Consider the following 56619-nt stretch of genomic DNA (forward strand, 5'->3'; position numbering starts at 1 on the left):
CAGGGAGCGGCCACCCCCATCAGGTGTGCGCCCCGGGCAGACGCCCGCGCACTCCCACGCCTTGATCGGCTACACCACGACAAGGGACACGATCCAAGTCGGCTGCGGCATGCGGAACTTGCCCGTACCGCTCGCGCTGACGCGACCGGCCCACACCCCCCGTTGAATTCCCTGCCGAACGGAGACAGGCGCACATGAACAGCACTGCGGACCGCATCGCGGCACCTTCGGCACCCCGACCGTTCATGGTGCCGGCGTCGGGAAGGAAGCTTCCTGAGTTGTTGCTTGAGGGCGTGGTCCTTCACCCCCGCCGCGGACTCATCACGTGCGACGCCCCCGGGCCCACGGGACGGTCGTGATGAACGCCCACCTCGAACTCCGGTACTTCCAGGCCGTCTTCGCGGCTGACAACTCTCTCCTCGCGGATGTCCGCCGCCAGATCGTCGGCCAACTCACCAAGTGGGACTGTCCCGAGGTGGTGGACGCCGCAGTTCTGGCCACGCACGAGATCATCGCCAACGCCGTGCAGCATGGCTGCCGTCACGGCGACGACACCATCACGCTCAGCCTGGAGTGCTCTTCCCACCGCCTCCGGGTCTCCGTGGAAGACCCTTCTCCCACCCTGCCGCGTGAACGCACCACCTCCGGCGTCGACGAGTCCGGACGCGGTCTTCAGATCGTTGATGCCATCGCGGCGCAGTGGGGCAGCGAACCTCTCGACAACGGTGCGGGGAAGACCGTGTGGTTCACCCTCTCCCTGGACGGCTCACCGTAACCACGTCAGACCTCACGGTCGCGCCCCCTTCTCGGCGGCTGCATGCGTGTGGTGCCGGTCGGCGCACCAGTTCGCCCCGTCAACAACCACTGCCGACTCCCATGGCGGCCGTTCGGGACCTCGGGCCGCATCCACTCACCCACTACCGCCTCCCCTACAGGAACTGGAGCAGTCCGTCATGAACCTTCCCCTTCTCGATCCGGACGAGTACCCGGCGCCGATCGCCGTGATCACCGGTGGCTGGTCGAGCGAGCGCGAGCGTTCCCTGGTGTCCGGGCATGCCGTTCTCGAATCGCTGGACCGGCAGAACGTCAAAGCGAAGGCGATCGACCTCGACGTTCGTGCGGCACTGGCCGAGGGCTTGAGCGAGGTGCACATAGCGTTCCTCGCGATTGCCGGGCGGGGCGCGGAGGACGGCCGGCTGCAAGGCGCGCTGGAGACCTTGGGCATCGACTACACGGGATCCGGGGTGCTCTCCTCTGCCCTTGCTATGAACAAGCCGGTCGCGAAGGCCATCGTCCAGGCGGCGGGTGTCCGTGTGCCTGCGGGGTCGGTGGTAGACCCCACGCGCGGAGCACAGTTCGAAGCCGACCGGCTCGCGTGGCTCCTCGGGTTTCCCGTGATCGTCAAGCCCACCAATGAGGGCGGATCGATCGGTCTGACCGTCGCGCGCGATGTCACCCGGCTGGCCATGACGATCAACGTCGCCACTCCTTCAAGGGATCTGATGGTCGAGGAGTTCTGCCCCGGCCGGTCGGTGAGCGTGGGTGTCCTGGAGTACCCCGACGGCTCACTCCGCGTATTTCCGCCCCTGGAGGTGGACACGTCGGGAGAGATCTACTCGTACGAAACGAAACGGCGCTCGGGCGGCGTCACGTACCACTGCCCCGCTCGCCTCACTCTTCCGCTGGTGCAGTCCCTCGCCAGGCAGGCGGCCCTCGCGCACCGTGCCCTGCACTGCCACAGCGTCTCCCGGCACGACTTCGTCGTCACCGAGGACTCCGGCGTGTTCTGGCTGGAGGCCAACACCCTGCCGGGACTGTCTCCGGACGGAAACCTGGCCCGGATGGCGGCAGCGGCCGGCGTCACCTACGACCAGCTCGTCGCCCACATCGCCCGCGGCGCTCACACCGACCGCCGCGCCCGGCCGTGACCGGGGAGATCACTCAACCATGTCGATGACCAGTCAGGACGTCCTGTCCGCCGCCCGCGAGCTGGACGGCACCGCCATCTGCACACCGCTGCTGTCCTCTCCCCACATGGACTCGCTGCTCGGCCGCAGTGTCGTGATCAAGGCCGAATCCCTTCAACTATCGGGCTCCTTCAAGCTGCGCGGCGCGTTCACCGCCCTCGCCCGTCTGTCCCCCCGCGCGCGACGGCGCGGCGTCATCGCCGCGTCCAGCGGCAACCACGGCCACGCCCTGGCCCTCGCGGGGACACACTTCGACACCCCAGTCACCGTGGTGGTCCCGCACGACGCACCATCGGTGAAACTCCGAGCGATCCGGGAACTCGGCGCACGGGTGATCACCTACCACCGGCGTCGCCAGCACCGGGACGCCATCGTGGACGAATGGGCCCAGCGCGAACAGCTAACGGTCGTGCCGTCCGCCGACTCAGAGGCAGTGGTCGCGGGGGCAGGAACCGCAGCCTGGGAGTTGCTCCAGCAGGCACCCGAACTGACCGCGATCCTCGTACCGGTCGGCGGAGGTGGTCTGGCCGCCGGCACAGCCCTGGCCGCGCACACCCACGACACCCGCATCCGTGTGATCGGCGTCGAGCCGAGCGCCGCCGACGACACCTGCCGCTCCCTGCACGCCGGACGGCGCGTGTGTATCGCCCCGCCCGTCACCATCGCCGACGGTCTGGGACACATCATGCCCGCCCCGATTCCGTGGGAGATCAACCAACGGTTGCTGCACCGCGTGGTAACCGTCTCCGAGCAGGACATCGTCCGCGCCATGGCATTGCTGTGGCGGCACTACAGCAGTCGCGCCGAGGCATCAGGAGCGACCGCGTTCGCCGGGCTCCTGGCCTGTGCCGACCGGCTGCCGCCAGGGCCGGTGGGCGTGATCCTCTCCGGGGGAAACGTCGACTGGCCGACCTACCGCACGCTTCTGACCTCCGCCTTCGACCGAACGGAGCACAAACCCCATGCCCCCTCCGCCTTGCTGCGCTGATCCTCGTACCGACCAGCCGTATCCGCCGCACGATCCTGTTCCGGTCGTCACGCAGTACGCGTCCCCCGAGCTGATCGGGGACATCGCCTACGGCGGGCACGATGCCGCAGACGACCCGCGCTGGCGGGAGTCCGCGGCACCGACCCACAACGCGTACCGCAGGTGGTGCCGACACATCTGCGGCATGGCATGCCTGCGCATGATCCTCCTGCACCGCGACGCCGGTACGGCCCCGAACCTCTTCCAACTCCTCTCCGGCGCCCGCGCGTTCGGCGCCTACACGCGGGACACGGACGGCATCCACGGCATGTTCTACGACCCGTTCGCCGCCTACGCCTACGAGACACACGACCTGGACGCGACCGTGCACCGCGAGATGCGCATGGACGAACTCCTCGGACTACTGGCGGCGGGGCACATGGTCATGGCGTCGGTCTCCAAGGAGATCCGCCGGCCACACCTCACACCTCCACGCCGAGGTGGTCACCTGATCCTGGCCACCGGACTCGACGACGGGCACATCCTCTTCCGCAACCCGTCCGGCCACACCCCGGACACCACGGCCGCCGCCCTGCCGACCGAACGCTTCGCAACGTTCTTCGCGGGCCGCGGTATCTCGATCGACGTATCCCCGACTGGACGACAGCGCCCTGCGCCCCACGCGCGGACCCGGCAGGTAACGTCCTGAACCATCCCCCGACCTGGAAGAAGCCGCCCATGCTGCCCCTGGCCCTCGCCGACATCGCCCGCATCGTGCACGGCGAACTCCACGACGTGCCCAACCCCTCCGCACGCGTCAGCGCACCCCTGGTCTTCGACAGCCGCCAGGCCGAGACCGGCTCCCTGTTCCTGGCGCTGACGGGCGAACACACCGACGGACACGCCCATGCCCAGGGCGCCGTCGAGCGAGGCGCCGTCGCCGCGCTCACCACCCGGCCCGTCGGCGTCCCCGCCATCGTCGTCCCGCACGTCCTGGACGCGGCCGGCCTGATCGCCCAGCACGTCATCGCCGACCTGACCGCCACGGTCATCGCGGTCACCGGCTCGGCGGGCAAGACCTCCACGAAGGACCTCATCGCCCACCTGCTCACCGCCGCCGGACCCACCGTCGCCACCGCGCAGAGCTACAACAACGAGATCGGTCTGCCGGTCACCGCGTCCCGCGCCGACGCCGATACGCGGTTCCTCGTACTGGAAATGGGTGCCCGTCACATCGGCGACATCGCCTCGCTCGCCCGGCTCGCACCGCCCCAGGTCAGCGTCGTCCTCAACGTCGGCAGCGCCCACGTCGGCGAGTTCGGCGGCAAGGAGCAGATCGCCAGGGCCAAGGGAGAACTCGTCGAAGCCCTGCCCGCCTCCGGACTCGCCGTCCTGAACGCGGATGATGTGCTGGTGCGCGCGATGGCCGACCGCACCACGGCCCGGGTCATCACCTTCGGCCTCCACCCGGACGCCACGATCCGCGCCGAGAACGTACACATCGACGCCGACGGCCGACCACGCTTCGACCTCGTCACCCCCGAAGGCCGCGCCCGGGTCGCGATGCGGATGCTCGGCGAGCACCAGGTCTCCAACGCCCTCGCCGCTGCCGCCGTGGCCCGGGAAGCCGGCCTGCCCGTCGACCGGATCGCCGAACTGCTGGGTGAAGCCACCGTCCAGTCCCGCTGGCGGATGGAGGTCACCACGCGCCCCGACGAGGTGACCGTCGTCAACGACTCCTACAACGCCAACCCCGACGCCATGCGGGTCTCCCTGCGCGCGGTGGCCTCGATGGGAGGCGGCAAGGACCGGCGTACCATCGCCGTCCTCGGCGAGATGCGGGAACTCGGCGACGAGTCGCGCACCGCCCACGAACAGGTCGGCACCGCCGCCGGAACCCTCGGCTACGACCACGTCATCTCGATCGGGGGAACCGAAGCACAGTGGATGGCCGAAGCAGCACGGGCAGCGGGGGCGGGCACCGCCCATCACGTCCCGGACCAGGACGCCGCACAGCTCCTGCTCGACGGACTGCTGCGCCCGGGGGACATCGTGCTCTTCAAAGCCAGCCGCGGTGTCGGACTCGAAGCCCTCGTCCAGAAGGTCCTCGAATCCGACACCGCGGCGACCACTCAGGGCGTCCTGGCCGCCGACTAGACGCTCCTCAACCGCGAACCCAGGGCGATGTTCATGGCCTGCCGAACCACCTCGGCAGGCTCGCCGCCCGGCCCCATCGCCAGCAGGACATCACCCGGCCGAAGCACGGCGGCCACCCGCCCCGCCGTCCGCTCCACACCACCCACCGGGCAGGCCACATGCCCGTACCGGGACCGCACCGCGCCGGCCAACTGCTCGCTGCACACACCGAACAACGGCTCCGGCAGCACCAGATCACGGATCTCAAGGAGAAGGACCTGGTCCGCCCCGGCCAGCGCTCGGGCAAACTCCACCTCCATCAGCGCGACCCTGGCGTACCCGGAAGGCTGGAAGACGAGCACCACGCGGCCGTCGGGGCCCGCCACCTCCCGGGCGGCTGTGATGTCGGCGGTGACGGCGGTGGGGTGATGCGCGTACGAGGACAGGGAACGCACCCCGAGCACGTCACCGAGAGGGCCGAGCCGGCCGTCGACACCGTCGAACTCCTCCAGGCCCGGGGCCAAGTGCTCGGTGTCGAAGCCAAGTACGGCCCCCGCGGCCAGCGCCACGGCAGCGTTGTGCCCGTTGTGCCGCCCCGGCATGTTCACCTCGAAGGCGTAGGTGACCTGCTCCGGGGTTCGCACGCACACCCTGCTGGACATCCCGTCCCGGCTCAGGTCGATGCCGAGGATCCGCCAGTCGGCGTCCTCCGCTTCCCCGACAGTCACCACACGCAGACCGGCACGACGGGTGGCCACGGCACTGGCGACACTCCGGGCGCCATCGTCGTCTGCCGAACACACCAACGTCCCGCCCTCGGCGATCGACAGGGCGAACCGCGTGAACGCCTCAACGGCATCCGCGAGTTCCGGATATGCCTCGGGGTGATCGTTGTCGACGTTGAGCACGACCCCCACACGCGGGCTGTACCGGGTGAAACTGCCGTCGGACTCGTCGGCCTCGGCGACGAACACCCCGCTGCCCGCACGGGCCCCGCTCAACGGAACGCCCACGTCGCCACCGATCACGTGCGACGGGTCCCCTCCCGCCTCCCACAGCACACGCGACAGCATCGCCGACGTCGTCGTCTTCCCGTGCGTCCCCGCCACGGCCACCGCGACCTTGTCCTCCATCAGCACCGCGAGCAGATCGGAGCGGTGTGCCAGCGGAACACCGGCTTCCCGGGCGACCGCCAGCAGCGGATGATCGTCAGGGATCGCAGTCGACCACACGACCACCGTCGCCTCCTGCACCGCACACAACGCCTCCTCGACATCCCCGATCGCGACGTCGACACCCAGGTCCTGCAACGCCCACACCGCATCACAGTCCCCGGAGTCATACCCGGCGACCACCGCCCCGCACTCCCGGCACAACGCCGCCAGCGGCGCCATACCGGCACCGCCGATCCCGAGGAAGAACGGCCTCCGCCAGTCGATGTCCCGCACAGGCGCGGGCAGTTGAATGTGCCTGGTTTCCGTCATGGCTGCTCCTTCACGACGGCATGGCCCGGCCGCCGCAACGGGATGGCCCCGGCGTTCCCGAGCCCTCCCCCTCACCGTCCTGGCCAGGCGCCCAACCCCGCTACGACCAGTGGCTGTGCGGATTATTCCGCACACCCTCAACCCGACAGGGAGCCCTAACATGCCTGCGCCCAATGGCCAGTTGGCCCTCGCTCTCGCCCGCGCCGACTGGTCACACTCAGAAACGGCACGACGAATCAACGCCCGAGCCGCCGAGCGGGGACAGAGCGGAATCGCAGTCGACCACACACGAGTGGGCCGCTGGATCCGCAACGGCGAAAGACCGAACGCCCCGGTTCCAGAGATCCTCGCCGAACTCCTCACCGATCACCTCGGCGAGCAACTCCAACCGGCAGACCTCAACCTCACGCCTACGCATCGATTACTCGTATGCCTTGGGCCCGAAGAGCTGCAGTGCCTCGCGCGGTTAGCATCCGATGCCCAAGTCACACCTGCGCAGTTCGTGACCGGTTTACTGCGTCGTACGCTCGTAGCCCACCGAGGCAATGTCGCCCGCGCAACCCAATCGTGACACGCGCGCGCCCCGGACCACGTTCTGGCTGACGTCGTCACGTCGCCTGCGGAGGCCGGATACCGACCCGGTGACGGCGAGGCGTCCGCAGAAGCGGATCAGTTCCTTGCCGTCGAAGACGTCGCGGCTGGCGGCTTGGGCGATGACGATGCCGACACCGCTGGCCAGGCCCTGCACGAACCGGGCGGCGATGAGCATCTCGATGCTGGGGCTGGCCGCACACACCGCCGACATGACGATGTAGGCGACGACGCCGACGAGCAGGATCCTCCGCCGCCCGTACTGGTCGGAGATCGGCCCCGAGATCAGCTGCCAGCGCAGACAAGGCGTATTCGTCCCGCAGCAACCGCCGTTACCTGCGCAGGCGCCGGATCAAGCACACCATTCCCGAGCCGAAGGACCAGAGAGCCAACCGTAGACGCCGTGGGAGCAGAGGCGGCCGACCTGTCGGCTTCGACAAGGAGCAGTACAAGCGCCGCAACGAGGTCGAGCGGACGATCAATCGCCTGAAGAGCTTCCGTGCCGTCGCGACTCGCTTCGACAAACGGGCCTACGTCTTCCACGGCACCATCACGGTGGCCGCGATCCGGCTCTGGCTCCGAGCCTGACCCCCGGACCACGTCTCAACCCGTGAAGGGATCTTCCACCGTCGGGATGTATGGAGACAGCAATACCTCCCTGTGCTGCGTGATCGTGCCTCGAACGAGCCTCAGCACCCGTATCTCGTTCTCACGATCCGGTTCCTCGTCATCGTGAAAGTGGAGGAGTCCGTAGGAACCAGGGGCGACCACGGCCACACGCTCAAACAGTTCGACAACGTCAGGAGACGAGCGGTGATTGGAAGAGCCGCCGAGGTGGATGAACGGTGCGCCGTTCATCCACCTGAGGTCAAGCAAATACGGGCTGCCCATCTGGGCGATGTAACGGCGAAGCTCATCGACGATCTGCCGCAACCGAGTCTCATCGTCGTCATTGGCTGCGGTCTCCCTGACCGTGATCCACCCGTGGTACTCAAACATCCCACGATCGTAGTGAGATGACCCGCTTCACCGCTCCGGCGGCAGCATGATCCGCCGGACACGCCTTAGCCCCCCACGGCCCTCTCCGCGGGTCAAGTGGCTCGCGTTGCGGAACTGCTTGGGCAGATCGCCCTTTCCGGCCCTCCTGGCCGCGCTGCCGACAGACGAAGCAGAGGCCGCATCCTTGATCGGCGACGGTGCAGACAAGATCGTCGGTGGCCCTGAGAAGTACGTGCAGGAGCACTTCAACGCCCTGCGCGAGTTCTATCGTGGTGCATCCCAACCGCAGCTTCTTGTCGTGCTCTGGTGGGACCGGCACGGACCGCCTCATCATCGCGGTTCACGTCAGCATCTGGGGAAGCACGTCAACTTCTGCCTGAGGAATTACGTGAGCGTCCACACCTTGGCGTTGACTCACTCCGACCCGCAGATCAGGGCACGTGCCGAACGGCTGCCAGCGGTCTTCCGCCGGGCCAGGTCGCCCGCACATGCGCTGCACGTCGAGTCCTCGCGGTCGACTAGCGCACGGGTAGAGGCAGATCCGCGCCCTCTACCCACCGCACGCGCGCAAAGACCCCCGGAATCAGATGAGGAACCCATAAAGGAGGGTGCAGACAATCTTGACGAGCCACGCGAAGAGGCCCCGCCGGAGCAATGCAAACCGGCGGGGCCCCTTCGTGTCACCAACTGTCAATCCGGTGCCACGAACCCCATAGACACTATCGCGCCCCAGGGATCAGATCTGGACATACATGCCCACCCTCGACCACGTGGACACCCCTGGACGGCTTCTACGACATGTGCCATGTGGTACCGAGTGAGCGACCGAGGATCAGGACCGGGGCGTCGTCTGGCCCGCCAAAGCGGTATTGCAGGGTGTTCTCCGGTGTCTCGCTCACCCGCCCGACCCTCTCGTCTGTCACGAGAAGTCACATCGCCGAGGTGAACCTAGCGGACCCTGGCTCTCTCGCGACGGCAGGCCCGGTGCTGTCGCGAGACCATGTAGCTCGCAAGCCAGTCGGCTCGCAGGCGGCCCGATGGGGGCCTGCGGGCGAAGTCAGGTGGCTTTCAGTACGTCGCACAGCACATCCTCCAGCGTGGTTCTCGACAGTTCCTCGCGGAGAGCGGTCTCGACCCCGTCGTAGGCGGCGCCCAGCACCGGCGCTATGCCGTGCCCCACGACGCATCCGGGGTCGGGCGTGGCGGGATGCAGAGCGAAGATCCGCCCTGGCTCCACCGCTTCGTAGACGTCGAGCAGGGTGATCGTCGACAGGTCCCGCGACAGCGTCCAGCCGGCGCCGGCACCTCTCCGCGAGTCGACCAGGCCGGCCTTGCGCAGCTGAGCCAGCAGGCGGCGGATCACCACGGGGTTGGTGTTGACACTCGTCGCGATCTGCTCGGAGGTCGCGACCTCATTGCCGCGCCGCTGATAGAGCCCGATCCAGGTCAGGGCGTGCGCGGCCACCGTCAGCCTGCTGTTGGCCCCCATGACGTCCATCGTCTCCCATCACACTGTATCAATATCGGTTACGATTAGAATCCGCGCGCCGGCAGGCGTCGGACTCCAGCCGCAGGGCACGTGCGAGGGCGTCGACGACCTGGCCGGAAGGATGCCTCTCACGGCCCTGCTCCGAGCGGGTGCAGTAGTCAGCGCTGACTCCGGTCGGGACTGCGTCCTCTTCGCGCCGCGGTCCGCTGACGCGGCAGCTCCGGGAAAGAGGAAGGACCACGGCGGTCAGTCCGAATCATGTGGGCGGCGCCGCTGCGACGGCTTCCCTCCAACGACGGTTGGTCTCCTCGGCGACTCTCACCAGGTCGGTGTACGGCTCGTCCCACGGGTCCTTGAGCCCGAAGCCGCGGTGCGGGTTCTCCAGCCAGCTGCACCAGTGCCAGCCCAGACACCACGGCCGGGCTGCGAACGTGTCGGCGATCATCCGGTAGCCCTCGCCGCGCTCGGCCTGGTCCCGCGCCGACCCGGTACGCGAAGGGCTCATGACCGTCGGGCACCAGTTGCCCGTGTCCGCGACGAGGATCGGCAGGCCCGTGCGCTCGTGCCAGGCGTCGAACCGGTCGGCGACCGCGTCGATCGCGGCTTGGTCGACGGCAGGGAAGGTCTGCAGGCTGAGGACGTCCACGTGGGCGGCGGCGGCATCCAGCACCGGTTCCGGAATTCCGGCCCGCGTTCCGTAGCGGTCACCGAGGACCAGGTGGTTCGGGTCGTGGCGGCGGATGGCCTGGACCGCGACCCGGTAGTAGGCATCCGCGATCTCCCCCAGCTCGCTCTGCGGGTAGCCCGCGTCGACAGAGCGCCGCGCCCAGGCCGGCGCATCGACGAGGAAGTAGCCGATCAGGTTCGGGTCCTCCGGCCGGCACCGGGTTCGGGCCAGGTGATCGCACCACTGCGCGAACGCCTCGGACCGGGGGTCGCGATAGGCCGGATGGCCGTTCCAGTGCTCAATCTCGGCCACCCGCAGAGACAGCGTGTAGGGCAGGCCGGCGCCGGCCACCTCGTCGTCAGGCAGGCCGTCCGAGTGGCCAAGGTCGACCGAGTCGTGCGTGGCCGACAACCCGCTGCCACTGACGTACTCCGCGCTCCACCCCAACGTGTTGAACCCCCACGCCGACAGCTCCGGCACCAACCCCTCACGCAGCCAACGCCGACGCGAGGACCCGTAACGCTCGGCGAACAGGCCGATGTTGTGCGGATACCGCAGATTCGTGTCGTCCGCATGGACGACGCCGATGGACAAGAACGGATCTCCCTCCGGCGTCATGAGCCGCCATCGGGACGAAACGTCCAGTGCGAAGTATCCGTGCGCGGCCATCCGTACCTCTCCCCATCGCGGTGTTCGCCGACCACGAGCGACAGCACCCTGAGTGTCCACAGCATTTCGACGTTGAAAGTGTGCCTGGTGGCTACCTCAATGACGAACGTCCGGGCCGCGGGCGACCCCGGGGTGGCTCTGGTGGTCGCGAACCCTTCCGCGCGCTACAGTCGTAACTACTTCAGTTACAGTGAAGGGATGGGGGCGCGCGGCCGGTGACACGGCGGCCGTTGCACGGGGCGAAGACGTTCCGGAGCACTGCCCAACGAAGCCACGTCACCACGAAAGGGAGAGAGACCATGTCCACGGACACTGAGACCTCGCGCGCTGTCGCGGGACAGTTCCTCGAACGCCTCGGGAAGCAGGACCAGGAGGGGATTCAGGAGCTGTTCGCACCAGAGATCGACTGGCATGTTCCCGGTAGCGACAAGCTGCCTTGGACCGGTCGCCGCACACGAGGCGAGGAAGTCGCCCCGTATTTCACGACGATGTGGCCGCACTACGTGCCCGGCGAGTCGCAGGTCGCGCTGGAGCGGATCATCGTCGAGGGCGGTGACGTGGTACTGCTCGCGACCTTCAGCCACCTCATCGCGGCCAGCGGCAAGCGGTTCACCACGCCGGCCTCTCTCCATCTGGTGATCGAGGACGGCCAGATCGTCGTGATGCACCTCTACGAGGACACCCTGATCGTCGACCAGGCATTTCACGGGGACGGTACCGACTGAACGAGGCTTGAGCCTTGAGGAAAGCCGGGCGGACGCGGCACGTCCCCGATGCCCTGAACGCTGTCATCCATTCCGAGGTTCAACCGTGAGAGGAAGAACATCATGAAGGCAGTCATGTTCGAGCGGAGCGGAAGCGTCGGGAGCATCGTCCTTGTCGACCCGCCCGACCATGCGTTGAGCCGCAGGTTCGCCAACGACCTGCTGGCGGCAGTCCATGAGGCAAGCGTCAGCGACATCCGGGTCCTGGTGGTACGCGCCACGGGCCCGAACTTCGGCACCGGTGGTTTCGTTCCGGAATGGCCTGGCAAGGACCGGAACTGGTTCCGCACCTTCATCGCCGAAGTGAATCAGGCATACGCGGCTGTCGAGGCCCTGCGCGTACCCACCATCGCCGCCGTGCGCGGGCGCGCAGTCAGCGGCCATTACGAGCTTGTCCTGCGCTGTGATCTCATCGTCGCCGCCGAGGATGCGACGTTCACGTGGGTGGAGGCGGACACCGGCATGGCGCCGCTGGCCGGAGGCGTGCAGCGCCTCGCCGAGCGAGTGGGTCGCGGGCGCGCGGTTCAGCAGGTGCTGCTGTCGGACACCCTCACCGGGGCCGAGGCCGCGCGGAGCGGGCTGGTCAACCTTGTCGTTCCCGGCGACGAGTTGGAAGAAGCCGTCGATCGTCTGGCCGAACGGCTCGCGGCAGGACCCACACGCGGCTACGCCGCGGTCCGGTCCCTGTTCAAAGCCTGGTCGGGCGGTGGAGTGCCGTCCGCGGATCAGCTGACGCTCGATCTCACCATGGACCTCTTCGAGTCCTCGGACGCACAGAACGCGTTCGCCGCCGTCAAGAAGGCTGCCGAGACCGGCGCCGACATCGTCAGGCCGACGTTCGCGGGCGAGTAGCACGAGGGGACTGAAGCGGCGCGACTGCCCATTCGGGCATCGGAGGACGGCTGCTGCCTTGGTCGTCGCAGCGTCCAGGCGCCGCGTGGTGGGGGCGATCGGTGACGTACTCACAGCACCCACGCTCTCTCCACCACCTTCCCGCACGCCCGCGTGGCCACGGGGAATGCAGAGCGCTGCCGCGCCGCTGACCAGCGTCTGAGATCAACGGCAAACTCACATAACATCGCCGCTCAAGCAAAATATCGATTCTTGGTGGCAGAATCGACAAGTATGTGCCACCCTGGTTCTCCTACCCCTCCGTGCTGATGAAGGAGATTGCGATGGCGCTGCACCGCCTGACTTCGATCACTCTCGGCGTTCCTGACGTTGAGGCGACCGCGGGCTATTACGAGGAGTTCGGGCTGGCCCCTGTGGGTGACGGCACTGTTCACCGGTTCGCCACTCAGGAGGGCGGTGAGCAGTTGAAGCTCACGCACTCCGCGCAGCGCAGGCTGGTGGAGATGGGGGTGGGCGTCGATGACCAGGATGATCTGGACCGCGTCGCGGCGAGTCTGGCCAAGCTGGATGTGAAGGCCGAGCGTGACGAGACCTCACTGCGGGTGGTCGACCCGAACTCTCATCTGAAGGTGATCCTTGAGATCGCCGGGCACCTGGAGCAGACCCCAGCCGAGCAGGTGCCATACAACGGTCCCGGTCGTCCCTCGCGTCCGAACCGGCGCGCTCCTGCCGTGGAGCGGACGAACCGGGTGCAGCCGCGCAAGCTCGGCCACGTGGTGATCGGCTCGCGTGACCAGGAGGCCAGCCAGCGCTTCTTCACCCAGGGCCTCGGTTTCAAGGTCTCCGACGAGGTCCCCAGTCTTGCCAGTTTCCTGCGTTGCTCAACGGATCATCACAACATTCTGATCCAGAAGGCCCCGGTGGACTTCCTGCATCACACCGCCTGGGAGGTCGATGACGTCGACGAGGTCGGTCGTGGTGCCACCGCCATGCTTGAGGAGCATCCCGAGCGTCACGTGTGGGGTCTGGGGCGCCACCACATCGGCTCCAACTTCTTCTGGTACCTCAAGGACCCGGCAGGCAACTTCTCCGAGTACTACAGCGACCTCGACTGCATCGTCGACGACCAGCTGTGGAAGCCGTCCGTGGTCGACGGCGCCCGCGGCATCTACAACTGGGGCCCGCCGCTGCCGCCGTCCTTCATCAAGCCCGAGGACCTCGCCGCACTCATGACCGGCTCCCACAGCGTCCGCTGAACCCCACTACCGCGACAGGAGAAACCCTCATGCGCATCGGCAGAATCGGCGGCCGGCTCTCACTCCTCACCGAAGACCGTGCCTTGGACGTCGAGAAGGCAAGCGGCGGCAGATTCAGCGCCGACCCCGACGGGATCTACGAGCACTGGGGCGAGTTCACCCAATGGGCGCGCGGGCGATCACTCGACGACGCCACCCCCTTCGGCCCCCAGCAGGTCGGACCTCCCGTCCAACGCCCCGCCCAGATCTTCGGCATCGGCCTGAACTACCAGGCGCACGTCTCCGAAGCAGGCGTCAGGCCCCAGATCACCGCACCCGCCGTCTTCACCAAGTTCGTCACCAGCATCGCCGGCCCGTACGACACGGTCACACTCCCCAGCAACCGGGTGGACTGGGAAGTCGAACTCGTCGCCGTCATGGGACGACGGGCTTACCGCGTGGCGGAACGGGACGCCTGGAACCACGTCGCCGGCCTCACCGTCGGCCAGGACCTCTCCGAGCGCACCGTCCAACTCGAAGGCCCCGTCCCCCAGTTCTCGCTCGGCAAGTCCTATCCCGGGTTCAGTCCCATCGGCCCCGCCGTCGTCACCGTCGAAGAATTCGACAACCCCGACGACCTCGCGCTGTCGTGCTCTCTGGACGGAGAGGTTCTCCAGGACGGCCGCACCAGGGACCTGATTTTCTCCGTCCCCGAGCTGATCAACCGAATCTCCGCGATTCTCCCCCTGCTCCCCGGAGACATCATCTTCACCGGCACCCCGTCCGGCGTCGGGATGGCCCGAGACCCCGAACGCTACCTTCCCCCCGGCGCCACGCTCACCAGCACAGTCGAGGGAATCGGCACCCTCAGCAACCACTTGGTCGCCGCACCGCACATGTCAGGAATCGCCTGAGTCCCCTCGAAGGTCCTGGACTGCCGACAGGACGTCCGAGGGTCCATCCACCAGCACCCTCAAAGCGCAGTTTGTCCGGAGTGGAAAGAGTCATCATGTCCGACAAGACACGTAGCGTGGTCAACGAACTCCTGTCCCGCCTCGGAGCAGGTGACATCGGCGGATTCGCCGCGATGTTCGCGGACGACGCCCACTGGGAAATCCCCGGCGACCCCGACACGGCGCCCTGGGTGGGTCGCCGCAAGGTCGACGAAATCCCCACCTTCTTCGAAACCATCGGCGCACACACCGACCGAGAAGTCTTCGACATCGAGCGCATCCTCGTCGACGGTCCCCATGCGGTACTCATCGGACGCGCCCGCGTCGTCTCCCGCTCCACCGGCCGCACCATCGACACCCCCTTCGCCATCGACATCGTCGTCAACGACGAAGGACGCATCAGCCGCTACTACATGTTCGAAGACTCCCTCGCCGTCTACCGAGCCATGCACCACTGACAGCACCGGGTGGCATGTCCACTGCCGATACAGCCCTCGGGCCACACGAATTCCGGCTACCGGACAGCCGCAGACAGTAAGGAGAGCATGACTGATGCGGAAGCAGAACGTGGCACAACAACTGGTCGAGGTGCTGCGCCAGGCAGGGGTTTCGAGAATCTACGGCGTAGTGGGCGACAGCCTCAATCCGATCGTCGACGCGGTGCGGCGTACGGAGGGCATCGAGTGGATCCACGTGCGCAACGAGGAAGCGGCGGCCTTCGCCGCAGGGGCCGAGGCTCAGATGACCGGGAGGCTGGCCGTGTGCGCGGGCAGCAGCGGCCCCGGCAACACCCACCTCATCCAGGGGCTCTACGACGCGCATCGTAGCGGGGCACCTGTGCTGGCCCTCGCGTCCCACATACCGTCGACGCAGATCGGTACAGGCTTCTTCCAGGAAACCCATCCGGAGAGGCTTTTCTCCGAGTGCAGCGACTACTGCGAACTGGTGTCCACTTCTGAACAGATGCCGCGTGTTCTCAGGATCGCGATGCAACGCGCTCTCGGCCACGGCGGAGTCTCCGTTCTGGTCGTCCCCGGCGACCTCGCCGCCGCGCCGGCGGCCGTCGCCACAGGGACGGCAACACCCGTGGTGCCGGCCGGACGTGTGGTGCCCGCGGCCTCACAGGTGCGGGAACTGGCCGACCGGCTCAACACCGCGCGAAAGGTGATGGTCTTCGCCGGCGCGGGGGTGCGCGGCGCTCACGCCGAGGTCATGCGACTGGCTGAGCGGGTCAAGGCGCCCGTGGGCCACACCCTGCGCGGCAAAGAGTGGGTCCAGTACGACAACCCCTATGACGTGGGGATGAGCGGGCTGCTCGGCTATGGGGCCTGCTTCGAGGCCATGCACGACGCAGACCTCGTGGTCCTGCTGGGCACGGATTTCCCGTACGCCGACTTCCTGCCGCAGTCAGCCACGGTGCAAGTCGATCACGACGCCGGCCGGTTCGGAAGGCGCACCGTCCTGGAGTTCGGCGTCCACGGTGATGTCAAGGAGACCATCCGCGCGGTCCTTCCTCTCGTGGACGAGAAGCAGGACCGCTCATTCCTCGACGCCAACCTGCGCAAGCACGCGCGCGCCTTGGGGAACGTGGTCTCGGCCTACACGCACGACGTGGCGGACCGGCTGCCGATCCATCCGGAGTTCCCGGCGGCCGTGCTCGACGAACTCGCTTCGGACGATGCCGTGTTCACTGTGGACACCGGCATGTGCAACGTGTGGGCGGCCCGCTACATCACACCCAACGGCCGGCGCCGCATCATCGGGTCGTTCCTCCACGGCACCATGGCCAATGCCCTCCCGCACGCCATCGGCGCACAGATGGCTGATCGGGACCGGCAGGTGATCTCCCTGTCCGGCGACGGCGGCCTCTCCATGTTGATGGGTGAGTTGCTGACCGTGAAGCTGCATCAGCTCCCGATCAAGACCATCGTCTTCAACAACTCCTCCTTGGGGATGGTCAAGCTGGAGATGCTCGTGGACGGCTCCCCGAGCACGAGACGGACCACGAACCGGTCGACTTCTCGGAGATCGCCGCGGCCATCGGTATCCACTCGGTGCGTATCGAGAGGCCGCAGGACGTGCGGGACGGCTTGAAGGAGGCGCTGGCCCACCGCGGTCCGGTCCTTGTGGACGTGGTCACGGATCCCAACGCCCTGTCCATCCCGCCGCACGTCACGGCTGAGCAGGTCAAGGGCTTCGCCCTCGCCGCAGGACGAACCGTACTGACCGGGGGCGTGGGCCGAATGCTCGACCTCGCCAGGGCGAACCTGAGGAACATACCGAGGCCGTGACGCAATGATCAATGTCGATATTCCACGCTAAAGACGACAACCTTACCATCTGCCGCTAGAATGGTAGACTGTCGAAGTGGCCAAGGAGAGCGCAACGCGAACAGAAGAGGTCTTCGACGGCATCCGCCGTGACCTCCTCAATGGACAGCTGGTACCGGGACAGCGCCTGAAGACCGCCGCCCTGGCCGGTCACTTCGGCGTGAGTCTCTCCGTGGTACGAGAAGCCCTCACACGGCTGGCGGAACAGGGACTCGTTGTCGCCAGTCCCCAGCGCGGCTTCCGTGTGAAGTCACTGTCGATCGACGATCTGTCCGACCTCACACAGACGCGCATCCAGGTGGAGTCTCTGGCGCTGCGGCAGTCGATCGCCAAGGGCAGGGTGGACTGGGAGGCAGCGGTCGTGTCCGCCTGCCACACCTTGGACCGCACACCGGTCAACGCCGAGGACGGCCAGTTCAACGAGGACTGGCCCGCCGTGCACCGAGCCTTCCACCAGGCGCTGATCTCCGGTTGCGGGAGTCCGCGGCTGGAGGCGATCGTCACAAGCCTGCGGGACAGCGCGGAACTCTACCGACGGTGGTACTGGGCCCTGACCGAGGATCAAGTCCGCAACCTCACCGAGGAACACCGGCAGTTGCGGGACCTCGCCCTGGACCGGGACGCCGACACGGCGGTCGACGCCCTGACCGAGCACATCGGCAGGGCGCCGCGCAAACTCATCGCCTACGCGCGCGAGCACAACCTGGAAGACCCGACAAGCCACCCCTCGGAGGCGTGAGCGCGGCAGCGAACCACCCTCTCCGTCGGGGGCTCGGCAAGCGTGGCGCGGGAGCACCTCCGCGCCACCCACAGCTCACTGACGGGAAGACAAGCACATGGCGCAACTCATGACGCACCTCTGGTCCGAGATGATCGGTGTCTGGACACTCGACGGCGTCGCCGAGTTCGGAGCCGACGGGCAGGTACGAGGAAGGCCCTACGGGGACGAGCCCGCAGGACGCCTGATGTACACGCGCGACGCCCACATGGCCGTCGTGATCAGCGGATACGGGCCGGCGCCGGCGGTTGCCTACGCCGGCCACGTAGCGGTCGACAGGGACCGCGTCCAGCACCTCGTCGCAGTAGGACTCCCCCCGTTCAGCGAGGACCAGGAGCGGTTCGCACGCGTCGAGGACGGCGGAGCCGTGCTCATCCTGGCGACCGACCGTCCGGGGAATCCCCGCACCGAACTCCGCTGGGTCCGACAGGCACCCCAAGGCATCCGCACCAAGTGATTCCGTACAAGTCGCTTCTACAGCATTTACCGATACGTGCGGAGGGAAGTCCCAGGAAAGGAGAGCTGCAATGAGAGGCGTTGTCTTCAGTCAGCGAGGCGAACCGGCCGAGGTGGCCCGGTTGAGTGATCTGCCTTCGGCGCCCGAACCCAAGGCCGCTGAAGTCCGTGTGGACATCAGCTTGGCACCGGTGCACCGCGGGGACTTGGTGGGTATCGAGGCTGCTCCCGATCGTCCCTTCGCCCCACGGGCCCTCGGTTCAGAGGGAGTGGGCCTGGTGACGGCGGTGGGCGCGTCCGTCACCTCCCTGCACGTCGGCGACCGAGTGGCCGTCTTCCCCGCCCCGGGAGCGTGGGCGGAACAGGTCACAGTCCCGGCGGACGTCGCGGTCGCGATGCCTGACTCAGTGAGCGACGAGGTCGCCGCGGTGACGCTCGTCAACGCGATCACGTCCCATGAGGTGTTGCGCGCGGCCTCAGAGGTGCGGGCGGCGGCCGGGGCCGCCGCCGACACCCCGCTGATCGTCACCGCGGCGGCCTCCGCCGTGGGAAGGCTCATCGTCAGTCAGGCACTCGACAAGGGCATTCCCGTTATCGCCGTTGTCCGCAGTGACCGCTCCGCCACAACGGTGCGGACGTTCTTCCCCGGCGTACCGCTCGTGGTGACCGGGCTCGACGGGTGGCAGGCCGAGTTGCGCCGGCTCGTGGGTGCCCGCGGGGTGCCGGCCATCACCGACGCGCACGGAGGCAGCTACGTCCGTGAGGCCCTACCCTTCCTGGCCGATGCCGGCACGCTCATCGTCTGGGGGGATCTCGCGGCTCGCCAGTGGACCCTGTCGACATCGGACCTCCTGATGCGCGAGCTGCGCGTGCGGGCTGTCAGCATCTCGCGCTGGATGACACGCCCCGACGAGGTCAGGGCGGCCGATCAGCAGGCTGCCGTCAGCTTGGCGGAACGCAGGCCCGAGCTGTTCCCGGTGTACGCCCAGTACTCGCTGCGCGAGCTGCGTACCGCTCTCGAAGCCGTACGCACCAACGGCAGCGGAACCGTGCTGCTCCGAACCGGCTGACCCACTTCGAAAGGAGCAATGACCTCATGCGGTTCAAGACGATCGGCACGATCGGAGCGGGCCCTATCGCGCGGGCGGTCGCCACACACGCGACCAAGGCCGGGCACCGGGTGCTGCTCAGCAACAACCATGGCCCCGAAACGCTCGGCGACGTCGTCGATTCCTTGGGGCCGAACGCCTCCGCGGTGTCGTTCGACGAGGCGGTCACGGCCGACATCATCCTCCTGGCCGTCCCCTTCGTGGCAGTGCCAGAAGTCGCTCGCAGACTGCCGGACTGGTCGGGGCGCGTGGTGGTGGACATGACCAACCAGTTCGCCGAGGTGAATCCCTACCGCGGATTCGCCGACGTGTCGCCACTCACCGGGAGTGAGTGGGTGGCCCAACACCTGCCGGGCGCGGTGATCATCAAGGCGTTCAACTCCATGTTCGCCACCTATGCGGAGGCCGAGCCACGGCACCAGGAGGGAGCGCAGGTCGTCTTCTTCGCGGGGGACGACGCGCCGTCCAAGCACGGCTTCGCCCAGATGGTGGCCGGACTCGGCTTCGCACCGATCGATCTGGGCACCCTGCGAGACGGCGGCGCCCTCATGCAACTCGGCGGAGCACTCAGCGGCAAGCACTTCCTGTTCCAGGGGTGATACCAAGGGCCGCCGCGACCGCGAGACCCGAATTCGCGCACACAATCCCCAAGAGGACCGTTCAGTCCAGTGAAAGACGCAGAGGCTGCCATGCCGAACAATATTGCCGACCTCATGTACCGAAACCTCCTGGACGTATTCAACGAGAGGGACCCGGCGCGCCGAGCCCTTGCTGTTTCCGAGATCTACGCCGAAGACGTGGTGTGGCACGAGCCGGACAAGGATTTCCAGGGGCGCGAGGCCCTTGCCGACCGCGCCGCACAGGTTCAGGAAGAAATGACCGGCTGGGTCTTCCAGCCGTCCGGCCCCGTGTCGGTCAACCACGACATCGGGCACCTCGCCTTCCACTTCGGCCCGGCCGACCTGCCGGCCGCCGTGACGGGCATGGACATCGCCCGGTGCGAAGACGGCGTCATCGTCGAGCTCTACACCTTCGTCAACGCATCGGGTGACGCGGCCTGAGAGTGGTTTCGAGGAGAAGCGACCCTGTATTCCCAGGCAGGGTGCGGCACACCCATGTTGGTGCGGCCTTCTTGCACACGGCACACGAGCGAAGACTCGACCTCTCGGGAGGAACGAACTTCCCGAGTCACCTTGGGAGGGCTTCGCATGAGCACCACGAACGCATCGGTCGGCCGGGAGAGAGATCCGAACGTCGGCACCTCGGAGCGGACGTTCACCATGACGATCGGCGGCTCGCCTGCAGAGGGAACATCAACCTTCGACGTGGTGAACCCGGCGACCGGCGAGGTCATCGCATCGGTCCCGGACTGTTCACCCGAGCAGTTGGACCAGGCCGTCGCGTCTGCCGGCGCGGCCTTCCCAGCATGGGCCGCACGCAACATGACGGAGCGTCAGGATTATCTGGTCGCCATGGCCGACGCGGTCGACGCCCACGGCCCGGAGTTGGCCGAGCTGATCACGCTGGAACAGGGCAAGCCGGGACCTGTGGCAGTGGCGGAGGTTGCCGGACTGAGCTACTGGCTCCGGGAGACCGCGCGGCTGGAGTTGCGGGAGACGGTCAACCAGGACGACGCGGAGCGCCGGTCGGTGACACGGCGTCTGCCGTTGGGCGTGGTCGCGGCGATCACCCCCTGGAACTATCCGATCGGCCAGGCGTCGTTCAAGATAGGCCCGGCGCTCCTGGCCGGAAACACCGTGGTCCTCAAGCCCTCGGCCTTCACGCCGCTGGCGAACCTGCGGCTCGGTGAAGTACTGCGGGACGTCCTTCCGGCAGGCGTCCTGAACGTCATCTCCGGCCGCGACGGCCTGGGCCCGCGAGTGACGGCGCATCCCGGCTTCGACAAGATCAGCTTTACGGGTTCGACCGGGACAGGGCGGCTTGTCATGGCGGGAGCGGCACGGACGTTGACCCGAGTCACCCTCGAACTCGGCGGAAACGACCCGGCGATCGTCCTGCCCGGCGCGGATGTCAAGGCGATCGCACCGGCACTGTTCTGGGCGGCGTTCGCGAACACCGGGCAGATATGCCTCGCGACCAAGCGCCTGTACGTGCACGAGGACCTCTACGACGATCTGGCGCACGAATTGGTCCAGCTCACGGACCAGGTGCGCGTAGGTGACCCTTCCGACGAGAGTGTGGACCTGGGACCTGTCTCGAACATCCGGCAGTACGAGGCTGTGATCAGCCTGCTGGAAGACTGCCGCGACCGCGGCTACAGGTTGCTGGCCGGCGGCCTGCCTCAACCCGGAGGCCGCGGCTACTTCGTCCCCCCGACTCTGGTGGACAACCCGCCGGAGGACGCCCGGATCGTGCGCGAGGAGCAGTTCGGGCCGGTCCTGCCACTGCTGAAGTACCGGGATGTCGATGACGCCGTCGCACGGGCGAACGCCAGTGAGTACGGGCTGGGCGCGTCAGTGTGGGGCACGGACGTCGAAGCGGCGCGGAGGGTCGCCGAACGGTTGGACGCAGGCACTGTGTGGGTGAACGAGGTGATGCACCTGCACCCGGCCGTCCCGTTCGGCGGACGCAAGCAGTCGGGCATCGGGGTGGAGAGTGGCCTCGCCGGTCTGCTGGAGTTCACCGAGCCGCAGACCTTGACGGTCAGGCGCGCGGAGGCAAAGGGGTGACGTACCTCATTCCCCGTGAGCGGCTCAGGGCTCATGCCGAGAACGGTCCGAGCCGCCGGCGCCGGGCTCGGGTGGGGGCTCGGGTTCGGGCTCTGCGGGGTTCTGGCTCGCCTCGGCGATGTCCCGTGCCGTCTGGGCCGCGCGCTCGGCGGTGACGTCCAGGGCCTCTTCGCTGACTCCGAAGAGGCCCTGTCGGAGGAAGACCGAGAGCCCGTGCGCCGCGGCGGCAATGCGCAGCAGCAGGTCGTAGGCCGCCTCCTCGCCCGGGGCGACACGGGCTGCGGCGGGCAGGAGAGCGGCCAGCAATTCCCCGCCCGCGGAGGCGAGGGAGGGGTACTCGGCCTTGTCGAGGCCGGCGGCGAAAGTGATGTCGAACAGGGCGCGCTCCTGGGCGGCGAAGCGCACATAGGCGGCGGCGAAGGCCGCCAGCTGCTCGATGGGGCCCGCAGAGCCCTCCATGGCGCGAGTGAAGCGCATGCGCTGCTCGCGATAGCCGCGTTCGGCCAGCACCGCAAGCAGGGCATCGCGGTCGGCGAAGTGCTTGTAGGGGGCGGCGACGCTGACCCCGGCCCGGCGGCTCGCCTCGGCCAGGGTGAAGCCGTTGGGCCCGCGCTCGGCGACCAGCGACAGTGCCGCTTCCTCCAGGACTCGCCGCAGATCGCCGTGGTGCTGGCCGCTGCGCCGCTTGACAGGTGGAGTCACGCCCGTAAGGTTAACAGCATTCACCAGGTAAATGTCATTAACCTCGGAGGTGCTCGCCATGCCATCCCCCGACACTCGTTTCCACCACGTCAGCCTCTCGGTGGCCGACCTCGACGCACTGGAGCGCTGGTACGGGGCCGCGTTCGGCCTCGACAAGGTCGAGGAGCGTGTCGACCTACCCGAAGCCGGCGTTCGCACCGCCGTCCTGTCCGACGGCCGCGGTCTGCGTGTCGAGTTGATCGAACGCGGCGGGTCGCGCCCCGTCTCCCACTCCGACCCCCTCGCCGCAGCGGGAGACCGGACCTTCGGCCACCTGGCCCTCCAAGTCCCCGACCTCGATACGGCGTTCGCCTACCTGACCGGGGAGTGCGAGGCGCGGACGGTCTCCCCTCCCGCACCCGGCGCATCCGCGGGCATGCGCTACGCCTACATCCACGACCCCGAGGACAATCTCCTCGAACTCATCGAGTCCCGGGGCGCCTGAGCCCCTGCCGGCCCCGGACCCGAGGGGGCCCGGTGACGAGCCGCCTTCGAAACCATCGGCGTACACGCAGACCGCGAAGCCTTCGACATCGAACGCATCCTTGTCGACGGTCCCCATGCGGTGCTCATCGGCGCGCCCGCCGCCATGCTCGGCAACAGAGGCTGATCACCGACCTGGCGGCGGCCGAGGTCCTGACCTGGGAGATGCATGCACACCACACGGGCGCGGGTCGAGCTACGCAGTAGGGTGATTTGCGTGCACAAGCTCGCAGACACGCTCGCTGACTATCTTCGTGCCAGCCGCTCACGGCTGAAACCGGCGGACGTGGGGCTCCCCGCAGGCGGGGGGACCCGACGCGTGAAGGGCCTGCGCCGTGAGGAGGTCGCGGTGCTGGCGGGTGTGAGTGCCGATTACTACATCCGCCTGGAGCAGGGACGCGAGAGCAATCCGTCCCCGAGGGTCGTCGACGCTCTTGGCCGCGCGCTCGGGATGGACGCGGCCGAACGCACACATCTGTTCCGCCTGGCCGGCATCAGCCCGCCGACGGAGGCCGGCAGCCTGCGCAACCAGGTTCACCCGGATTTGCTGAGGCTCCTCGACGCGTTTCCCGCTTCCGCCGCCTATGTGATGGGTCCCGCGTTCGACATCCTGGCGAGGAACGCTGTCGCGGACGCGCTCCTGTCACCGTTCGACGGGGAGATCAACATGCCGCGGATCCTCTTCAAGCACCCACGGGCCCGCGAGGTTTTCCCGGACTGGCAGCTGATCACCAGCGCCACTGTGTACGCGCTGCACCTGAACGCCGTCCGGTTCACGGATGCACCCGAGATCGACTCGCTTGTGCAGGAGCTTCTGAACACGTCAGCCGAGTTCAGTGCTCTGTGGAACGACCACAGCGTCAGGGCTCTCACCCGAGCCTTCAAGGTGTTCGTGCACCCGGACGCGGGTCGCATCGAGCTCACGTACCAGAGTTTCGACGTCCGTGATGCTCCGGGGCAGGAACTGCTCGTCGGCTCCGTCGAGCCGGGCAGCCGCAGCGAGGAGGCCCTTGCCCGCCTTCTGCCCACAGCCGCAGCGTGAGTGACGCGGCGGCGGTCCGGCGCGTCACTCACGCCCACGTGTGGCCGATCGGCGTCATACCTGGTTGTTCCACATGCGGAACATGACGCACTTGCCGTCCTCGCCGAACGTCACCGTCCACAGGTTGGAGAAGGTCCCCAGCTTCTTGTAGCGGCCCAAGCCCTGGATCGCGACCGTGTCGCCGTTGATGGTGAGAAGGGACCATTCGAAGTCCCAGCCGCCCTCCTGCCACGGCCTGCGGCCCAGCCAGCCGTCGATGATCTCCTCACGCCCGACCCAGTCCGTCTCGTAGGGCCATTCGTGGTACTCGGCGTGCGGGGCGAACAGTGCGGCGATGTCTTCCTTGCGGCTGGTGCTCCAGGCCCGCACGTAGCCTTCGACCCAACTGCGTACCTGCTTCTCGGTCACCATCGGCGCCGTCCTTTCATGAGGTACATGCGGTACGCCTTGTCGCTCCGTGCCCTCAGCCCTGGGCCGTGGGCCGCACGACCAGCTCGTTGACGTCCACCTCAGCGGGCTGGCTGATGGCGTAGAGGATCGCGTCGCCGATCGCGGTGGCAGGGATCGCGATGCCCATCTGTCCCTCCACCGCACCCTTGACCCCCCTGTCCCCGATGGACTCGGTCAGCTCGCTTCGGGTCAAACCCGGACTGATCACGGTGACCCGCAGGTCCCGGCTCTCCTGGCGCAGACCCTCCGAAAGGGCACGGACGGCGTACTTGGTGGCGCTGTAGACAGCCGCAGTCGGGTCGACCCTCAGTCCTGACACTGAGGAGATGTTCACGATGTGGCCCTCGCGCTGGGCGCCCATGATGGGCAGGACCGCGGCGATGCCGTGCAGGACCCCACGCAGATTGACATCGATCATGCGGTCCCACTCATCGACCCTCAGCGCGTCCAGACGTGACAACGGCATCACCCCGGCGTTGTTGACCAGAACATCGACGCGTCCGTACCGCTCATGCGCCGCCGCGACGAAGGACCGGACACTCCCCGGGTCGGTCACATCCAGATCGAGCGCAAAGGCGTCACCTGCGCGGGTCTCGATTTCCTTGGCGAGTGCGTGGAGGCGGTCGGCGCGCCGTGCCCCGAGAACAACGTGGTGACCTGCGGCGGCGAGTCGCCGAGCGGTGGCCTCGCCGATACCACTGCTGGCCCCGGTGATCAGGACCACCTTGGGGGCGGCGGCCTTGGCGGACGAGTCGATCATGTTCTGCCCTTCGAAGGTTGGCAGCCGGGTGTGTGCCGACCGGTCTTCTCAGGGTGTGCCCACTTTTGTGAAAGCGGCAGGCCGGGCTTTCCTGGGTGTGCCGCTCCTAGGGTCTTTCGTTTGGATCAGGCCGGATCAGGGAGCGGGGTCTGGTGCCGTGCATCGCAAGGCGGAGGAGGGAGTCAGGGCGGCGCCCTGGCGACCGACGACAACGCGGCGAGGTGCGGCACCAGACCCCGCGAGCCCGGCCTGATCCAAACGCCCCCGGTCACGGGCGGTGGTGGCCGAAGATCGAGCAGGCCGCCAGGTCGGCTGCACCGGTCAAGACGTAGAGGATGTCTCACGTGACGTGATGTCGTTGCGGCATGCTGCCGGCCGTAGGCGCTGATACCAGAGTCCGTCGCGGCCCAGGCGGAGTTGGACGTGGGCCTTGGGGTGGGTCGGGTGGTTGCGCCAGGGGCGGAAGGCCGGGAGGGTGGGGCGTGCGCGGTCGAAGCGTTGTTACGGGTCTCCAGGTTGCCGCCCACGATCGCGAAGTTGTTGGAGTCCGGCGGCGGCGGGGGCTTCTCCCCGTGGTACTGGGTACTTGTCCAGCACCCCTCGGGTACCGCGTCCGGGCTCCTTGTCGTAGGCGAAGACGGGGAGGTCCGGGCCACCGACCTCGGACCAGTGCGTGATCCTCCCCTCGAACAACCCCTTCACCTGTGCCACCATCAGGTTCTTGACCCCCGCGTCAGCGACCTGCTTGGTGATGATCACACCGACCGCGTCGGACCCGATCTGAGTCGTCACGTAGTCCGTCTTGGGACTGGCGGCACGGTCCTCATCCGAGATCGGCTTCGAGCTGAGCGCCATGTCCATCTGGCCTGCGCCGAGCTGCGATATGCCGCCCGTCGAACCCCCCTGTGTGGCGACGGTGATGTTCAGGCCCTCGGACTTCAGCGTCTCAGCGGCGTCAGCGGCAACCGGTGCCACGGCGGTGGACCCGCTCGCCTGCGGCGAGTCCACCGGCCTCGGAATCGGCGCAGTCCGTCGCGAGGGACGCGATCAGGACAGCGCTGGAGGCCAAGTACACGAACCTCAACAGACCGACAACCCCCGCGGACCATGCGGACTGCACGGTGCTCATCGTCGTCAAGTCCCGTACCTGCGAAGGCGATTCCATGACGCGGGACATGCGAGATCCTCCCCCGGTTGATCTCTGATTTCAATGGAATCCAAGCAGCGAGGCAGGCGTCTGAGAACCCGCTTCCTCATTTGCTCAGGGAGCCACCCACGCCCGCGCCGGACCCACGGAAGTCCTGGCCACCCTTCGGAATGCTCCGCACCTCTCAGGCAGAAGCCCAACGTGCCCCGAGGAGGCCCCCGCGCCCTTACCGTCAGCTCTCAGCAAGGTGGCGCTTCGGCCATGCCCCCTCGCCTGCTCCTATCCACGCACCGAGGCCGCTGAGACCGTAGGGCGACTCAACCGAGTCCTTGAAGTACGTGTGGCCGACCCGGCCCCGTCTGCTCCGAGCGCGCCGCGGCTGCCTCGCGGCTCGCTCGACTGGGCAACGGCGGGTCTGCGCGCTCGGTGGATTGATGAGCGTGCTCCGCAGCGCCGACCCGGCCGACCCGGCCGAGGTCCACCAACAGCTCGGGCTGGTGCTGACCTACGACCATGAAACGCAAACGGTGCCGGCCGAAATTCAGCCAGCACCGGTAGGCGTACTGTATGTGTCCGAGGGGGGACTTGAACCCCCACGCCCGATAAAGGGCACTAGCACCTCAAGCTAGCGCGTCTGCCATTCCGCCACCCGGACCAGGTGTCGTGTTCGCGGGGTGTTCCCCGCGGCGACATGGACAACAATACCAAGCTTCCGGAGTGGCTTTCACCTGCGTATCCGGGGGAGGTGGGCGGCGCGTTCCGTCCCGGTGCGCCGCCCACCCGTCTGTGACCGGACGACTACGGCATCAGGTGGTAGTCGGGGAAGTTGCCGGGCAGCCGCTCCCCCGGTGGACCCTGGGTCACGGCCCGTACCAGTAGGTCACCGCCGACGAAGGCGCCCCGCCAGGACGCTCCGAAGCCGCCGAAGAGTTCGTCGCGGTCGCCTCGGGAGCGGGGTTTTCCCCGGCCCACCTTGAAGGCGCGGATCTGGGGCGCGAGCCGTTCGTAGGTCGCCGGGTCATCGGTGGACAGCGTGGCGACGAGGGCGCCGTTCGACGCGTTCATGGCGGCGAGCAGCTCGGCCTCGGTGTCGACCAGGACGATCGTGTCGACCGGGCCGAAGGGTTCCGCGTGGTGCAGCGGGGAGGACGGGGGCGGGTTGAGGAGGGTGACCGGCTGAACGTAGGCGCTGGTGTCCTGGCCGGGCAGGAAGCGGGCGTCCGCGAGGGAGCCCCGGTGCAGCGGTACGGCGCCCCGGTCGACGGCCTCGCTGACCTGGTCGGTGAGTTCCTTCGCCTTCGCCGCGTTGATCAGCGGGCCGAAGTCCAGCTCCGGGTACGGGTCCCCGGGGTTCTCGACGGCCAGGGGGTGGCCGACGCGGAGGGTGCGGACGGCCGGGAGGTAGGCGGCGAGGAACGCGTCGAAGAGGTCGCGCTGCACGACGAAACGGGGGTAGGCGGTGCAGCGCTGCTTGCCGTAGTCGAAGAGCTTCGGGACCACTGCGGCGAGTTTGTCCCAGTCGCTGTAGTTCCAGATGCCCCAGGTGTTGAGCCCTTCCTGTTCGAGGATGTGCCGCTTGCCGAGGTCGGCGACGTGGGTGGCCACAGCGGCGCCCGTGTCGCGTCCGCCGACGAAGGACACACAGCCGATCTCGGGCGCCCGCACCAGCGCCTGGGACAGCTCGCCGCCGCTGCCGCTGACGAGGGTGACGGGGATGCCTTCGCGGGCGGCGAGCGCGCAGGCCAGGGTGAGGCAGGAGACGCCGCCGTCGGTGGGGGCCTTGGCGATGACCGCGTTCCCGGCCAGCGCCTGGATCAGCAGGGCGTGGACGAGGACGGACATCGGGTAGTTCCAGCTCGCGATGTTGGAGACCGGGCCGTCGAGCGGGACCCGCCCTTCGAGCATCGGCTCGATCCCGTCGACGTACCAGCGGACGCCGTCGATCGCGCGGTCCACGTCGGCCTGGGCGAGGCGCCACGGCTTGCCGATCTCCCAGACGAGGAGGAGGGCGAGCAGTTCGCGGTGCTCGGTGAGGGCGTCGAGGGTCGCGCCGACCCGGGCGCGCCGCTCGGCGACCGGGACGTGCCGCCAGGCGCGGTGCTGGTCGAGCGCGGCGGCGACGGCGCGCTGGGCGGTGTCGGCGTCGAGGCGGGGCGGACCCGCGATCGGGGTCGCGTCGACGGGGCTGGTGGCGGGCAGGGCGCGGCCGTCGGCCTGCCAGGCGGCGCCCCAGAGGTTGAGGACCCGGTCGCCCCGGAACGCTTCGGGGGCGACGGCCAGGCAGCGCTGCCAGGCGTCGGGCCAGGCCGTACCGGATTTGAGGGTGAGGGTGGTGAGGGACGGTGCCATTCTTTGCTCCGCTCTCGGTGCACAGTCGGGGGCGGGACCCGTACGGATACGGGCACGGAACGTGGTGGTCCGTGTACTGATGTGGACCGTAGTGAGGTGACACGCCTGTGCGAGAGACCGCTACTTCAACTATGAGCGATGTCACGCTCACCTGTCGCTCTGCCCGACCACCAGCTCACCGTTCCGCGTCCAGCCGCGCCAGCACCAGCCGCGCGGTCTCCGTCGGCGTACCGCCGACCCGTACGCCCACCGCCTCCAGGGCCTCCTTCTTGGCCTGGGCGGTGCCGGACGAGCCGGAGACGATCGCGCCCGCGTGGCCCATGGTCTTGCCCTCGGGCGCGGTGAAGCCGGCGATGTAGCCGACGACGGGCTTGGTGACGTGGTCGCGGATGTAGGCGGCGGCCCGCTCCTCCGCGTCGCCGCCGATCTCCCCGATGAGGACGATGAGTTCGGTGTCGGGGTCGGCCTCGAAGGCGGCCAGGCAGTCGATGTGCGTGGTGCCCACGACGGGGTCGCCGCCGATGCCCACGCAGGTGGAGAAGCCGATGTCGCGCAGCTCGTACATCAGTTGGTACGTGAGCGTGCCGGACTTGGAGACGAGTCCGATGCGGCCCGGCTTGGTGATGTCGGCGGGGATGATGCCGGCGTTGGAGCGCCCGGGGGTGATCAGCCCCGGGCAGTTGGGGCCGATGACGCGGGTGCCCTTGTCCGTCGCGTAGGCGTGGAAGGCGACGGAGTCGTGGACGGGGATGCCCTCGGTGATGACGACGGCGAGGCCGATGCCGGCGTCGGCGGCCTCGACGACGGCGGCCTTGGCGAAGGCGGGCGGTACGAAGACGACCGTGACATCGGCTCCGGTCGCCCGCATGCCCTCGGCGACGGAGCCGAAGACGGGGACGGACCGGTCGTCGAAGTCGACGCTGCGGCCGGCCTTGCGCGGGTTGACGCCGCCGACGACGTCCGTGCCGGCCGCGAGCATGCGGCGGGTGTGCTTCATGCCCTCGCCGCCGGTCATGCCCTGGACGAGGACCTTGCTCTCCTGGGTAAGAAAGATCGCCATGTCCTGTCTCCTTAGCCGGCGTGGGCGAGGTCGGCGGCGCGCCGGGCCGCGCCGTCCATGGTGGTGGCCTGCTGGACCAGCGGATGGGCGTGCTGGTCGAGGATGGCCCGGCCGCGTACGGCGTTGTTGCCGTCGAGGCGGACCACGAGGGGCTTGGTGAGGCGGACCGTGCCGAGGGCCTGGACGATGCCGTCGGCGACCGCGTCGCAGGCCGTGATGCCGCCGAAGACGTTCACGAAGACCGACTTCACGTCCGGGTCGGAGAGGATCACGGACAGTCCGTCGGCCATGATCTGCGCGGAGGCGCCGCCGCCGATGTCGAGGAAGTTGGCGGGGCGCGCCCCGCAGCCCGCGACGACGTCGAGCGTCGACATGACGAGCCCGGCGCCGTTGCCGATGACGCCGACCTCGCCGTCCAGTTTCACGTAGTTGAGGCCCTTGGCCGCCGCCGCGGCCTCCAGCGGGTCGTCGTGCGGGGCGTCCTGGTCGCCCCAACGGGCCTGCCGGAAGCGGGCGTTGTCGTCCAGGGTGACCTTGCCGTCGAGGGCGAGGATCTGGCCCTGGGCGGTACGGACGAGCGGGTTGACCTCGACGAGGAGGGCGTCCTCGCGGATCAGGACCTCCCAGAGCCGGACCAGGACGTCGACGGTCTGCGCGGGCAGGCCGGCCGCCTCGGCGATCTGGGCCGCCTTGGCCGAAGTGACGCCATCGGCGGGGTCGATGGGGATCCGGGCGACCGCTTCGGGACGGGTGGCGGCGACCTCCTCGATGTCCATGCCTCCCTCGGCGGACGCGATGGCGAGAAAGCGCCCCGCCGCCCGGTCGAGGACGTAACTGACGTAGTACTCGGCCTCGATGTCGACGGGCTGCGCCAGCATCACCGTGCCGACGGTGTGGCCCTTGATGTCCATTCCGAGGATCTGCCGTGCCGTGAGTTCGGCGGCGGCCGGGTCGGCGGCGATCTTCACGCCGCCCGCCTTGCCCCGGCCGCCGGTCTTCACCTGGGCCTTGACCACGACCCGGCCGCCGAGCCGGCGCGCGATGTCGCGCGCCTCCTTCGCGACGTCCGTGATCTCGGCCTTCGGCACCACGATGCCGTGCTCTTCGAAGAGTTCCCTTGCCTGGTGCTCGTACAGGTCCATCTCGGCTCCTGACCGCTGGCCGGTCCGGGGGTCTGTCCCCGGAACCCGTAAAAGTGCCGCACGCCCCCTGGACACCACCCACCGGATGCGGGATAACAAGCTTCATACAGTATTCGTCGACTGTATGCAATGTACGAACGAGCACGTCGAAGCAGTTCACAGCAGTGCTGAGCAGTGCGTTCGTGCTCCGAATCCCCTACGAAGGGACAGGACTTCGCCATGCCCGACGGCAGCAGCGAGAACACCCAGGACCTCATCTCCGGTGGGCACCTGGTCGCCAAGGCCCTCAAAGCCGAGGGGGTGGAGGTCGTCTACACCCTCTGCGGCGGCCACATCATCGACATCTACGACGGCTGCGTCGACGAGGGCATCGAGGTCGTCGACGTACGCCACGAGCAGGTCGCCGCGCACGCGGCCGACGGCTACGCGCGGATCACCGGCAAGCCCGGCTGCGCGGTCGTCACCGCGGGCCCCGGCACCACCGACGCCGTCACCGGCGTCGCCAACGCCTTCCGCGCCGAGTCACCGATGCTCCTCATCGGCGGCCAGGGCGCGCACACCCAGCACAAGATGGGCTCGCTCCAGGACCTCCCGCACGTCGACATGATGACGCCGATCACCAAGTTCGCGGCCACCGTCCCGGACACCGCACGCGCCGCCGACATGGTGTCGATGGCGTTCCGCGAGTGCTACCACGGGGCGCCGGGCCCGTCGTTCCTGGAGATACCCCGGGACGTCCTGGACGCCAAGGTCCCCGTCGAGAAGGCACGGGTGCCCAAGGCCGGGCACTACCGGGCGTCCACGCGCTCGGCTGGCGACCCCGAGGCGATCGAGAAGCTGGCCGACCTCCTGGTCCACGCCGAGAAGCCGGCGATCCTGCTCGGCAGCCAGGTATGGACGACCCGCGGCACCGAGTCCGCGATCGAACTGGTGCGGGCCCTCAACATCCCCGCGTACATGAACGGCGCCGGACGCGGCACCCTGCCGCCCGGCGACCCGCACCACTTCCAGCTCTCGCGCCGCTACGCCTTCTCCAACGCCGACGTGATCGTCATCGTCGGCACCCCGTTCGACTTCCGGATGGGCTACGGCAAGCGGCTGTCGCCGGACGCCACCGTCGTCCAGATCGACCTGGACTACCGGACCGTCGGCAAGAACCGCGACATCGACCTCGGCATCGTCGGCGACGCCGGACTCGTCCTGAAGTCGGTCACCGAGGCCGCTTCGGGCCGGCTCAACGGCGGCGGTTCCCGGCGCAAGGAGTGGCTGGACGAGCTGCGCGCCGCCGAGCAGACCGCCATCGAGAAGCGGCTGCCGCAACTGCGGTCCGACGCCGCGCCGATCCACCCGTACCGCCTGGTCAGCGAGATCAACGACTTCCTCACCGAGGACTCGATCTACATCGGCGACGGCGGCGACATCGTCACCTTCTCGGGGCAGGTCGTCCAGCCCAAGTCGCCGGGGCACTGGATGGACCCGGGCCCGCTCGGCACGCTCGGTGTCGGTGTCCCGTTCGTGCTCGCCGCCAAGCAGGCACGGCCCGACAAGGAGGTCGTGGCGCTCTTCGGGGACGGCGCGTTCTCGCTGACCGGCTGGGACTTCGAGACCCTGGTCCGCTACAACCTGCCGTTCGTCGGGATCGTCGGCAACAACTCCTCGATGAACCAGATCCGTTACGGCCAGGCCCAGAAGTACGGCCTGGAGCGGGAGCGGGTCGGCAACACACTCGGCGACGTCCACTACGACAAGTTCGCCCAGATGCTCGGCGGTTACGGCGAAGAGGTCCGCGACCCCGCCGACATCGCGCCCGCGCTCCAGCGCGCCCGGGAGTCCGGCAAGCCCTCACTGATCAATGTGTGGGTCGACCCGGACGCGTACGCCCCCGGAACCATGAACCAGACGATGTACAAGTGAGGTGAGCCGGCCATGACCAAGGCTCTTGAAGGCATCCGCGTCCTCGACATGACCCATGTCCAGTCCGGCCCCTCCGCGACCCAGCTGCTCGGCTGGCTCGGCGCGGACGTGGTCAAACTGGAGGCACCGACCGGCGACATCACCCGCAAGCAACTGCGGGACCTGCCGGACGTCGACTCGCTGTACTTCACGATGCTCAACTGCAACAAGCGCAGCATCACCCTCAACACCAAGTCCGAGCGCGGCAAGGAGATCCTCACCGAGCTGATCCGCCGCTCCGATGTGATGGTGGAGAACTTCGGCCCCGGCGCGGTCGACCGCATGGGTTTCACCTGGGACCGCATCCAGGAGATCAACCCGCGCATCATCTACGCCTCGATCAAGGGTTTCGGGGACGGTCCGTACACCAACTTCAAGGCGTACGAGGTCGTCGCGCAGGCCATGGGCGGGTCGATGTCGACCACCGGTTTCGAGGACGGTCCGCCGCTGGCCACCGGCGCGCAGATCGGCGACTCCGGCACCGGCGTCCACGCCGTCGCCGGCATCCTCGCCGCCCTGTTCCAGCGGGAGGCGACCGGGCGCGGCCAGCGGGTCAACGTCGCGATGCAGCACGCGGTGCTCAACCTGTGCCGGGTCAAGCTGCGCGACCAGCAGCGCCTGGCACACGGACCGCTCGCCGAGTACCCGAACGAGGACTTCGGCGACGAGGTCCCGCGCTCCGGCAACGCGTCGGGCGGCGGACAGCCCGGCTGGGCGGTCAAGTGCGCGCCCGGCGGCCCCAACGACTACGTGTACGTCATCGTGCAGCCCGTCGGCTGGAAGCCGCTGAGCGAGCTGATCGGCCGCCCCGAACTGGCCGACGACCCCGAGTGGGCGACGCCGGAGGCCCGGCTGCCGCAGCTCACCAAGATGTTCCAGCTCATCGAGGAGTGGACCTCGACGCTCCCCAAGTGGGAGGTCCTGGAGCGGCTCAACGCCCACAACATCCCCTGCGGCCCGATCCTCTCCACCAGGGAGATCATCGAGGACGCGTCCCTGGTCGCCAACGACATGGTGGTGACCGTCCCGCACCCCGAGCGCGGCGAGTTCGTGACCGTCGGCTCCCCGCTGAAGCTCTCCGACTCCCCCGTCGAGGTCACCACGTCCCCGCTGCTCGGCGAGCACAACGCCGAGGTGTACGTGGGCGAACTGGGCCTCGGCGACGAGGAACTGCGCCTGCTCAAGTCGAACGGAGTGATCTGAGTTGATGGCCGAAGACCGCGTGCGACAGGTGCGCACGCTCCTCGACGCCGTACGGGCCGAGGGCCGTACCGCACTGACCGCGCCCGAGGGCAAGGTGATCGCGGACGCCTACGGGATCGCCGTCCCGGGCGAGGAGCTGGCGACGGACATCGAGGAGGCGGTGGCCGCCGCGGCCCGCTTCGGGCGGCCCGTCGTGATGAAGATCGTCTCCCCCGACATCCTGCACAAGACCGACGCGGGCGGTGTGATCGTCGGCGTCGAGGGCGCCGCCGATGTGCGGGCCGCGTTCCGCAGCATCGTCGAGAACGCCCGCGCCTACGCACCGCAGGCCCGTATCGAGGGCGTGCAGGTGCAGGAACTCCTCCCGAAGGGGCAGGAGGTGATCGTCGGCGCGGTGACCGACCCGACGTTCGGCAAGGTCGTCGCCTTCGGGCTCGGCGGTGTGCTGGTCGAGGTGCTGAAGGACGTCACCTTCCGGCTCGCGCCGGTCGACGCCGACGAGGCCCTGTCGATGCTCGACTCGATCCGGGCCGCCGAGATCCTGCGCGGGGTGCGCGGCGCCCGCGCGGTGGACCGGTGGGCGCTGGCCGAGCAGATACGCCGGGTCTCCGAACTCGTCACGGACTTCCCGGACATCGCCGAGGTGGACCTCAACCCGGTGATCGCGACACCGGAGGGCGCGCTCGCCGCGGACATCCGGGTGATCCTCGCGGAGAGCGTCCCGGCGGCCCGGCCCACGTACACCCGGGAGCAGATGCTCACCACGATGCGGCGGCTGATGGAGCCCCGCTCGGTCGCGGTGATCGGCGCGTCGAACGAACAGGGCAAGATCGGCAATTCGGTGATGCGCAACCTCATCGACGGCGGCTTCTCCGGTGAGATCCATCCGGTGAACCCCAAGGCCGATGACATTCTGGGCCGCAAGGCGTACAAGAGTGTCACGGACGTTCCAGGTGAGGTGGATGTGGCGGTCTTCGCCATCCCGGCCAAGTTCGTGGCCACGGCTCTGGAGGAGGTGGGACGCAAGGGGATCCCCAACGCCGTCCTCATTCCCTCCGGCTTCGCCGAGACCGGCGAGGACGCCCTCCAGGCGGAGATCGTCGCGATCGGGCAGCGGTACGGGGTACGGCTGCTCGGGCCGAACATCTACGGCTACTACTCGACCTGGCAGGACCTCTGCGCCACGTTCTGCACGCCGTACGACGTCAAGGGCGGGGTCGCCCTCACCAGCCAGTCCGGCGGTATCGGCATGGCCATCCTCGGCTTCGCCCGGACCACCAGGACAGGCGTGTCGGCGATCGTCGGGCTCGGCAACAAGTCGGACCTGGACGAGGACGACCTGCTGACCTGGTTCGGCGAGGACCCGCACACCCAGTGCATCGCGATGCACCTGGAGGACCTGAAGGACGGACGGGCCTTCGTCGAGGCGGCCCGCGCGACCGTGCCGAAGAAACCGGTCGTCGTCCTCAAGGCCGGACGCACCGCCGCCGGCGCCAAGGCGGCGGGCTCCCACACCGGAGCGCTCGCGGGCGACGACGCGGTGTACGACGACATCCTGCGGCAGGCGGGCGTGATCAGGGCGCCGGGCCTCAACGAGATGCTGGAGTACGCGCGGGCCCTGCCCGTACTGCCCACCCCCAAGGGCGACAACATCGTCATCATCACCGGCGCGGGCGGCTCCGGAGTGCTCCTTTCCGACGCGGTGATGGACAACGGGCTGTCCCTGATGGAGATCCCGGACGACCTGGACGCCGCGTTCCGCGCGTTCATCCCGCCGTTCGGCGCCGCCGGCAACCCGGTGGACATCACGGGCGGCGAACCCCCCTCCACGTACGAGGCGACGATCCGGCTCGGTCTGGAGGACCCGCGGATCCACGCACTGGTCCTGGGCTACTGGCACACCATCGTCACCCCGCCGATGGTCTTCGCGGAGCTGACGGCGCGGGTCGTCGCGGAGTTCCGTGAGCGGGGCATCGAGAAGCCCGTGGTGGCGTCGCTCGCGGGTGACGTCGAGGTCGAGGAGGCCTGCCAGTACCTCTACGAACGGGGTGTCGTGGCGTACCCGTACACGACGGAGCAGCCGGTGGCCGTGCTCGGCGCGAAGTACCGCTGGGCGCGCGCGGCGGGACTGTTGGGAGGCGACCGATGAGGTGAGCCGAGCCTCGGGAGCGGCCGGCGGTGCGCGCCGGTCGCGCCCGGGGCCTGTCGTCACATTCCCGTCCTTCGCACGGCAGACGGGAATGTGACGACAGGCCCCAGGACCCGAGCGCACACGAAAGGAATTGGACAGGGGGCGCTGGCCAGCAACTTTCGACGCAAGGGGTGCGACAACACATGACCACCACCGACCTACCCACATCCGTCCCCTTCAAGGAGGTGACGGACCGCAACGGCCGCCTGTTCCGGATCGGCGAGACCGACCGGGACATCATGGGGCGGCCCCGCTGGACCATGGTGCTCTTCCCCTGGCTGGGGATGATGGGCATCAGTTCCTCGGAGTACGCGTTCACCTCCGCCGAGGACACCCTGCACGAGGCCCATCTGTGGAGCAGCGGGCACATCTTCTGGCTGATGGGTGTCTGGATATTCTTCCAGGCGGCCGTCGCCTTCCCCGCCGGACAGTTGCGGGAGAGCGGCAAACTGCCCGCGCGGTACGCCATGATGCTCGGCGCGCTGGGCACGATCCTCGGCTACATATCACTCGCGTACGCGCCACATGTGATCGTCGCGTACATAGGTTTCGGCATGTTCAGCGGCATCGGGGCCGGCCTCGTCTACGCGACCTGCGTGAACATGGTCGGCAAGTGGTACCCGGAGCGCAAGGGCGGCAAGACCGGCATGGTCAACGGCGGTTTCGCCTATGGCTCGGTGCCCTTCGTGTTCCTGTTCACCTCGTACATGGACCTGAGCAACTACAAGACGGTCCTCGTGGCGGTCGGCGTGATCTGCTGCGCCGTGGTCGCCTTCGCCGGGTGGTTCTTCAAGGACCCGCCGAAGGGCTGGTGGCCGTCGCACGTGGACCCGCTGAAGGTCTCCGACGACCCGAAGATCCGGCGTGCGCTGGAGAAGAACCCGCCGGCCGTGAAGCAGTACACACCACGGGAGGCGGCCCGGACCCCGGTGCTGTGGATGATGTGGTTCTGCCTGCTGTGCACCGCGGGCATCAACATCTTCGGTATCGCCTTCCAGGTGCCGTTCGGCAAGGACATGGGCTTCGCGGGCGGGATCGTGGCCACCGCGATGTCGCTCAAGGCCATCGTCAACGGCACGGGCCGTGGCGTGATCGGCTGGATCTCGGACAAGTACGGGCGGCGCAACACGCTGATCATCGTCTGCATCGTGCTGGGCACCGCCCAGTTCGGAGTGCTCGTCTCCGGGTCGATGGGCAGCATGCCGTTCTTCCTGTTCTGCTCCATGGTCTCCGGATTCGGCGGCGGCGCGATCTTCCCGCTCTTCGCGGCCATGACCGCCGACTACTTCGGTGAGAACAACAACGCCACCAACTACGGCATGGTCTACAGCTCCAAGCTCATCTCGGGCCTCGTCGGCTCCGGTATGGGAGCCGTCGTGGTGGCGGCCTGGGACTACGAGGGCGCCTTCGTGATCGCCGGCTGCATCGGGCTCGCGTCGGCCGTCCTGGCGCTGTTCCTCAAGGCACCCGGCCGCCCAGGCGGCCGGCAGATCGTCCCCAACCCGCAACCCCTCGGCGAGGAGATGGCTTGAGATGACGGCGGACCCCATCGCCGCGAACGACGATGCGCAGCAATCCCCGGATGCGCAGGAATCCCCGCACGCGCACCGCTCGTACCGTGAAGTGACCGACTCCCGGGGCCGGGTCTACCGGGTCGGCGAGTCGGACCGGCAGATCCTCGGACTGCCCCGCTGGACCATGGTGGCCCTCCCCTGGCTCGCCATGCTCGCGATCAGTGTCTTCGAGTACGCCTTCGGGGCGGCCGAGGACACCCTCGCGAAAGCACACCACTGGTCGTCCACCAACACGTTCTGGGTGCTGAGCGTGTGGATCTTCTTCCAGGCCGGGGTCTCCTTCCCCACCGGCAAGCTCCGCGAGAAGGGCATCCTGACCAGCAGGGCGGCCATGATCATCGGGTCGTTCCTGTCCCTCATCGGCTTCGTCAGCCTCAGCCACGCACCCAATGTGGCGGCGGCGCTGCTCGGCTTCGGTGTCCTCGGCGGCATCGGCTCCGGGCTCATCTACTCGACCTGCGTGAACATGGTCGGCAAGTGGTACCCCGAACGCAGGGGCGGCAAGACGGGCTTCGTGAACGGGGCCTTCGCGTACGGCGCGGTGCCGTTCATCTTCCTGTTCTCGTACGGCTTCAACACCTCCAACTACCGTACGGTGCTGGACCTCGTCGGGTTCTATGTGCTGGCCCTGACGCTGGTCTCGGGCCTTTTCTTCAAGGACCCCCCGAAGAACTGGTGGCCCGAGGCGGTCGACCCGCTCCACCGCGCGGGCGACGCCAAGTCGACGGTCGCGCTGGCCAAGAACCCGCCGGCGGCCCGTCAGTACACCTCCGGCGAGGCACTGCGGACCGGGATCGTGCCGCTGATGTGGTTCTGCATGCTCTGCTGTGCGGGTGTGTCGATCTTCGGGATCTCCTTCCAGGTGCCGTTCGCGAAGGAGATGGGCTTCGGGCCGCTCGTCGCGGCGTCCTCGATGGGTGTGATGGCAGTCATCAACGGCACCGGACGCGGTGTCGTGGGCTGGCTCTCGGACCGGATGGGCCGGCGCACCACACTCACCTACGTGTGTCTCGTCCTGGCGGTCGCCCAGTTCGGGGTGCTGGGGGCGGGCGAGATGCGCAGCGAGGCCCTGTTCCTGTTCTTCGCGTTCCTCTCCGGGTTCGGCGGCGGCGCCTTCTATCCGCTCTTCGCGTCGCTCGTCCCGGACTACTTCGGTGAGAACAACAACGCGTCGAACTACGGCATGGTCTACAGCGCGAAACTCGTCAGCGGCCTCTTCGGCGGCGGTCTCGGTGCCGTCGTCGTGAGCGCGTGGGGCTATGACGGGGCGTACACGACGGCCGGGGTGATCTCGCTGCTCGCGGCGGGGCTCTCGCTCCTGCTGCGGCAGCCGGGCGGACCGCCGCGGGAGCGGCACCGTCCCCGGCGCCCCGGGCGCCCTGGGGTGCGGCGGTCCGCGACCGTCTGACCTGTGAACGGCCGTGCGGCCTCCCGGAACGCTCCGGGAGGCCGCGCGGCTGTTTCTTTGTGGCTGACGGGGTCAGCAGTCGCGGTCGCGCAGGGCGGCCATGTTGTCGTAGCCGATCTTCGCGTAGTCGAGGGACTGCGAAGGGACGGTGGAGCTGGGCGCGTTGTCCTGCTCGACCATCGGGTTGTGGTAGTTCTTCTGGCCCACCCGGGAGAAGAACTTGGTGTAGTCGATGTCGCCGGTGCCGAACGGCACCATGTCGTAGCCCATGCCGTTGGTGGCGTTGACCGTGCCGTCCTTGGCGTGGAACAGCGGGTAGCGCTTGTTGTTGCGGGAGACGAGCTTCGCCGGGTCGAAGACGTTCTCGCGCTGCTTGCCGTCGTGCGCGGTGTAGGTGTGGAACTTGTACTGGGCGACGTGCGCCCAGAAGATGTCCATCTCCAGCCACACGTTCTTCGGGTCGGTGCGCTTCAGGAAGTACTCCAGCTTGCGGATGCCGGAGCTGCGGGTCGGGCGGCCCTGCGCGTCCAGCGGACCGCCGTCGAGCAGGAAGCCGTACGCCGCGTCGTGGTTGTGCGTGTACAGCTTGATGCCCTCGCGGCGGGCGATGGCACCCAGCGCGTTCCACTTGTCGGCGGCGACGTCCCAGTCCGCGCGGTACGAGCTGCCGGTGGGGTCGCCACCGGTGCCCATGTGGTCCATGCCGAGGATGTTGGCTATCTCCAGGTGGCGCTTGAAGGTGTCCAGGTCGGGCGTGGACAGCGGCCAGGACCCAGGGATGAAGCCGTGGTTGCCCTGGGCGCGCAGCCCGTACTCGTCGAGCCAGGAGCGCAGCAGCTTGGCGCCGGCGACCGACTCCAGGTTGTTGCCGCCGGGCGCGTTGGCGTGCTGGCCGTAGCCGGCGAACTCGACCTGCTTGTAGCCGTAGCGGGCGAGCTGCTTGAAGACCTCACGGAAGCCGGAGGGCAGGTCGGAGGCGAGCGGGTCGCGGCCCGTGGCGTCCCGCACGGTGTAGAGGATGATGCCGCGCTTGCCCGCGGGGACCAGGTCGTGGCCCTTGCCGTGGCCGTGATCGTTGTCGTGGCCGTGTCCGTGGCCCTTGCCGGAGGCGAAGGCCGGTGAGGCGCCGATGACGGGCGCGGCGATGGCCGCCGCGCCCACAGCGGTGCAGGTGCTCAGGAAGCGTCGGCGGTCGACGCCCAGGGTGCGGCGCAGGGCGTCGCCAGTACCGGATTCATCGTTGAACGCGGTCACGGTCTCTCTCTTTCGACTGGAGGGTTGCCTCGTGCGAGGCCGGCGAGGTGGAGCAGCAGGGACTTCACGTCGGTGGCCGCTACGCGGCCCTCGACGGCGCGGGGGGTGGAGCACAGGATGAGCGGCCCGTCGGCGTCGCTCGTGGGGAGCCGGCCGTGGCTGCCGCGGATCGGCGCGGGGTCGAGGGGGACGACCGCCATGCGGTAGCGCATGCCGAGCTTCTTGCGGGCGACCGCGCCAACTGCCTTGACCCGGACATAGGGGTCCTGGGGGTCCATGAACAGCTCGACCGGGTCGTAGCCGGGTTTGCGGTGGATCTCGACCAACTGGGCGAAGTCGGGGGCCTGGGCGTCGTCCAGCCAGTAGTAGTAGGTGAACCAGGCGTCGGGTTCGGCGACGGCGACGAGTTCACCGGCGCGCGGGTGGTCGAGCTGGTGGGCCTTCTTGCCCTCGTCGTCGAGGAGTGTCTCGATGCCGGGGAGGTCGGCGAGGGCGGCGCGGGTGGCGTCCAGGTCCTCGGGGCGGCGGACGTAGACATGGGCGATCTGGTGGTCGGCGACGGCGAAGGCGCGCGACGCCATCGGGTCCAGATATTCCATGCCGTCCTGGGTGTGCACCTCCAGGAGGCCGGCGCGGCGCAGGGCGCGGTTGATGTCGACGGGCCGGTCGGCGCGGGTGATGCCGTACTCGGACAGCGCGACGACGGTGCGGCCTTCCGCGCGGGCGTCGTCCAGGAGGGGGGCGAGGGCGCGGTCGAGTTCGGCGGCGGCGGCGAAGGCGCGGGGGTCGTCGGGGCCGTAGCGCTGGAGGTCGTAGTCGAGATGGGGGACGTAGCACAGGGCCAGGTCGGGGCGGCGGGTGGCGATGATGTGCCGGGTCGCGTCGATGATCCACTGGCTGGAGACCAGGTCGGCGCCGGGGCCCCAGAAGTGGAAGAGGGGGAACGTGCCCAGTTTCTCGGTGAGTTCGTCGTGCACGGCCGGGGGGCGGGTGTAGCAGTCGGGTTCCTTGCGGCCGTCGGCGTAGTACACGGGCCGGGGGGTGACCGTCCAGTCGGTGTCGGCGCCCATCGCGTACCACCAGCAGATGTTGGCGACGGTGTAGCCGGGGTGGACGCGGCGGGCGGCGTCCCACAGTTTGTCGCCCGCGACCAGACCGTTGTGCTGGCGCCACAGGAGGACGTCGCCGAGTTCGCGGAAGTACCAGCCGTTGCCGACGATGCCGTGTTCGGCGGGCGGGGCGCCGGTGAGGAACGTGGACTGGGCGGCGCAGGTCACGGCGGGCAGGACGGTGCCCAGCGGGGCGCGCGAGCCGGACTGGCCGAGCGCCTTGAGGCGGGGCATGTGGTCGAGGATCTTCGGGGTGAGGCCGACCACATCGATCACCAGGAGGGGCTGGGGGCCGCCCGGCTCGGGCGGGGTGTGCTGCTGCGGTGCGGTCATCAGGTTCCTCCGGGGATACCCCCGCCCTCAGGCGGGGAAGGAGACGGGCTCCTGCGGAGCAGGGGAGGGAGCGGGGTTTCGCCTCCAGGGCGAAAGGCCGTGCTCTGACCGGCAGGTTTGGCGGTGGAATGAGCGGCTTGTACGGTTGTCGCGCTCGGGCGGCGACAACCAAGTCGTCCGGGCCTACCGCCGGGCTGGCGGGAAGTCAGGTCTGTGGAGCTTGCGTAAGACCATGGGCGGTACACCGTCCCTTCGCCGGTAACCCCGGGTGGCTGCGGGCTGTGAAGCAGAAAGCTCAACCCGCGAGGGAAGAATCCCCCTGCTTCAGCTGGGGGAGATGTCAAGGCAGTTCCTTCAGGCCGAGGTCCGTCAGGAGGTCGCGGGCCAGGGTGAGTTCGGCGGCGATGCCGTCGGCGAGCTGGGCGCGGGCCCGGGGCCGCAGCTCGGACGGCAGGGCCTGCCAGGTGTACGTCTCGACCTCCAGGTGCCGGGTCAGGGGCCGGGGTCCGCCGACGAGCCGCTGGAGGGTGTCGCCCAGGACCGTCATGGTGGAGGTGAGGGGCGCGGCGGGCGCCGCGTGCAGCGGGACGTGGAAGTGGGCGCGCCAGGGCGAGGCGTCGGGCAGGGCCTCGCCGTTCAGGGCCTCGCCGAGGTCGTCGGTGCCGCGCAGTCCGGCCGCCGTTCTGGTGCGGGTCTGGTGCAGGAAGCGGGGCTCGTCGAACGCGGCCAGGGCCTCGCGTACCTCGGGGAGATGGGGCTGTTCGGCGTGCAGCGCGGCGGACAGCTGCGACTTCACGACGGGCACCCCTGCGGCGACCAGCGCGTCCAGGGCGCTGTCCGGGGGTTCGAAGGAGGTCGCGAGGTGACAGGTGTCCACGCAGATGCCGATGCGGTCGTGGCCGACGGCGATGAGCGGGGCGATGGCGTCGGCGGTGGTCTCCACGACACAGCCCGGCTCCGGCTCCAGACCGATCCGGATGGAGCGGCCCGTCAGCTCGGCGAGGGCGTCGAGGCGTTCGCCGAGGGTGCGCAGCGCGGCGACGGCGGTGTCCGGGCGTGATCCGTCGTAGGCGGTGCGCCAGGCGAGCGGCAGCGTCGAGACGGTGCCCTCGGTGACGTCGTCGGGGAGGAGCTGGGCGAGCAGCCGGGCCAGGTCGGTGGTGTGGGCGAGGCGCTCGGGGTCGGCCCAATCGGGCTTGTACACGCGGTACTTGACCTCTTCGGCGCCGAATCCCTCGTACGGGAAGCCGTTGAGGGTGACCACTTCGAGGCCGCGCCTGTCGAGTTCGGAGCGCAGGCCGCGCAGCGCGACGGGGTCGCTGCCCAGCGCGCGGGCGGCGTCCTTGGCGAGCCACAAACCGATGCCGAGGCGGTCTCGGCCGAGGCGCTTGCGGACGGGTTCGCAGTGGTCGCGGAGTTGCGCGAGGACGCCGTCCAGGGTCTCCGCCGGGTGGACGTTGGTGCAGTACGCGAGGTGGACGGTGGAGCCGTCCGGGTGCCGGAAGCGCATGGCTCACGCACCGCCGCGCAGGATCGAGTTGCCCTCGTGGGTGGCGTCCGTGTCCGTCACGTCGAGGGCGAGCCGGCCGCTGAGTCCGTAGAACGCGACCGGGTTGCGCCACAGCACCAGGTCCACGTCGTCGTCGCTGAACCCGGCCTTCAGCAGGGCGTCGCCGACCTTGCGGGTCTTCAGCGGGTCGCTCTTGCCCCAGTCGGCGGCCGAGTTGACGAGGACCTTCTCGGTTCCGTACTCCTCGATGATCGCGACCATGCGGTCCTCGTCCATCTTGGTGTCCGGGTAGACCGAGAAACCGAGCCAGCAGCCGCCGTCCTTGGCCGCCTTGACGGTGGTCTCGTTGAGGTGGTCGATGAGGACCCGGTCGGCGTCCAGGGCCGACTCGGTGACGACGTCGAGGGTGCGGCGCAGTCCGGCGAGCTTGTCGCGGTGCGGGGTGTGCACCAGGGCGGGCAGCTCGTGGTCGGCTGCGAGCTGGAGCTGGGCGGCGAGCGCGGTGTCCTCGGCGGGGGTCATCGAGTCGTAGCCGATCTCACCGACCGCGACGACGTTGTCCTTGACGAGGTAGCGGGGCAGCTCGTCCAGGACCGGCAGACAGCGCGGGTCGTTCGCCTCCTTGGGGTTGAGGGCGAGCGTGCAGTGGTGCGCGATGCCGTACTGGGCGGCGCGGAACGGCTCCCAGCCGAGGAGGGAGTCGAAGTAGTCGAAGAACGAGGCCGGTGAGGTACGGGGCTGGCCGAGCCAGAACGCGGGCTCCACGACGGCCCGTACGCCTGCCGCGTACATCGCCTCGTAGTCGTCGGTGGTCCGTGACGTCATATGGATGTGGGGGTCGAAGATGCGCATCAGGACTCCTCGCCGTGCCGTGCGGTGGCCGCGGGTTCGCTGCCGGCCGTGGGGGTGGTGGGGGCGGTCAGGGTCAGGACGTGGTGGAGGTCGTCAGGGACGGGGCGGCCCGCCGCGGTGCGTTCGCTCGCGTAGTCGCCGAGCATCCGGGCGAGTTCGGTGTCGCCGTGGGCTCGGCGCGCCAGGTCCGCGACGGCGGCGACCGGTACGCCCGTGAACAGGCACTTGAGTACGGCGTGCCGCCAGGCGTGGGCGTCGAGGTGGGCGGCGCCGTAGGGCCCGACGGCGGCGGCGACCAGGCGGGTGTCGTTGGTGCGCAGGGCGTCCTCGACCAGCGGCAGCGCACCGGGTCCGTCGGCCAGGTCGGGCAGGGCGAGCAGCACGGCACGGCGTTCGGCGGCGGTGCCCTGGTCGTAGAGGCGGGCGAGGGTCGCCGGGTCGGCGTGGGCGGTGTGCAGGAGCAGGACGCGGGCGGTGTCGGCGTGGTCGGGGCCGCAGCGCCGCCCCGCCTCGGCGAAGCGGAGTTCCCACGAGGCGTCGGCAGCGGTGGCCTGGGTGAGGGCGCGGTCCAGCCAGGCCCGCGCCGGGTCCGCGAGTACGGCGCCGAGCTGGTCGCGGAGGGCCGCGGCCCGGGGTGCGGTCACGGGGTACCTCCTGGAACGCGAGTGGGTACGGGTGCCTGGGGGGCCAGGGCGCGCAGGAAGGCGAGGGAGCGTTCGGCGAAGTGGGGTCCCGCGTGGGAGTGGCGGGGCAGCTCGACCACGGTCAGCCCCTGGTAGCCGGTGGCCGCGAGGGCGTCGAGGACAGGCGGGAAGTCGATCTCGCCGTCGCCGAACGGGAGATGTTCGTGGACGCCGGGCCGCATGTCCTCGATCTGGACGTGCCGCAGCCAGGGCGCGGCGGCCCGTACGCAGGCGGCGGGCGGCTCGGGTTCGACGACGAGGCAGTGGCCGATGTCGAGGGTGAGGCCGAGGGATTCCGGGCTGCCGAGTGCGGTGCGCAGCCGGTGGAAGTCGGCGAGGGTGGCGAGGAGATGGCCGGGTTCGGGCTCGACGGCGAGCGGGACGCCGGTGCGGGCGGCGAGGTCGGCGAGCGGGCCGAGGGTGTCGGCGAGGCGCTGCCAGGCGGTGTCCGGGTCCGTACCGTCCGGGGTGATCCCGCTGAAGCAGTGCACGGCGTGGGCGCCGAGGTCGGCGGCGACCTGGACGGCCCGGGTCAGCAACCCGGTCCGCAGGTCCCGGCGCTCCGGGTCGGGGTCGAGGAGCGTGGGCCCGTGCTTGTGCCAGGCGTCGAGCACATAGCGCGCGCCGGTCTCGACGGTGACCGTGAGCCCGAGCGCGTCGAGGCGCCGGGCGACGTGCCGGGTGCGGGCGGCGAGGTCGGGGGCGAGCGGATCGAGATGCATGTGATCGAGCGTCAGCCCGACCCCGTCGTACCCGAGATCGGCGAGGACCCCGAGCGCGTCGTCGAGCCGGAGATCGGTGAGGCCGTTGGTGCCGTATCCGAAGCGGAGGGGTGCGGCAGGGGGAGGTGTCGGCGGATGCGTCATGTGATGCTCACCCGCTTCGCGAAAGTGCGGGCCGCCGGTGCCAGGGCCGCTGTCGCCAGGGCTGTCGCCGGGGAGCCGGCTCGGGCCGTGAGGGCCGCCTGGAGGGGGATCATGGCGCGGATTCCGCCGCCGACGGCGCGTTGGGTGAGCGGGGGTGAGGGGTTCAGGACGGCGTGCCACAGGGGGCGGGCGGCCGTCGCGAAGTACACGAGGGCGAGCGCGGCGCGCAGTGGGTCGGGCGCCGGTGGGGCGGTGGAGCCCGACAGGCCGAGAGCGGCTGCTACTCGTCGGCCTGCCGGGAGTCGGGGGGCAGCGCCACGGGCCAGGAAACCGGCCGTGTGCGCCAGGGCGGCGGTCGCCGCGAGCGCCGCGAGGGGGACGGCGGACGAGCCGCCCTCGGCCTCGTGGCGGGAGACGGCGGTGACCGCGAGGGTGTGGGCGCCGAGCAGCGCGGCGGACGGGACGGCGTCCCGTGCCCGCCCGCCGGTCGCGGCGGCGCCGAGCGTCAGGTCGAGGCTCCGGGCCGCCGCCATCGCGACGGGCCCGGCGGGTGTGTGCTTCAGCCCGAGGTCGTACGCCCACACGGTCGCCGCCAGGGCCCCGGCGACCGCGAGGGCCGGGCGCCCGGCGCGGGCGGCGAGCGCGAGTCCGGCGGCGGTCAGGGCGCCGGCCGCCGCGAGGGCGGCGCCGGGCCTGATCCGGCCGGACGGCAGCGGCCGGTGCGGCCGTTCCACGGCGTCCTCGGCTCGGTCGGCCCAGTCGTTGAGCGCCATCCCGGCCTCGTACAGACACAGCGACGCGCCGATGGCGTACAGGGTGCGGCGGCCTGGGCGGCGGCCGGTGGTCGCGGCTCCGGCGAGCGCGTCGCCGGGGACGGTGAACAGGGCGGGCAGACGCAGGAGTTCGACCCAGTCGGAGGGGCGGCCGAGACCGGAAGCGGAGGCGGATACGGAGGTTCCGGTACGGGGGTGGGGGGTCGCCGGTTCCTGTTCCTGGACGAGGGGGTCCACCGGGGGCGCGGCGGCCGGAGCCGGCGCCGGGTGAACCGCTCCCTTACCCGAAGCTCCCCCGCCGGCCACGTCACGGGACCGCGCGCGCCCCGCGACGCCCGCCGTCATCGCCGCCGCGACGGCCAGCGCGCCGCCGAGCAGCACGATCCCGAGCCCGGCGCGGCTCATATGCCGCTCCCGAGCCGCCGCCCGAACGCCACGAGGGCGCCGTACTGCTCGGCGAGCGCCGAGGTCGACCCCGGGTCCGGGTCCTTGAAGTAGAAGCCGAGTTCGGGGCGCGGTCCGGAGAGTCCGGCCTCGTGGGCGCGGGCGAGGAGCCGGGCGAGGTCGATGACCAGGGGCGCGGCGAGCGCCGAGTCGCAGCCCTGCCAGGTGGTCTGGAGGGTCATACGGGAGCCGAGGAACCCGTCGAAGGCGATGTGGTCCCACGCGGTCTTCCAGTCGCCGAGCGCGGGCACGTCGTCGATGTGTGTCTCGCCCTCGGGGACGGCGCCGAGGGTGTCGGCGAGCGCGCGTTCCTTGCCGGCGTTCTTCGCGGCGGCGGCAGCGGGGTCGGCGAGCGCGGCGCCGTCGCCGCCGCCGAGGAGGTTGGTGCCGGACCAGGCGAGGACCCGCAGCGCGCGCTGCGCGAACATCGGCCCGAGCACCGACCGCAGCAGGGTCTGCCCGGTCTTGCCGTCGCGGCCCGCGTACGGCAGACCGCTGGCGTGGGCCTCGTCGGCGAGCGCCGGGTGGTGCAGTCCGGCCGACGGGGTGAAATTGACGTAGGGGCAGCCCGCGCGGAGGGCCGCCGCCGCGTAGAGGGAGCTGGCGGGCAGCGCGGCACCCTCGGGTACGGGTTCGGTCGACGCGACGTTGACGACGACCGCGCGGGCCAGCCGGCCGCGCCGCACGAAGTCGCGGATGTCGTCCGCGAAGGTCTCGATCAGTGCGTCCTCGGTGCGGGTGTCGCCGGGCAGGGGGCCGCCGGTTCTGATCTCGCGGTCGGCGGCGGTGAGTTCGGCGTGCACGGCGGACGGCAGCCCGTGCGGCAGCACGCCCGACTCGGCGAGCTTCTCGGCGCGTTTGGGGAGCGGGCAGTCGACGGTGTCGTGGCCGCCGAAGACCAGCGAGGAGAGAGGGGGCAGGGCGCTGTCGGCGAACGGCTCGGTCTCGGTGACCATGCCGGTCGGGGGGTGCAGTCCGGCGGTGACGGCCGCGCATCCGGCGACCGCGGTGGTGGCGACGGAGCCCCGGGCTCCGATCAGCCAGACACCGATACGGGGAAGAGGAGCGGAAGGTTCGGCGGACATGGGCAGCCTCCTTGTCGTACGCGAACCGGAAGCCGGACGGGATGCCGGGCACCGCCGCGGCGCGGGCGGGCGCCCGCGCGCGGGGGTGCCGGGGACAGTTCCTAGAGGCCCGGCGGGGATGCCCGGCACCGGTGTCCGGTGGGAACACCAGGCACCGATGCCCGGGACGTGAGCTGTGCGGGTGGCCGGAGGGGAGGGGGGACGGCGGGCGGGAGTCCGGCGTCCCCCGCCCGCCGCCGTTCTAGTCGCCCTTCACGGGCAGTTCCTTGAGCTGGATGTCGCGGAACGACACATGGTCGTTCGCTCCGTGGTTCTGGAGCCCGATGTGGCCGTTGGCCAGGCTCCGCTCCGGGTCCTTGTTGGTGAAGTCGTTGATCTTGACTCCGTTGAGGAACACCTGGAGGCGTTCGCCCTGGGCGCGGATCTCGTAGCTGTTCCACTGGCCCGGCGGGCGCAGTGCGCGGTCACGTGCCTTGATGTCGGCCGACTTGAAGGAGTACACCGCTCCGGTGGTCCGGTCCGGCGCGTCCGTCGCGTCGATCTGGATCTCGTAGCCCTTGTTCACGGCCGACCAGGGGTCGTCCGAGGCGGGGAAGCCCACGAAGACACCGGAGTTGTCGTCGCCCTGCATCTTCCAGTCCAGCTTCAGGGAGTACGACGTGAACTCCTTGGCCTGGTACCAGAGCAGACCCATGCCGCCCTCGGTGTTCATTACCCCGTCCTTGACGGTGAACTGACCGGGGCCCGCCTGCTTCCAGCCGTCGGTGGTGTGGCCGTTGAAGAGGTCCCGGTAGCCGGTGCGGGGCTTGCAGTCGGCCTTCTCCTGGCCGGTGACGTACTTCAGGCCGCCGAGCAGATGGCTGCGGAGAGCGGCCTCGCCGTACGACTCCTTGGTGTGGCCGAGTCCGGTGTAGAAGGAGCGTCCGCCCCCGTAGGACTGGCACCAGGAGATCGGGTGGTCGCCCTTCATCGAGCCGCCCTGGTAGGTCGTCTCGTCGAGGGTGGCCAGGATCCGGGCGTTGTCACGCGGGTTGGTGCGGTAGTTGTACCACTCGTCGGTGCGCTCCCACGCGTCGCTCAGATCCTTGGTGGCCGGGTGGTCGTGCTCGGGTACCCGGACGGTGGCCTGCTGGATCTGCGGGTGCGAGTCGAAGTACGCGCCGACCAGCTTGCCGTAGTAGGGCCAGTCGTACTCGGTGTCGGCCGCCGCGTGGACGCCCATGAAGCCGCCGCCGGAGGCGATGTAGTTCTCGAACGCCTTCTCCTGGTCGGCGTTGAGGACGTCACCGGTGGTGGACAGGAACACCACGCCGTCGTACCGGGCGAGGTTGCTGGAGGTGAACTGCTTGGCCTCCTCGGTGGCGTCGACCGTGATGTCGTTGGCCTTGCCGATCTCCTTCAGGGCCTGGACGCCGGTCGGGATGGCGTCGTGGCGGAAGCCGGCGGTCTTGGAGAAGACCAGGATCCGCTTGGCGTTCTTGACCGGTGCCTGGTCGGAGATCTCGAAGTCGTCGACGTCGTAGAGCGCTCCGGCGCCGCCCTTGAAGACCAGGTACAGCTCGGTGGTCTTCTTGGGGACGTTGCGCAGCGGCACGTCGACGTCCTGGAAGGTCTCCCAGCTGCCGGTCACCGGGACCGGGGTGGAGCCGAGCAGGGTGCCCTTCGGGCCGCCGGCCCTGACCTCCAGATAGCCGCCCGCGCCGCCGGAGGAGATCCGGGCCGTGAGCTTCTTGGAGCCGGTCAGGTTGTACGGCTTGAAGGAGATCCAGTCGCCGTCGTCGATGTCACCGACGGTCTTGCCGCCGTTCGCCGCGGCCTTGTCGTAGACCTTGATGCCCTGCTGGCCTGTGAAGTGCTCGGCCTGCCGGTGGCGCGGCTGGAGCTGCACCTGGGCGTGGCTGGTCAGCTTCTCCTGGCCGCCGCCTCCGTTGTCGGTGTACTCGGCGTCGAGGACTCCGAAGATGTTGGCGTTGGGGTCGTGCTCGGTGTCGGCCGGTGCGGTGATGACACCTTCGCAGCCGGTCGCCGAGGTGATCGGGTGGCCGTGGCTGTCATGGCCGAGGATGTAGCGGACGGTGACCTTGGAGCAGTCGATCTTTCCGTCCTCGGGGTCGGTGACCTTCACCTTGAACGGGATCTTGTCGCCGAAGTTGAAGAGGTGCCCGTTGGCCGGGGACTCGATGGTGACGGTCGGCGCGGTGTTGCCGACCACCACGCGCACGCTGGCGGTACCGGTGCGTCCGGTGCCGTCGTCGACGGTCACCTTGGCGGTGTAGGTGCCGTTCTTGCGGTAGGTGTGCGTGGCGTTCGCCCCGGTGGCGGTGGTGCCGTCGCCGAAGTCCCAGGCGTAGGTGATGGGATCACCGTCGGCGTCGGCGCCGGTGGAGGTGAAGGAGACCTTCAGCGGGGACTGGCCCGAGGTCTTGTTGGCCTTGGCCTCGACCGTGGGCGCGTGTCCGTCGGTGACGTTGTCGATGCGGTACAGCGCCGAGTGCTCGTCACCGCCGAACCAGGACAGGCCGTAGTCGAGGACGTAGAGGGCGCCGTCCGGGCCGAATGCCATGTCCATCACCTGGGTCCCGGACCACGGGAACGGGTTGATGGACTGCACGGTGCCGTTCGCGTCCTGCTCGATCCGCTTGATCCAGCGGCGCCCGAACTCACCGGCGAAGAAGTCGCCGTCGTACGCCTCGGGGAACTTCACCGGCGATTCGAGGTTCGGGTCGTAGCGGTAGACCGGGCCGCCCATCGGGGACTCTGAGCCGGAGCCGAACTCCGGGACGGAGCCGCCGTCGTAGGGGATCCACGCTTCCTGTGCGGGCGGCAGGTCGGTGAGTCCGGTGTTGTTCGGCGAGGTGTTCTTCGGCGCGGCGCAGTCGAAGGTGGCGCCGGACTGCTTGGTGCCGAAGTCGTAGTCGACGTACGGCTCGTTCTTGCCGACGCAGTACGGCCAGCCGAAGTTGCCGGCCTTGGTGACGCGGGCGAACTCGACCATGCCGGAGGGGCCGCGCTTGGGGTCGGCGGCGCCGGCGTCGGGCCCGTAGTCACCGACGTAGACGATGCCGGTGGGCTTGTCGACGCTGATCCGGAACGGGTTGCGGAAGCCCATCGCGTAGATCTCGGGGCGGGTCTTCTCGGTGCCGGGGGCGAACAGGTTGCCCTCGGGGATGTCGTACGAGCCGTCCGGCTTGACCTTGATACGCAGGATCTTGCCGCGCAGGTCGTTGGTGTTGCCGGAGCTGCGCTGGGCGTCGAACGCCGGGTTGCGGTTGGCTCGCTCGTCGATCGGGGTGTAGCCGTCGGAGGCGAACGGGTTGGTGTCGTCGCCGGTCGACAGGTAGAGGTTGCCGTCCTTGTCGAAGTCGATGTCGCCGCCGACGTGGCAGCAGGTGCCGCGGGACGCCTTGACTTCGAGGACGCTCTTCTCACTGGCCGTGTCGAGGGTGCCGTCGGCCTTCAGGACGAAGCGGGAGAGGCGGTTGACGCCGTCGAAGGGGGCGAAGTCGGCGGCGGTGCCGTTCTCGGGCGCGTCGCCGGACGGGGTGTTCATCGGCGGCGCGTAGTAGAGGTAGATGAATCGGTTCGCCTCGAAGCCGGGGTCGATGCCGACGCCCTGGAGGCCCTCTTCGTCGTGGTTGTAGACGGTGAGCTTGCCGGAGACACGGGTGGTGCCCTCGGAGTCGGTGATGCGGAGCGTGCCGTCGCGCGAGGTGTGCAGCACACTGCGGTCGGGCAGGACGGCGAGCGACATGGGCTCGCCGGTCTCCTCCGCGCCCTTGGCGAGGGTGACCTGCTGGAAGTCCTCGGCCGCGGCCGGGGGCTGCGTGGGCTCCGGGTCGTGGGCGGAGGCCGGCGGCGCGGCCAGCGCGAGTGAGGCGCCTGCGAGAAGGGAGCCGGTGAAGAGTGCGAGTGTCTTTCGCAGTCTGAGACGTTTTCTGTGCACGAATTCCCTCCGGGAGGGTGGGCCGTACGGGGGGCGGGTGCGATACGCCGGGATGCGCCGTCACCCCGGAAGCGTGCGTGTCCTGTACAACTCAGGGACCGTAGCTGTCTTTGTCAGGGCCGGATAGCCCTTGCGCAGCAGAGAAGTTGAACTTTTTCCAGCCGCAGGACAAAGCGGTCCCTGGGCAGGCGGGATCCCCCGGTGGCGTGAGGCGCACCGAGTGGACCCGCCTGGTCAAGGGAGTTGGCTCCCGCCGCGGTGGTGGAGAGACCACCGCGGCGGGCCGTGCGCTGCGCCAGGAACGGCTAGTCGTTGCCGCCGAAGGCCGCGTCGAAAGAGGCCGTCGGGGGCTCGAAGTCGAAGGCCTTGAGGTGCGCCAGGGCCTCCGGTGCGCCCTGGAGCCGGTCCATGCCGGCGTCCTCCCACTCGACGGAGATCGGGCCGCCGTAGTCGATGGAGCGGAGCATCCGGAATACGTCCTCCCACGGCACGTCGCCGTGGCCCGCGGACACGAAGTCCCAGCCGCGCCGGGGATCGCCCCACGGCAGATGGGAGCCGAGGCGCCCGTTGCGGCCGTCGAGGCGCTTGCGGGCCTCCTTGCAGTCCACGTGGTAGATCCGGTCCCGGAAGTCCCAGAGGAACCCGACCGGGTCGAGGTCCTGCCACACGAAATGGCTGGGGTCGAAGTTCAGCCCGAACGCGGGCCGGTGGTCCACGGCTTCGAGGGCGCGGTGCGTGGTCCAGTAGTCGTAGGCGATCTCGCTGGGGTGCACCTCGTGCGCGAAGCGGACCCCCTCGACGTCGAAGACGTCCAGGATCGGGTTCCAGCGCTCCGCGAAGTCCTCGTAGCCCCGGTCGATCATGCCGGGCGGCACGGGCGGGAACATCGCGACGAGGTGCCAGATCGAGGAGCCGGTGAAGCCGATGACGGTGTCGACTCCGAACGCGGCGGCGGCACGGGCGGTGTCCTTGATCTCGGCGGCTGCCCGCTGCCGTACGCCCTCGGGCTCGCCGTCGCCCCAGATACGGGACGGCAGGATGCCCTGGTGGCGCTCGTCGATCGGGTTGTCGCAGACCGCCTGGCCGACCAGATGGTTGGAGATCGCCCAGCACTTGAGGCCGTACTTGTCGAGCAGGGCGTGGCGCGAGTCCAGGTAGGACGGGTCGCTGAGCGCCTTGTCGACCTCGAAGTGGTCGCCCCAGCAGGCGAGTTCGAGACCGTCGTAGCCGAAGTCGCGGGCGCGTCGGCAGACCTCCTCCAGGGGAAGGTCGGCCCACTGACCGGTGAAGAGCGTGAACGAGCGTGGCATGACCGGGCCTCCTAGGCCGCCGGGACGGGCGTGTACACGGAATTCTTGGCCGCGCTCTCCTCGACGGCGGCCAGGACACGCTGGACCTGGAGGCCGTCGCTGAAGGAGGGTGCGGGGGTGGTGCCCGCGGCGACCGCGTGCACCAGGTCGCGGGCCTGATGGACGAACGTGTGTTCGTAGCCGAGCCCGTGGCCCGGCGGCCACCAGGCGTCGAGGTAGGGATGGTCGGGTTCGGTGACCAGGATGCGGCGGAAGCCCGCGCTCACGCCGGGTTCGGTGTGGTCGTGGAAGGAGAGTTCGTTGAGCCGTTCGAGGTCGAAGGCGAGCGAGCCCAGCTCGCCGTTGAGTTCGATGCGGAGCGCGTTCTTGCGGCCCGCGGCGAACCGGGTGGCCTCGAAGGAGGCGAGGGCGCCGGAGGCGAGACGGCCGGTGAACAGGGCCGCGTCGTCCACGGTGACCTGGCCGACTCCGGCTCCGCCGCCGGCGCCGCTGAGCCCGGCCGACGCCCCGTCGAGCAGCGGCCGTTCCCTGATGAAGGTCTCGGTGACCGCCGAGACGCCGACCAGGGGCTCGCCCGCGAGGAACTGGGCGAGGTCGATGATGTGGGCGCCCAGGTCACCGAGGGCGCCCGAGCCCGCGGTGTCCTTGCGCAGCCGCCAGGTCAGCGGGAACTCGGGGTCGACCAGCCAGTCCTGGAGATAGCTGACCCGCACGTGCCGCAGGGTGCCCAGGCGCCCCTCGGCGACCATCCGGCGGGCGAGCGCGGTCGCGGGCACCCGCCGGTAGTTGAAGCCGACCATCGCGACCTGGCCACGGGCGCGGGCCCGCTCGGCCGCCGCCACCATCGCCTCGGCCTCCTCGACCGTGTTGGCGAGGGGTTTCTCGCACAGCACGTGCTTGCCCGCCTCCAGCGCGGCCACGGCGATCTCCGCATGGCTGTCGCCGGGGGTGCAGATGTCGACCAGGTCGACGTCGTCCCGGGCGATCAGGTCACGCCAGTCGGTCTCGGCCGCGGCCCAGCCGAGCCGGTCGGCCGCGACGGTCACGGCCTCCCGGTCCCGGCCGCAGACGGCGGCGAGTACGGGCCGCCGCGGCAGGTCGAAGACCCGTCCGACGGTGCGCCAGCCCTGGGAGTGGGCGGCGCCCATGAAGGCGTAGCCGACCATGCCCACGCCCAGGGGCGGCTTCCCGGCCTCGGTGCCGCTGTCGGCCTGCTCCGACTGTCCCTTCGGGGCCATACGGATGTCCTCCTTATCATCGGCGTCCTCCACGTCCTCGACGCCATGACTGCTGTGTGGGGGCGGGCGGCGCGTCTACTTGAAGCCGGTCGGCATGTACTGGTCGACGTTGTCCTTGTCGACCACGGCCGAGTAGAGCGTGACGTGCGCCGGGATCTCGAACTCGGCCATGCCGGAGATGCCCTTGCTCTGGCCGAGCGCGCGCGCCAGGTCGATCGCGGACGCCGCCATCGTCGGCGGGTACAGGACCGTGGCCTTGAGGACGCTGTTGTCGGCCTTGATGGCCTCGAAGGCGGACAGCGCGCCCGCGCCGCCGACCATCAGGAACTCGTCGCGGCCGGCCTGGTCGATGGCGCGCAGCGCGCCGACGCCCTGGTCGTCGTCGTGGTTCCACAGCGCGTCGATCTGCTTCTGCGCCTGGAGGAGCTGCGCCATCTTGGCCTGGCCGGACTCGACGGTGAAGTCGGCGGCCTGCCGGGCGACCTTCTCGATGTTCGAGTAGTTCTTGAGGGCGTCGTCGAAGCCCTGGGTGCGCTGCTTGGTCAGCTCCAGGTTGTCGATACCGGCCAGTTCGACGACCTTGGCGCCCTGCTTGCCCTTCAGCTTCTCGCCGATGTACTGCCCGGCGTTGAAGCCCATCCCGTAGTTGTCGCCGCCGATCCAGCAGCGGTACGCCTGCGGGGTGTTGAAGATCCGGTCGAGGTTGACGACCGGGATGCCGGCGCGCATCGCCTTGAGGCCGACCTGGGTGAGGGCCTTGCCGTCGGCGGGCAGGATGACCAGGACGTCGACCTTCTTGTTGATCAGCGTCTCGATCTGGCCGATCTGGGCGGCCGTGTCGTTGGAGCCCTCGGTGATCTCCAGCGTGACGTCCGAGTACTTCTTCGCCCGGTTCTTGGCGTTGTCGTTGATCGCGTTGAGCCAGCCGTGGTCGGCCTGCGGTCCGGCGAAGCCGATGGTGACCTGCTTGCCGGGCTTGTCGTCGGCCGCGGGCTCGTTGGTCGCCGACGCGGTGTTCTCGGTCTTGGGGTCGTTGCTGGTGCAGGCGGTGAGGAAGGCGCCCGCGCCGACGGCTGCGGTACCGAAGAGGATTCCTCTGCGACTCGGAATCTGTGGCATGTCGATGGCCTACTTCCCTTGAGGGTGGCGAGCGCCGGGTTAAGGAGTGGAAGCTGTGCGTCTCTGGACCAGCACGGCGGCGACGATGATCGCGCCCTTGGCGATCTGCTGGACGTCGGTCTGAAGGTTGTTCAGGGCGAAGATGTTGGTGATCGTGGTGAAGATCAGGACTCCGAGCACCGAGCCGACGATGGTGCCCCGGCCGCCGCTGAGGAGGGTGCCGCCGATGATCGCCGCGGCGATGGCGTCGAGTTCGTACAGGTTGCCGTTCGTGTTCTGGCCGGAGCCGGAGAGCACGATCAGCAGGAAGGCCGCGATGCCGCAGCACAGTCCGGAGAGCAGATAGAGGTAGAGCCGCTGGCGCCGGACGTCGATCCCGGCGAGCCGGGCCGCCTCGGAGTTGCCGCCGACGGCGACGGTGCGGCGGCCGAAGGTGGTGCGGTTCAGGATGAGCCAGCCGA

48 protein-coding genes, 1 tRNA gene and 5 pseudogenes (1 of these 54 only partly in view) are annotated in these 56619 nt (G+C 69.2%); 25 read left to right on the forward strand and 29 right to left on the reverse strand.

Translation table 11 applies throughout. The features are described 5' to 3' along the window. Window positions 1–325 precede the first annotated feature (325 nt). The 5 genes from ACIQNU_RS38995 to murF all read left to right on the forward strand — a co-directional run bounded on the left by ACIQNU_RS38995 (window position 326) and on the right by murF (window position 5091). On the forward strand, window positions 326–775 hold the full coding sequence (locus ACIQNU_RS38995; protein WP_401375999.1) for an ATP-binding protein: 450 nt from the start codon (window positions 326–328) through the stop codon (window positions 773–775). A 178-nt stretch (window positions 776–953) separates the two neighbouring features. Continuing rightward, window positions 954–1928, forward strand: a complete 975-nt coding sequence (locus ACIQNU_RS39000) for a D-alanine--D-alanine ligase (RefSeq protein WP_401376001.1) — start codon at window positions 954–956, stop codon at window positions 1926–1928. Between the two features lie 19 nt (window positions 1929–1947). After that, window positions 1948–2955, forward strand: coding sequence for a threonine/serine dehydratase (locus ACIQNU_RS39005; RefSeq protein ID WP_401376003.1), 1008 nt, complete (start codon window positions 1948–1950; stop codon window positions 2953–2955). Continuing rightward, entirely contained in the window at window positions 2930–3643 is a 714-nt protein-coding gene (locus ACIQNU_RS39010) for a C39 family peptidase (RefSeq protein WP_401376006.1), read from the forward strand. Before ACIQNU_RS39005 ends, ACIQNU_RS39010 begins: the two co-directional genes overlap by 26 nt. 29 nt (window positions 3644–3672) lie before the next feature. Then, the gene (gene murF / locus ACIQNU_RS39015; protein ID WP_401376009.1) at window positions 3673–5091 is read left to right on the forward strand and encodes a UDP-N-acetylmuramoyl-tripeptide--D-alanyl-D-alanine ligase; all 1419 of its coding nucleotides are present in this window, start codon (window positions 3673–3675) and stop codon (window positions 5089–5091) included. Here murF and murC read toward each other — a convergent pair. Further along, the gene (gene murC, locus ACIQNU_RS39020; RefSeq protein WP_401376012.1) at window positions 5088–6554 is read right to left on the reverse strand and encodes a UDP-N-acetylmuramate--L-alanine ligase; all 1467 of its coding nucleotides are present in this window, start codon (window positions 6552–6554) and stop codon (window positions 5088–5090) included. The genes murF and murC overlap by 4 nt on opposite strands. 511 nt (window positions 6555–7065) lie before the next feature. Beyond that, complete coding sequence (locus ACIQNU_RS39025) at window positions 7066–7446, reverse strand: MFS transporter (RefSeq protein WP_401376185.1); 381 nt, start codon at window positions 7444–7446, stop codon at window positions 7066–7068. Between ACIQNU_RS39025 and ACIQNU_RS39030 the strand changes: the two are divergent. After that, window positions 7443–7733 (forward strand): annotated as a pseudogene (locus ACIQNU_RS39030) (transposase); the annotation flags it as partial. The gene ACIQNU_RS39025 and the pseudogene ACIQNU_RS39030 sit on opposite strands and share 4 nt — an antisense overlap. A gap of 15 nt (window positions 7734–7748) precedes the next feature. Here the strand turns inward: ACIQNU_RS39030 and ACIQNU_RS39035 are convergent. The 5 genes and pseudogenes from ACIQNU_RS39035 to ACIQNU_RS39055 all read right to left on the reverse strand — a co-directional run bounded on the left by ACIQNU_RS39035 (window position 7749) and on the right by ACIQNU_RS39055 (window position 10894). Next, window positions 7749–8144, reverse strand: a complete 396-nt coding sequence (locus ACIQNU_RS39035; protein ID WP_401376015.1) for an Imm7 family immunity protein — start codon at window positions 8142–8144, stop codon at window positions 7749–7751. A gap of 797 nt (window positions 8145–8941) precedes the next feature. Further along, a pseudogene (locus ACIQNU_RS39040) lies at window positions 8942–9043 on the reverse strand (3-oxoadipate enol-lactone hydrolase); the annotation flags it as partial. Window positions 9044–9201: 158 nt separating this feature from the next. After that, complete coding sequence (locus ACIQNU_RS39045) at window positions 9202–9633, reverse strand: Rrf2 family transcriptional regulator (RefSeq protein WP_401376017.1); 432 nt, start codon at window positions 9631–9633, stop codon at window positions 9202–9204. Between the two features lie 64 nt (window positions 9634–9697). Then, window positions 9698–9883 (reverse strand): annotated as a pseudogene (locus ACIQNU_RS39050) (transcriptional regulator); the annotation flags it as partial. Between the two features lie 6 nt (window positions 9884–9889). Continuing rightward, complete coding sequence (locus tag ACIQNU_RS39055) at window positions 9890–10894, reverse strand: hypothetical protein (RefSeq protein WP_401376020.1); 1005 nt, start codon at window positions 10892–10894, stop codon at window positions 9890–9892. Window positions 10895–11268: 374 nt separating this feature from the next. Between ACIQNU_RS39055 and ACIQNU_RS39060 the strand changes: the two genes are divergently transcribed. From ACIQNU_RS39060 to ACIQNU_RS39115, 12 genes and pseudogenes are all read left to right on the forward strand, one after another. Then, window positions 11269–11694 carry a nuclear transport factor 2 family protein gene (locus ACIQNU_RS39060; protein WP_401376023.1) on the forward strand — a complete coding sequence of 142 codons (426 nt, stop codon included), beginning with the start codon at window positions 11269–11271 and terminating at the stop codon, window positions 11692–11694. Between the two features lie 114 nt (window positions 11695–11808). Continuing rightward, on the forward strand, window positions 11809–12585 hold the full coding sequence (locus ACIQNU_RS39065; RefSeq protein WP_401376025.1) for an enoyl-CoA hydratase/isomerase family protein: 777 nt from the start codon (window positions 11809–11811) through the stop codon (window positions 12583–12585). A 323-nt stretch (window positions 12586–12908) separates the two neighbouring features. After that, on the forward strand, window positions 12909–13841 hold the full coding sequence (locus ACIQNU_RS39070) for a VOC family protein (protein ID WP_401376027.1): 933 nt from the start codon (window positions 12909–12911) through the stop codon (window positions 13839–13841). A gap of 29 nt (window positions 13842–13870) precedes the next feature. Then, the gene (locus tag ACIQNU_RS39075) at window positions 13871–14734 is read left to right on the forward strand and encodes a fumarylacetoacetate hydrolase family protein (RefSeq protein ID WP_401376029.1); all 864 of its coding nucleotides are present in this window, start codon (window positions 13871–13873) and stop codon (window positions 14732–14734) included. A 95-nt stretch (window positions 14735–14829) separates the two neighbouring features. Next, on the forward strand, window positions 14830–15231 hold the full coding sequence (locus ACIQNU_RS39080; RefSeq protein WP_401376032.1) for a nuclear transport factor 2 family protein: 402 nt from the start codon (window positions 14830–14832) through the stop codon (window positions 15229–15231). A gap of 94 nt (window positions 15232–15325) precedes the next feature. After that, window positions 15326–17064 (forward strand): annotated as a pseudogene (locus ACIQNU_RS39085) (pyruvate dehydrogenase). Between the two features lie 76 nt (window positions 17065–17140). Further along, entirely contained in the window at window positions 17141–17842 is a 702-nt protein-coding gene (locus ACIQNU_RS39090; RefSeq protein ID WP_401376033.1) for a GntR family transcriptional regulator, read from the forward strand. 97 nt (window positions 17843–17939) lie between these two features. After that, entirely contained in the window at window positions 17940–18338 is a 399-nt protein-coding gene (locus tag ACIQNU_RS39095; RefSeq protein ID WP_401376035.1) for a lipocalin-like domain-containing protein, read from the forward strand. Window positions 18339–18408: 70 nt separating this feature from the next. Next, window positions 18409–19233: pseudogene (locus tag ACIQNU_RS39100) on the forward strand (alcohol dehydrogenase catalytic domain-containing protein); the annotation flags it as partial. Beyond that, window positions 19164–20045 (forward strand): NADPH-dependent F420 reductase, encoded by an 882-nt coding sequence (locus tag ACIQNU_RS39105; RefSeq protein ID WP_401376037.1) that lies wholly within the window; start codon window positions 19164–19166, stop codon window positions 20043–20045. The pseudogene ACIQNU_RS39100 and the gene ACIQNU_RS39105, both read left to right, overlap by 70 nt. Before the next feature lie 69 nt (window positions 20046–20114). Beyond that, a complete protein-coding gene (locus tag ACIQNU_RS39110; RefSeq protein WP_401376038.1) occupies window positions 20115–20507 on the forward strand; it encodes a nuclear transport factor 2 family protein in 393 nt (130 codons plus the stop codon). A gap of 147 nt (window positions 20508–20654) precedes the next feature. Then, the gene (locus ACIQNU_RS39115) at window positions 20655–22136 is read left to right on the forward strand and encodes an aldehyde dehydrogenase family protein (RefSeq protein ID WP_401376039.1); all 1482 of its coding nucleotides are present in this window, start codon (window positions 20655–20657) and stop codon (window positions 22134–22136) included. A 24-nt stretch (window positions 22137–22160) separates the two neighbouring features. Here ACIQNU_RS39115 and ACIQNU_RS39120 read toward each other — a convergent pair whose 3' ends face one another. Then, complete coding sequence (locus ACIQNU_RS39120; protein ID WP_401376041.1) at window positions 22161–22838, reverse strand: TetR/AcrR family transcriptional regulator; 678 nt, start codon at window positions 22836–22838, stop codon at window positions 22161–22163. A 58-nt stretch (window positions 22839–22896) separates the two neighbouring features. Here ACIQNU_RS39120 and ACIQNU_RS39125 point away from each other — a divergent pair, with 58 nt between their 5' ends. Then, a complete protein-coding gene (locus ACIQNU_RS39125; protein WP_401376043.1) occupies window positions 22897–23322 on the forward strand; it encodes a VOC family protein in 426 nt (141 codons plus the stop codon). Between the two features lie 207 nt (window positions 23323–23529). Then, window positions 23530–24402, forward strand: coding sequence for a helix-turn-helix transcriptional regulator (locus tag ACIQNU_RS39130; protein WP_401376045.1), 873 nt, complete (start codon window positions 23530–23532; stop codon window positions 24400–24402). A gap of 54 nt (window positions 24403–24456) precedes the next feature. On the opposite strand, the gene ACIQNU_RS39135 is transcribed toward ACIQNU_RS39130, so the two are convergent. The 8 genes from ACIQNU_RS39135 to sucC form a co-directional block, all read right to left on the reverse strand. Then, a complete protein-coding gene (locus ACIQNU_RS39135) occupies window positions 24457–24813 on the reverse strand; it encodes a nuclear transport factor 2 family protein (RefSeq protein WP_401376047.1) in 357 nt (118 codons plus the stop codon). Between the two features lie 52 nt (window positions 24814–24865). Next, window positions 24866–25612, reverse strand: a complete 747-nt coding sequence (locus tag ACIQNU_RS39140; RefSeq protein ID WP_401376049.1) for an SDR family oxidoreductase — start codon at window positions 25610–25612, stop codon at window positions 24866–24868. Between the two features lie 501 nt (window positions 25613–26113). After that, entirely contained in the window at window positions 26114–26587 is a 474-nt protein-coding gene (locus ACIQNU_RS39145; RefSeq protein ID WP_401376052.1) for a substrate-binding domain-containing protein, read from the reverse strand. Then, window positions 26568–26789: a hypothetical protein gene (locus ACIQNU_RS39150; protein ID WP_401376054.1), complete on the reverse strand. Its 222-nt coding sequence runs from the start codon at window positions 26787–26789 to the stop codon at window positions 26568–26570. The genes ACIQNU_RS39145 and ACIQNU_RS39150 overlap by 20 nt, the downstream gene beginning before the upstream one ends. Before the next feature lie 540 nt (window positions 26790–27329). After that, window positions 27330–27414: transfer RNA gene (locus ACIQNU_RS39155), tRNA-Leu, on the reverse strand. Between the two features lie 143 nt (window positions 27415–27557). After that, the gene (locus ACIQNU_RS39160) at window positions 27558–29108 is read right to left on the reverse strand and encodes an aldehyde dehydrogenase family protein (RefSeq protein ID WP_401376057.1); all 1551 of its coding nucleotides are present in this window, start codon (window positions 29106–29108) and stop codon (window positions 27558–27560) included. Window positions 29109–29283: 175 nt separating this feature from the next. Then, the gene (sucD, locus tag ACIQNU_RS39165) at window positions 29284–30168 is read right to left on the reverse strand and encodes a succinate--CoA ligase subunit alpha (RefSeq protein WP_401376060.1); all 885 of its coding nucleotides are present in this window, start codon (window positions 30166–30168) and stop codon (window positions 29284–29286) included. An 11-nt stretch (window positions 30169–30179) separates the two neighbouring features. Then, a complete protein-coding gene (gene sucC / locus ACIQNU_RS39170) occupies window positions 30180–31310 on the reverse strand; it encodes an ADP-forming succinate--CoA ligase subunit beta (RefSeq protein ID WP_401376063.1) in 1131 nt (376 codons plus the stop codon). Between the two features lie 219 nt (window positions 31311–31529). On the opposite strand from sucC, the gene ACIQNU_RS39175 reads away from it, so the two are divergent. From ACIQNU_RS39175 to ACIQNU_RS39195, 5 genes are all read left to right on the forward strand, one after another. Further along, window positions 31530–33224 carry a thiamine pyrophosphate-binding protein gene (locus ACIQNU_RS39175; RefSeq protein WP_401376066.1) on the forward strand — a complete coding sequence of 565 codons (1695 nt, stop codon included), beginning with the start codon at window positions 31530–31532 and terminating at the stop codon, window positions 33222–33224. 12 nt (window positions 33225–33236) lie between these two features. After that, window positions 33237–34466: a formyl-CoA transferase gene (gene frc / locus ACIQNU_RS39180; protein ID WP_401376069.1), complete on the forward strand. Its 1230-nt coding sequence runs from the start codon at window positions 33237–33239 to the stop codon at window positions 34464–34466. 4 nt (window positions 34467–34470) lie between these two features. Beyond that, window positions 34471–36615, forward strand: coding sequence for an acetate--CoA ligase family protein (locus ACIQNU_RS39185; protein WP_401376070.1), 2145 nt, complete (start codon window positions 34471–34473; stop codon window positions 36613–36615). A 185-nt stretch (window positions 36616–36800) separates the two neighbouring features. Then, the gene (locus ACIQNU_RS39190) at window positions 36801–38189 is read left to right on the forward strand and encodes an OFA family MFS transporter (protein WP_401376073.1); all 1389 of its coding nucleotides are present in this window, start codon (window positions 36801–36803) and stop codon (window positions 38187–38189) included. Between the two features lies 1 nt (window position 38190). Continuing rightward, window positions 38191–39639 carry an OFA family MFS transporter gene (locus ACIQNU_RS39195; RefSeq protein ID WP_401376075.1) on the forward strand — a complete coding sequence of 483 codons (1449 nt, stop codon included), beginning with the start codon at window positions 38191–38193 and terminating at the stop codon, window positions 39637–39639. A 72-nt stretch (window positions 39640–39711) separates the two neighbouring features. Here ACIQNU_RS39195 and ACIQNU_RS39200 read toward each other — a convergent pair whose 3' ends face one another. The 13 genes from ACIQNU_RS39200 to ACIQNU_RS39260 form a co-directional block, all read right to left on the reverse strand. Then, window positions 39712–40893, reverse strand: a complete 1182-nt coding sequence (locus tag ACIQNU_RS39200; RefSeq protein ID WP_401376076.1) for a sugar phosphate isomerase/epimerase family protein — start codon at window positions 40891–40893, stop codon at window positions 39712–39714. Further along, complete coding sequence (locus tag ACIQNU_RS39205) at window positions 40890–42335, reverse strand: nucleotide pyrophosphatase/phosphodiesterase family protein (RefSeq protein ID WP_401376078.1); 1446 nt, start codon at window positions 42333–42335, stop codon at window positions 40890–40892. The genes ACIQNU_RS39200 and ACIQNU_RS39205 overlap by 4 nt, the downstream gene beginning before the upstream one ends. 340 nt (window positions 42336–42675) lie before the next feature. Further along, window positions 42676–43845 (reverse strand): metabolite traffic protein EboE, encoded by a 1170-nt coding sequence (eboE, locus tag ACIQNU_RS39210; protein ID WP_401376081.1) that lies wholly within the window; start codon window positions 43843–43845, stop codon window positions 42676–42678. 3 nt (window positions 43846–43848) lie between these two features. Next, window positions 43849–44697 carry a TatD family hydrolase gene (locus ACIQNU_RS39215; RefSeq protein WP_401376084.1) on the reverse strand — a complete coding sequence of 283 codons (849 nt, stop codon included), beginning with the start codon at window positions 44695–44697 and terminating at the stop codon, window positions 43849–43851. Then, window positions 44697–45341 carry an EboA domain-containing protein gene (locus ACIQNU_RS39220; protein ID WP_401376087.1) on the reverse strand — a complete coding sequence of 215 codons (645 nt, stop codon included), beginning with the start codon at window positions 45339–45341 and terminating at the stop codon, window positions 44697–44699. Before ACIQNU_RS39220 ends, ACIQNU_RS39215 begins: the two co-directional genes overlap by 1 nt. Then, window positions 45338–46246, reverse strand: a complete 909-nt coding sequence (locus ACIQNU_RS39225; RefSeq protein WP_401376088.1) for a sugar phosphate isomerase/epimerase family protein — start codon at window positions 46244–46246, stop codon at window positions 45338–45340. The genes ACIQNU_RS39220 and ACIQNU_RS39225 overlap by 4 nt, the downstream gene beginning before the upstream one ends. After that, window positions 46243–47424 carry an SCO3242 family prenyltransferase gene (locus tag ACIQNU_RS39230; protein WP_401376091.1) on the reverse strand — a complete coding sequence of 394 codons (1182 nt, stop codon included), beginning with the start codon at window positions 47422–47424 and terminating at the stop codon, window positions 46243–46245. Before ACIQNU_RS39230 ends, ACIQNU_RS39225 begins: the two co-directional genes overlap by 4 nt. Next, a complete protein-coding gene (locus ACIQNU_RS39235; RefSeq protein WP_401376094.1) occupies window positions 47421–48548 on the reverse strand; it encodes an inositol-3-phosphate synthase in 1128 nt (375 codons plus the stop codon). The genes ACIQNU_RS39230 and ACIQNU_RS39235 overlap by 4 nt, the downstream gene beginning before the upstream one ends. A gap of 241 nt (window positions 48549–48789) precedes the next feature. Beyond that, on the reverse strand, window positions 48790–52491 hold the full coding sequence (locus ACIQNU_RS39240) for a ThuA domain-containing protein (RefSeq protein ID WP_401376096.1): 3702 nt from the start codon (window positions 52489–52491) through the stop codon (window positions 48790–48792). Window positions 52492–52796: 305 nt separating this feature from the next. Then, window positions 52797–53801, reverse strand: coding sequence for a sugar phosphate isomerase/epimerase family protein (locus tag ACIQNU_RS39245; RefSeq protein WP_401376099.1), 1005 nt, complete (start codon window positions 53799–53801; stop codon window positions 52797–52799). 11 nt (window positions 53802–53812) lie between these two features. Continuing rightward, a complete protein-coding gene (locus ACIQNU_RS39250) occupies window positions 53813–55039 on the reverse strand; it encodes a Gfo/Idh/MocA family protein (RefSeq protein WP_401376102.1) in 1227 nt (408 codons plus the stop codon). Window positions 55040–55114: 75 nt separating this feature from the next. Further along, entirely contained in the window at window positions 55115–56158 is a 1044-nt protein-coding gene (locus tag ACIQNU_RS39255) for a substrate-binding domain-containing protein (RefSeq protein ID WP_401376105.1), read from the reverse strand. 39 nt (window positions 56159–56197) lie between these two features. Beyond that, a protein-coding gene (locus ACIQNU_RS39260) for an ABC transporter permease (protein WP_401376107.1) crosses the window boundary here: on the reverse strand, window positions 56198–56619 show its end. 619 nt of this gene lie beyond the right edge of the window; the window shows 422 of its 1041 coding nt (coding positions 620–1041); the start codon falls outside the window, past its right edge — the gene reads right to left on this strand; it ends in the stop codon at window positions 56198–56200.

Origin of the sequence: Streptomyces sp. NPDC091292 (assembly GCF_044757265.1) — a bacterium.
Lineage (GTDB): Bacteria > Actinomycetota > Actinomycetes > Streptomycetales > Streptomycetaceae > Streptomyces.

What these genes read in the sequence shown, in the direction of transcription:
- ACIQNU_RS39000 (WP_401376001.1), top strand. Translation starts at nt 954, where the DNA reads ATGAACCTTCCCCTTCTCGATCCGGACGAGTACCCGGCGCCGATCGCC.
- ACIQNU_RS39005 (WP_401376003.1), top strand. Translation starts at nt 1,948, where the DNA reads ATGTCGATGACCAGTCAGGACGTCCTGTCCGCCGCCCGCGAGCTGGAC.
- ACIQNU_RS39010 (WP_401376006.1), top strand. Translation starts at nt 2,930, where the DNA reads ATGCCCCCTCCGCCTTGCTGCGCTGATCCTCGTACCGACCAGCCGTAT.
- murF (WP_401376009.1), top strand. Translation starts at nt 3,673, where the DNA reads ATGCTGCCCCTGGCCCTCGCCGACATCGCCCGCATCGTGCACGGCGAA.
- murC (WP_401376012.1), bottom strand. Translation starts at nt 6,554, where the DNA reads ATGACGGAAACCAGGCACATTCAACTGCCCGCGCCTGTGCGGGACATC.
- ACIQNU_RS39035 (WP_401376015.1), bottom strand. Translation starts at nt 8,144, where the DNA reads ATGTTTGAGTACCACGGGTGGATCACGGTCAGGGAGACCGCAGCCAAT.
- ACIQNU_RS39045 (WP_401376017.1), bottom strand. Translation starts at nt 9,633, where the DNA reads ATGGGGGCCAACAGCAGGCTGACGGTGGCCGCGCACGCCCTGACCTGG.
- ACIQNU_RS39060 (WP_401376023.1), top strand. Translation starts at nt 11,269, where the DNA reads ATGTCCACGGACACTGAGACCTCGCGCGCTGTCGCGGGACAGTTCCTC.
- ACIQNU_RS39065 (WP_401376025.1), top strand. Translation starts at nt 11,809, where the DNA reads ATGTTCGAGCGGAGCGGAAGCGTCGGGAGCATCGTCCTTGTCGACCCG.
- ACIQNU_RS39070 (WP_401376027.1), top strand. Translation starts at nt 12,909, where the DNA reads ATGGCGCTGCACCGCCTGACTTCGATCACTCTCGGCGTTCCTGACGTT.
- ACIQNU_RS39075 (WP_401376029.1), top strand. Translation starts at nt 13,871, where the DNA reads ATGCGCATCGGCAGAATCGGCGGCCGGCTCTCACTCCTCACCGAAGAC.
- ACIQNU_RS39080 (WP_401376032.1), top strand. Translation starts at nt 14,830, where the DNA reads ATGTCCGACAAGACACGTAGCGTGGTCAACGAACTCCTGTCCCGCCTC.
- ACIQNU_RS39095 (WP_401376035.1), top strand. Translation starts at nt 17,940, where the DNA reads ATGGCGCAACTCATGACGCACCTCTGGTCCGAGATGATCGGTGTCTGG.
- ACIQNU_RS39115 (WP_401376039.1), top strand. Translation starts at nt 20,655, where the DNA reads ATGAGCACCACGAACGCATCGGTCGGCCGGGAGAGAGATCCGAACGTC.
- ACIQNU_RS39125 (WP_401376043.1), top strand. Translation starts at nt 22,897, where the DNA reads ATGCCATCCCCCGACACTCGTTTCCACCACGTCAGCCTCTCGGTGGCC.
- ACIQNU_RS39130 (WP_401376045.1), top strand. Translation starts at nt 23,530, where the DNA reads ATGCACACCACACGGGCGCGGGTCGAGCTACGCAGTAGGGTGATTTGC.
- ACIQNU_RS39135 (WP_401376047.1), bottom strand. Translation starts at nt 24,813, where the DNA reads ATGGTGACCGAGAAGCAGGTACGCAGTTGGGTCGAAGGCTACGTGCGG.
- ACIQNU_RS39140 (WP_401376049.1), bottom strand. Translation starts at nt 25,612, where the DNA reads ATGATCGACTCGTCCGCCAAGGCCGCCGCCCCCAAGGTGGTCCTGATC.
- ACIQNU_RS39150 (WP_401376054.1), bottom strand. Translation starts at nt 26,789, where the DNA reads ATGTCCCGCGTCATGGAATCGCCTTCGCAGGTACGGGACTTGACGACG.
- ACIQNU_RS39160 (WP_401376057.1), bottom strand. Translation starts at nt 29,108, where the DNA reads ATGGCACCGTCCCTCACCACCCTCACCCTCAAATCCGGTACGGCCTGG.
- sucD (WP_401376060.1), bottom strand. Translation starts at nt 30,168, where the DNA reads ATGGCGATCTTTCTTACCCAGGAGAGCAAGGTCCTCGTCCAGGGCATG.
- sucC (WP_401376063.1), bottom strand. Translation starts at nt 31,310, where the DNA reads ATGGACCTGTACGAGCACCAGGCAAGGGAACTCTTCGAAGAGCACGGC.
- ACIQNU_RS39175 (WP_401376066.1), top strand. Translation starts at nt 31,530, where the DNA reads ATGCCCGACGGCAGCAGCGAGAACACCCAGGACCTCATCTCCGGTGGG.
- frc (WP_401376069.1), top strand. Translation starts at nt 33,237, where the DNA reads ATGACCAAGGCTCTTGAAGGCATCCGCGTCCTCGACATGACCCATGTC.
- ACIQNU_RS39185 (WP_401376070.1), top strand. Translation starts at nt 34,471, where the DNA reads ATGGCCGAAGACCGCGTGCGACAGGTGCGCACGCTCCTCGACGCCGTA.
- ACIQNU_RS39190 (WP_401376073.1), top strand. Translation starts at nt 36,801, where the DNA reads ATGACCACCACCGACCTACCCACATCCGTCCCCTTCAAGGAGGTGACG.
- ACIQNU_RS39195 (WP_401376075.1), top strand. Translation starts at nt 38,191, where the DNA reads ATGACGGCGGACCCCATCGCCGCGAACGACGATGCGCAGCAATCCCCG.
- ACIQNU_RS39205 (WP_401376078.1), bottom strand. Translation starts at nt 42,335, where the DNA reads ATGACCGCACCGCAGCAGCACACCCCGCCCGAGCCGGGCGGCCCCCAG.
- eboE (WP_401376081.1), bottom strand. Translation starts at nt 43,845, where the DNA reads ATGCGCTTCCGGCACCCGGACGGCTCCACCGTCCACCTCGCGTACTGC.
- ACIQNU_RS39215 (WP_401376084.1), bottom strand. Translation starts at nt 44,697, where the DNA reads ATGCGCATCTTCGACCCCCACATCCATATGACGTCACGGACCACCGAC.
- ACIQNU_RS39225 (WP_401376088.1), bottom strand. Translation starts at nt 46,246, where the DNA reads ATGACGCATCCGCCGACACCTCCCCCTGCCGCACCCCTCCGCTTCGGA.
- ACIQNU_RS39230 (WP_401376091.1), bottom strand. Translation starts at nt 47,424, where the DNA reads ATGAGCCGCGCCGGGCTCGGGATCGTGCTGCTCGGCGGCGCGCTGGCC.
- ACIQNU_RS39235 (WP_401376094.1), bottom strand. Translation starts at nt 48,548, where the DNA reads ATGTCCGCCGAACCTTCCGCTCCTCTTCCCCGTATCGGTGTCTGGCTG.
- ACIQNU_RS39245 (WP_401376099.1), bottom strand. Translation starts at nt 53,801, where the DNA reads ATGCCACGCTCGTTCACGCTCTTCACCGGTCAGTGGGCCGACCTTCCC.
- ACIQNU_RS39250 (WP_401376102.1), bottom strand. Translation starts at nt 55,039, where the DNA reads ATGGCCCCGAAGGGACAGTCGGAGCAGGCCGACAGCGGCACCGAGGCC.
- ACIQNU_RS39255 (WP_401376105.1), bottom strand. Translation starts at nt 56,158, where the DNA reads ATGCCACAGATTCCGAGTCGCAGAGGAATCCTCTTCGGTACCGCAGCC.